Origin of the sequence: Stenotrophomonas sp. CC22-02, from assembly GCF_004365115.1 — a bacterium.
Lineage (GTDB): Bacteria > Pseudomonadota > Gammaproteobacteria > Xanthomonadales > Xanthomonadaceae > Stenotrophomonas > Stenotrophomonas forensis.
Genome location: NZ_SOCO01000001.1, coordinates 792,063 through 849,595, shown reverse-complemented (window position 1 = coordinate 849,595; position 57,533 = coordinate 792,063). Strand labels below are relative to the sequence as shown.

51 protein-coding genes (2 of these 51 cut by a window edge) are annotated in these 57,533 nt (G+C 67.4%); 35 read left to right on the top strand and 16 right to left on the bottom strand.

What is annotated here, in order from left to right:
* Positions 1 to 190: the end of an MFS transporter gene (locus N440_RS04050; protein WP_133934172.1), read on the top strand. It extends 1,484 nt beyond the left edge of the window; only the last 190 of its 1,674 coding nucleotides appear in the window; its start codon lies beyond the left edge, outside the window; its stop codon occupies positions 188 to 190.
* A gap of 10 nt (positions 191 to 200) precedes the next feature.
* Positions 201 to 1,361 carry an HlyD family secretion protein gene (locus N440_RS04045; RefSeq protein WP_133934171.1) on the top strand — a complete coding sequence of 387 codons (1,161 nt, stop codon included), beginning with the start codon at positions 201 to 203 and terminating at the stop codon, positions 1,359 to 1,361.
* A gap of 108 nt (positions 1,362 to 1,469) precedes the next feature.
* On the opposite strand, the gene N440_RS04040 is transcribed toward N440_RS04045, so the two are convergent.
* The 7 genes from N440_RS04040 to creB form a co-directional block, all read right to left on the bottom strand.
* A complete protein-coding gene (locus N440_RS04040) occupies positions 1,470 to 1,961 on the bottom strand; it encodes a Fur family transcriptional regulator (RefSeq protein WP_004150412.1) in 492 nt (163 codons plus the stop codon).
* Positions 1,962 to 1,994: 33 nt separating this feature from the next.
* A complete protein-coding gene (gltX, locus tag N440_RS04035; protein WP_133934170.1) occupies positions 1,995 to 3,398 on the bottom strand; it encodes a glutamate--tRNA ligase in 1,404 nt (467 codons plus the stop codon).
* 153 nt (positions 3,399 to 3,551) lie between these two features.
* A complete protein-coding gene (locus N440_RS04030) occupies positions 3,552 to 5,108 on the bottom strand; it encodes a M20/M25/M40 family metallo-hydrolase (RefSeq protein ID WP_133935972.1) in 1,557 nt (518 codons plus the stop codon).
* A gap of 292 nt (positions 5,109 to 5,400) precedes the next feature.
* Positions 5,401 to 5,811: a hypothetical protein gene (locus N440_RS04025; RefSeq protein WP_133934169.1), complete on the bottom strand. Its 411-nt coding sequence runs from the start codon at positions 5,809 to 5,811 to the stop codon at positions 5,401 to 5,403.
* A 10-nt stretch (positions 5,812 to 5,821) separates the two neighbouring features.
* Positions 5,822 to 7,141 (bottom strand): cell envelope integrity protein CreD, encoded by a 1,320-nt coding sequence (gene creD / locus N440_RS04020; RefSeq protein ID WP_133934168.1) that lies wholly within the window; start codon positions 7,139 to 7,141, stop codon positions 5,822 to 5,824.
* 81 nt (positions 7,142 to 7,222) lie between these two features.
* Positions 7,223 to 8,683 carry a two-component system sensor histidine kinase CreC gene (gene creC, locus N440_RS04015; RefSeq protein ID WP_133934167.1) on the bottom strand — a complete coding sequence of 487 codons (1,461 nt, stop codon included), beginning with the start codon at positions 8,681 to 8,683 and terminating at the stop codon, positions 7,223 to 7,225.
* A gap of 3 nt (positions 8,684 to 8,686) precedes the next feature.
* Complete coding sequence (gene creB, locus N440_RS04010; protein WP_133934166.1) at positions 8,687 to 9,412, bottom strand: two-component system response regulator CreB; 726 nt, start codon at positions 9,410 to 9,412, stop codon at positions 8,687 to 8,689.
* Positions 9,413 to 9,447: 35 nt separating this feature from the next.
* Here creB and rlmJ point away from each other — a divergent pair, with 35 nt between their 5' ends.
* The 4 genes from rlmJ (at position 9,448) to N440_RS03990 (ending at position 15,342) form a co-directional block, all read left to right on the top strand.
* A complete protein-coding gene (gene rlmJ / locus N440_RS04005; protein ID WP_006425982.1) occupies positions 9,448 to 10,305 on the top strand; it encodes a 23S rRNA (adenine(2030)-N(6))-methyltransferase RlmJ in 858 nt (285 codons plus the stop codon).
* Between the two features lie 95 nt (positions 10,306 to 10,400).
* On the top strand, positions 10,401 to 10,946 hold the full coding sequence (locus tag N440_RS04000) for a GNAT family N-acetyltransferase (protein ID WP_004150340.1): 546 nt from the start codon (positions 10,401 to 10,403) through the stop codon (positions 10,944 to 10,946).
* A 269-nt stretch (positions 10,947 to 11,215) separates the two neighbouring features.
* Positions 11,216 to 14,680 (top strand): transcription-repair coupling factor, encoded by a 3,465-nt coding sequence (mfd, locus tag N440_RS03995; RefSeq protein ID WP_133934165.1) that lies wholly within the window; start codon positions 11,216 to 11,218, stop codon positions 14,678 to 14,680.
* A 44-nt stretch (positions 14,681 to 14,724) separates the two neighbouring features.
* A complete protein-coding gene (locus tag N440_RS03990) occupies positions 14,725 to 15,342 on the top strand; it encodes an HD domain-containing phosphohydrolase (protein ID WP_133934164.1) in 618 nt (205 codons plus the stop codon).
* Positions 15,343 to 15,504: 162 nt separating this feature from the next.
* Here the strand turns inward: N440_RS03990 and N440_RS03985 are convergent, their stop codons facing one another.
* Together N440_RS03985 and gpmA are read right to left on the bottom strand one after the other, a co-directional pair.
* A complete protein-coding gene (locus tag N440_RS03985; RefSeq protein WP_133934163.1) occupies positions 15,505 to 17,598 on the bottom strand; it encodes a M13 family metallopeptidase in 2,094 nt (697 codons plus the stop codon).
* A 207-nt stretch (positions 17,599 to 17,805) separates the two neighbouring features.
* Complete coding sequence (gene gpmA / locus N440_RS03980) at positions 17,806 to 18,555, bottom strand: 2,3-diphosphoglycerate-dependent phosphoglycerate mutase (protein WP_133934162.1); 750 nt, start codon at positions 18,553 to 18,555, stop codon at positions 17,806 to 17,808.
* A gap of 94 nt (positions 18,556 to 18,649) precedes the next feature.
* On the opposite strand from gpmA, the gene nfi reads away from it, so the two are divergent.
* Positions 18,650 to 19,324, top strand: coding sequence for a deoxyribonuclease V (gene nfi / locus N440_RS03975; protein WP_049456175.1), 675 nt, complete (start codon positions 18,650 to 18,652; stop codon positions 19,322 to 19,324).
* A 37-nt stretch (positions 19,325 to 19,361) separates the two neighbouring features.
* Here the strand turns inward: nfi and N440_RS03970 are convergent, their stop codons facing one another.
* Complete coding sequence (locus N440_RS03970) at positions 19,362 to 20,342, bottom strand: cation diffusion facilitator family transporter (RefSeq protein ID WP_133934161.1); 981 nt, start codon at positions 20,340 to 20,342, stop codon at positions 19,362 to 19,364.
* Between the two features lie 179 nt (positions 20,343 to 20,521).
* Entirely contained in the window at positions 20,522 to 22,771 is a 2,250-nt protein-coding gene (locus tag N440_RS03965; protein ID WP_133934160.1) for a TonB-dependent siderophore receptor, read from the bottom strand.
* Positions 22,772 to 23,058: 287 nt separating this feature from the next.
* Between N440_RS03965 and N440_RS03960 the strand changes: the two genes are divergently transcribed.
* Positions 23,059 to 24,471 (top strand): GGDEF domain-containing protein, encoded by a 1,413-nt coding sequence (locus N440_RS03960; RefSeq protein ID WP_133934159.1) that lies wholly within the window; start codon positions 23,059 to 23,061, stop codon positions 24,469 to 24,471.
* Between the two features lie 2 nt (positions 24,472 to 24,473).
* Here N440_RS03960 and N440_RS03955 read toward each other — a convergent pair whose 3' ends face one another.
* Positions 24,474 to 25,676, bottom strand: a complete 1,203-nt coding sequence (locus N440_RS03955) for an MFS transporter (RefSeq protein WP_133934158.1) — start codon at positions 25,674 to 25,676, stop codon at positions 24,474 to 24,476.
* A gap of 81 nt (positions 25,677 to 25,757) precedes the next feature.
* Between N440_RS03955 and N440_RS03950 the strand changes: the two genes are divergently transcribed.
* The 19 genes from N440_RS03950 to map all read left to right on the top strand — a co-directional run bounded on the left by N440_RS03950 (position 25,758) and on the right by map (position 42,907).
* Positions 25,758 to 26,186 (top strand): helix-turn-helix domain-containing protein, encoded by a 429-nt coding sequence (locus N440_RS03950; RefSeq protein WP_133934157.1) that lies wholly within the window; start codon positions 25,758 to 25,760, stop codon positions 26,184 to 26,186.
* 93 nt (positions 26,187 to 26,279) lie between these two features.
* A complete protein-coding gene (locus tag N440_RS03945; protein WP_243831284.1) occupies positions 26,280 to 26,615 on the top strand; it encodes a DUF3649 domain-containing protein in 336 nt (111 codons plus the stop codon).
* Complete coding sequence (locus N440_RS03940) at positions 26,612 to 28,201, top strand: PepSY-associated TM helix domain-containing protein (RefSeq protein WP_133934156.1); 1,590 nt, start codon at positions 26,612 to 26,614, stop codon at positions 28,199 to 28,201. Before N440_RS03945 ends, N440_RS03940 begins: the two co-directional genes overlap by 4 nt.
* Positions 28,198 to 28,497 carry a DUF3325 domain-containing protein gene (locus tag N440_RS03935; RefSeq protein ID WP_133934155.1) on the top strand — a complete coding sequence of 100 codons (300 nt, stop codon included), beginning with the start codon at positions 28,198 to 28,200 and terminating at the stop codon, positions 28,495 to 28,497. Before N440_RS03940 ends, N440_RS03935 begins: the two co-directional genes overlap by 4 nt.
* 17 nt (positions 28,498 to 28,514) lie before the next feature.
* Positions 28,515 to 30,722, top strand: coding sequence for a TonB-dependent siderophore receptor (locus N440_RS03930; RefSeq protein ID WP_133934154.1), 2,208 nt, complete (start codon positions 28,515 to 28,517; stop codon positions 30,720 to 30,722).
* A gap of 67 nt (positions 30,723 to 30,789) precedes the next feature.
* Positions 30,790 to 31,920: a metallophosphoesterase gene (locus N440_RS03925; RefSeq protein WP_133934153.1), complete on the top strand. Its 1,131-nt coding sequence runs from the start codon at positions 30,790 to 30,792 to the stop codon at positions 31,918 to 31,920.
* A 132-nt stretch (positions 31,921 to 32,052) separates the two neighbouring features.
* The gene (locus N440_RS03920; protein WP_049456140.1) at positions 32,053 to 32,736 is read left to right on the top strand and encodes a response regulator; all 684 of its coding nucleotides are present in this window, start codon (positions 32,053 to 32,055) and stop codon (positions 32,734 to 32,736) included.
* Positions 32,733 to 34,112: an ATP-binding protein gene (locus N440_RS03915; RefSeq protein WP_053509417.1), complete on the top strand. Its 1,380-nt coding sequence runs from the start codon at positions 32,733 to 32,735 to the stop codon at positions 34,110 to 34,112. The genes N440_RS03920 and N440_RS03915 overlap by 4 nt, the downstream gene beginning before the upstream one ends.
* Before the next feature lie 78 nt (positions 34,113 to 34,190).
* Positions 34,191 to 35,027: an alpha/beta fold hydrolase gene (locus tag N440_RS03910; RefSeq protein WP_008266311.1), complete on the top strand. Its 837-nt coding sequence runs from the start codon at positions 34,191 to 34,193 to the stop codon at positions 35,025 to 35,027.
* A gap of 1 nt (position 35,028) precedes the next feature.
* Positions 35,029 to 35,388, top strand: coding sequence for an EamA family transporter (locus N440_RS03905; protein ID WP_006425769.1), 360 nt, complete (start codon positions 35,029 to 35,031; stop codon positions 35,386 to 35,388).
* Positions 35,385 to 35,783 (top strand): DMT family transporter, encoded by a 399-nt coding sequence (locus N440_RS03900; RefSeq protein WP_006425768.1) that lies wholly within the window; start codon positions 35,385 to 35,387, stop codon positions 35,781 to 35,783. The genes N440_RS03905 and N440_RS03900 overlap by 4 nt, the downstream gene beginning before the upstream one ends.
* A gap of 10 nt (positions 35,784 to 35,793) precedes the next feature.
* Positions 35,794 to 36,996: a DegT/DnrJ/EryC1/StrS family aminotransferase gene (locus N440_RS03895; protein ID WP_133934152.1), complete on the top strand. Its 1,203-nt coding sequence runs from the start codon at positions 35,794 to 35,796 to the stop codon at positions 36,994 to 36,996.
* Positions 36,997 to 37,170: 174 nt separating this feature from the next.
* Entirely contained in the window at positions 37,171 to 37,887 is a 717-nt protein-coding gene (locus N440_RS03890; RefSeq protein ID WP_008266852.1) for an MtnX-like HAD-IB family phosphatase, read from the top strand.
* Positions 37,888 to 37,952: 65 nt separating this feature from the next.
* Entirely contained in the window at positions 37,953 to 39,353 is a 1,401-nt protein-coding gene (locus tag N440_RS03885) for an aminotransferase class III-fold pyridoxal phosphate-dependent enzyme (RefSeq protein WP_006425764.1), read from the top strand.
* 28 nt (positions 39,354 to 39,381) lie between these two features.
* Entirely contained in the window at positions 39,382 to 40,446 is a 1,065-nt protein-coding gene (locus N440_RS03880) for a GNAT family N-acetyltransferase (RefSeq protein ID WP_133934151.1), read from the top strand.
* 3 nt (positions 40,447 to 40,449) lie between these two features.
* Positions 40,450 to 41,334 (top strand): arginase family protein, encoded by an 885-nt coding sequence (locus N440_RS03875; protein ID WP_133934150.1) that lies wholly within the window; start codon positions 40,450 to 40,452, stop codon positions 41,332 to 41,334.
* Positions 41,335 to 41,476: 142 nt separating this feature from the next.
* Positions 41,477 to 41,836: a VOC family protein gene (locus N440_RS03870; RefSeq protein WP_049456145.1), complete on the top strand. Its 360-nt coding sequence runs from the start codon at positions 41,477 to 41,479 to the stop codon at positions 41,834 to 41,836.
* Between the two features lie 68 nt (positions 41,837 to 41,904).
* Positions 41,905 to 42,117 (top strand): ParD-like family protein, encoded by a 213-nt coding sequence (locus N440_RS03865; RefSeq protein WP_133934149.1) that lies wholly within the window; start codon positions 41,905 to 41,907, stop codon positions 42,115 to 42,117.
* 7 nt (positions 42,118 to 42,124) lie between these two features.
* Positions 42,125 to 42,907 carry a type I methionyl aminopeptidase gene (gene map / locus N440_RS03860; RefSeq protein ID WP_133934148.1) on the top strand — a complete coding sequence of 261 codons (783 nt, stop codon included), beginning with the start codon at positions 42,125 to 42,127 and terminating at the stop codon, positions 42,905 to 42,907.
* Here the strand turns inward: map and N440_RS03855 are convergent.
* On the bottom strand, positions 42,904 to 43,518 hold the full coding sequence (locus N440_RS03855) for a LysE/ArgO family amino acid transporter (protein WP_133934147.1): 615 nt from the start codon (positions 43,516 to 43,518) through the stop codon (positions 42,904 to 42,906). The two genes, map and N440_RS03855, sit on opposite strands and share 4 nt — an antisense overlap.
* Positions 43,519 to 43,623: 105 nt before the next feature.
* Here N440_RS03855 and N440_RS03850 point away from each other — a divergent pair, with 105 nt between their 5' ends.
* The 5 genes from N440_RS03850 (at position 43,624) to N440_RS03830 (ending at position 49,304) form a co-directional block, all read left to right on the top strand.
* Positions 43,624 to 44,517 carry a LysR family transcriptional regulator ArgP gene (locus tag N440_RS03850; protein ID WP_133934146.1) on the top strand — a complete coding sequence of 298 codons (894 nt, stop codon included), beginning with the start codon at positions 43,624 to 43,626 and terminating at the stop codon, positions 44,515 to 44,517.
* A 78-nt stretch (positions 44,518 to 44,595) separates the two neighbouring features.
* Positions 44,596 to 46,002 (top strand): TolC family protein, encoded by a 1,407-nt coding sequence (locus N440_RS03845; protein ID WP_133934145.1) that lies wholly within the window; start codon positions 44,596 to 44,598, stop codon positions 46,000 to 46,002.
* Positions 45,995 to 47,008: an efflux RND transporter periplasmic adaptor subunit gene (locus N440_RS03840; RefSeq protein ID WP_133934144.1), complete on the top strand. Its 1,014-nt coding sequence runs from the start codon at positions 45,995 to 45,997 to the stop codon at positions 47,006 to 47,008. The genes N440_RS03845 and N440_RS03840 overlap by 8 nt, the downstream gene beginning before the upstream one ends.
* Positions 46,993 to 48,180, top strand: coding sequence for an ABC transporter permease (locus tag N440_RS03835; RefSeq protein ID WP_133934143.1), 1,188 nt, complete (start codon positions 46,993 to 46,995; stop codon positions 48,178 to 48,180). Before N440_RS03840 ends, N440_RS03835 begins: the two co-directional genes overlap by 16 nt.
* Positions 48,177 to 49,304: an ABC transporter permease gene (locus N440_RS03830; protein ID WP_133934142.1), complete on the top strand. Its 1,128-nt coding sequence runs from the start codon at positions 48,177 to 48,179 to the stop codon at positions 49,302 to 49,304. The genes N440_RS03835 and N440_RS03830 overlap by 4 nt, the downstream gene beginning before the upstream one ends.
* A gap of 116 nt (positions 49,305 to 49,420) precedes the next feature.
* On the opposite strand, the gene N440_RS03825 is transcribed toward N440_RS03830, so the two are convergent.
* The 3 genes from N440_RS03825 to N440_RS03815 form a co-directional block, all read right to left on the bottom strand.
* Positions 49,421 to 49,789 carry a glycine zipper 2TM domain-containing protein gene (locus tag N440_RS03825; RefSeq protein ID WP_008268471.1) on the bottom strand — a complete coding sequence of 123 codons (369 nt, stop codon included), beginning with the start codon at positions 49,787 to 49,789 and terminating at the stop codon, positions 49,421 to 49,423.
* A 166-nt stretch (positions 49,790 to 49,955) separates the two neighbouring features.
* A complete protein-coding gene (locus tag N440_RS03820; protein WP_133934141.1) occupies positions 49,956 to 52,178 on the bottom strand; it encodes a methyl-accepting chemotaxis protein in 2,223 nt (740 codons plus the stop codon).
* A gap of 182 nt (positions 52,179 to 52,360) precedes the next feature.
* Complete coding sequence (locus N440_RS03815) at positions 52,361 to 53,023, bottom strand: hypothetical protein (protein WP_133934140.1); 663 nt, start codon at positions 53,021 to 53,023, stop codon at positions 52,361 to 52,363.
* Positions 53,024 to 53,266: 243 nt separating this feature from the next.
* On the opposite strand from N440_RS03815, the gene N440_RS03810 reads away from it, so the two are divergent.
* From N440_RS03810 to N440_RS03800, 3 genes are all read left to right on the top strand, one after another.
* Positions 53,267 to 53,659 carry a barstar family protein gene (locus N440_RS03810; RefSeq protein ID WP_133934139.1) on the top strand — a complete coding sequence of 131 codons (393 nt, stop codon included), beginning with the start codon at positions 53,267 to 53,269 and terminating at the stop codon, positions 53,657 to 53,659.
* Between the two features lie 125 nt (positions 53,660 to 53,784).
* Positions 53,785 to 56,376, top strand: coding sequence for a DNA mismatch repair protein MutS (gene mutS, locus N440_RS03805; protein WP_133934138.1), 2,592 nt, complete (start codon positions 53,785 to 53,787; stop codon positions 56,374 to 56,376).
* Between the two features lie 324 nt (positions 56,377 to 56,700).
* Positions 56,701 to 57,533, top strand: partial view of a catalase gene (locus tag N440_RS03800; protein WP_166671576.1) — the 5' portion only. Its footprint extends 679 nt past the window's final position; only the first 833 of its 1,512 coding nucleotides appear in the window; the start codon lies at positions 56,701 to 56,703; the stop codon falls past the right edge of the window.

Here is a 57,533-nt window from a genome sequence, read left to right as displayed (position 1 = left end):
GCTGGCGCAGATCACACGCCGCGAAGCCAATGTGCGCGGCTTCAATGATGTGTTCACCCTGAGCGGTTGGCTGGCCATCGGCTTCCTGTGCTGGTTGCTGCTGCTGTCGCTGCGTACCGCTGTGCTCAAGCAATGGCGCAAGCGCCACCCCACGTCCCCTGCTGCGGCCACGCCGGCCGCGCCCCGTTGAGTTGATCGCCATGCCCCCCGTCCCGCCCCGCCCCGACGACATCGACGCCGACAACGTCACCCCACCGCCACCGACCGATGCGGCGCCTGCGCCCACACCCGCGGCGCCGGCTGCCGCGCCGAAATACCTCAAGCCCAGCGCGCGCAGCGTGGTGGTGATGGTGGTGGTGGCGTTGCTGGGGATCGCACTGATCCTGCGTGCCTGGCACCTGTGGCCGTTCACCAGCAGCGTGATGGTGACCGACAACGCCTATGTGCGCGGGCAGATCACGGTGATGGCGCCGCAGGTGAACGGCTACGTCACCGAGGTGCTGGTCAAGGACTTCCAACATGTGAAGAAGGGCGAACCGCTGCTGCGCATCGATGACCGCATCTATGCGCAACGTGTCGCCCAGGCACAGGCGACGCTGGACAGCGCACGCGCGGCACTGGCCAATTCGGACCAGTCGCAGGCGCAGAATCGTGCGCAGATCGCCTCCGCACACGCCACGCTGTCGGCGGGCCAGGCCGAACTGCAGCGCTCGCGCAATGAGGCCCGCCGCTACGAGGAGCTGGCCGCACAGCAGCTGGTGTCGGTCAACGACCGCGACAAGTTCCGCACCAGCCAGGCCTCGGCGCAGGCCAGCGTGCAGCAGTCGCAGGCCCAGATCCGCATCGCCGAGGAAACGCTGGTATCGACCCGGGTGGCACGCAAGAGCCTGGAAGCGCAGGTGGAGAGCGCGCAGGCACAACTGGAACTGGCCCGCATCGACCTGGCCAATACGGTGATCCACGCACCGCGCGACGGCCAGATCAGCGAGGCCAGCGTGCGCGTGGGCCAGTACGTGGCTGCCGGTTCGCAGCTGCTGTTCCTGGTGCCTGACACGCTGTGGGTGGTCGCCAACTACAAGGAAGGCCAGACCTGGCAGATGGCGATCGGCCAGCCTGCCTCGTTCTCGGTGGACGCCTTCCACGGCCAGGTGCTGAGCGGCCGCGTGGAGGAGATCGCGCCCGCCACCGGGTCGGAGTTCAGCGTGCTGCGCCCGGACAACGCCAGCGGCAACTTCACCAAGGTGGTGCAGCGGCTGCCGGTACGTATCAGGATCGACGGGGAGCAGAAGCTGGCAGCACAGCTGCGGCCAGGCATGTCGGTGATCGTGCGGGTGGATACCGCGACCAAGCCGATGGACTAGGGTACAGGCCCGGTTGCGCCGATATGAAACGGGGTCAGATCCCTTTGCCAATGGCGAATGGATCCGACCCCGCTCCTATGCCGGCCAGCGGCCGGCACTACCGTTGCGTTACCCGGCGCAGCGGGCGCAGAGCCCGTGCACTTCCAGGGTCTGCGCCTGCGGCTGGAAGCCCAGCTCCTTGGCGCGCTTTTCCAGCTGGGTGACGATCTCGCGGTCTTCCAGCTCCACCGCACTGTGGCAGCTGTTGCAGATCAGGAACGGCACCGAATGCGCCGCGCTGCTGGGGTGGTGGCAGGCCACGAAGGCATTCACCGATTCCAGCTTGTGCACGAAGCCATTGGCCATCAGGAAGTCCAGCGCGCGGTACACGGTGGGCGGGGCATCGGCGCCCACGCCCTTGCCGTTGCGCACCCATTCCAGCAGTTCATACGCCTTGACCGGCTTGCCGGCCTCGGCGATCAGCTTCAGTACGTTGGCGCGGATCGGGGTCAGGCGCAGCCCGCGTTCGCGCGAGACACGCTCGACCACCGCGACGAAATCCGATGCGTCGTGGACGTGGTGGTGCGGGGCGGTACAAGCAGTGGCGGTCTTGGCGGGCATGCGCGTTCTCCGGTTCGGCCTGGCAAGGATGCCTCAGGCCGTTGCTACCTTGGTAATGGCCACATCGATGCGTTTCAAGGCCTGCTCGCGGCCGGCCAGGTACACGGTCTGGGAAATGTCAGGGCTGACCTGGGTGCCGGTGATCGCCACGCGCAGCGGCTGGGCGACCTTGCCCATGCCGATTTCCAGCGCAGCGGCGGTGTCGTGAAGGGCCACGCCGACCGCTTCGGCGGTCCATGCCGGCAGCGCTGCCAGCAGTTCGCGAGCCTTGCCCAGCGCCACCTCGGCGCCGGCCTTGAAGTGCTTGGCCACCGCGGCTTCGTCGTAGACGGTCAGCGGCTGGTACCAGACCACCGCGCTCTCGGCCATGTCCTTCAGGGTCTGCACGCGGTCACGCAGGGCGACCACCACGTCCTCCGGCGCCGGGCCGGCGGCCAGGTCCAGGCCCAGCTTCTGCAGCTGATGGACCAGGTGCGGGGCGACCGCCGCGGGGGCTTCGCTCTTCAGGAACTGCTGGTTGACCCAGCCCAGCTTGGCCATGTCCAGGCGCGAGGCCTTGGAATTGCAGTCTTTCACGTCGAACAGGTCGATCAGCTCCTGGCGGCTGAACAGCTCCTGGTCACCGTGCGACCAGCCCAGGCGGGCCAGGTAGCTCAGCAGCGCGTCGGGCAGGTAGCCGGCGTCCTTGTACTGCATCACGTCGGCCGCGCCGGTGCGCTTGGACAGCTTGGCGCCCTGCTCGTCCAGGATCATCGGCATGTGGCCGAACTTCGGCACCGGCGCGCCGATGCCTTCGTACAGGTTGATCTGGCGCGGGGTGTTGTTGATGTGGTCGTCGCCGCGGATGACCTCGGTGATGCCCATGTCCCAGTCGTCCACCACCACTGCGAAGTTGTAGGTGGGGTAGCCGTCCGGGCGGAAGATGACCATGTCATCCAGCTCGCTGTTGGCGATCTCGATGCGGCCCTTGATCAGGTCGTCGAACACCACCGTGCCTTCCAGCGGGTTCTTGAAGCGGATGACGCGGTTCGGGTCGTCCTTGTACGGCAGGCCCAACTCGCGCGCGGCACCGTTGTAGCGCGGCTTTTCCTGTCTGGCCATGGCCGCCTCGCGCATGGCATCGAGCTCTTCGCGGGTTTCGTAGGCGTAGTACGCCTTGCCGTCGGCCACCAGCTGCTCGGCCACTTCCAGGTAACGGGCCACGCGCGCGGTCTGGTAGATCGGGCCCTCGTCGTAATCCAGGCCCAGCCACTCCATTGCCTCCAGGATGGCGTCGATCGCGCCCTGGGTGCTGCGCTCACGGTCGGTATCTTCGATTCGCAGCACGAACTCGCCGCCACGGTGGCGGGCCTCCAGCCAGCAGTACAACGCAGTGCGGGCACCACCGATGTGCAGGTAGCCGGTGGGACTGGGGGCGAAGCGGGTGCGGCAGGTCATGGAGGGCTCGAGGAACGGGAATCCCCCGATTTTACCAGCCCACCGCCCCCGACGGAAAAAGGGGACGGAGGGGATTAAGTCGCAATTGCCGAGCCGATGCGGCGACGGGCGGGAAGCGGAGGGGAGAAACGACTTAATCCCCTCCGTCCCCTTTTATGGTTCAGCCTTGCGCGGGAACGGCTGCTCGCGCATGGCGGCGTTGTAGGCGAACGAGGCGACGATGGCCGCGGCCTGCTTCAGGTCTTCCGGTTCGGCGTGGTCCCAGGTGTCCAGGTGGCTGTGGTGGACATTGGTGAAGTAGTCCAGACGGTCCTGGATGAACTGGAAGCCCGGCAGGCCGATGCGGTCGAAGCTGATGTGGTCGGTGCTGCCGGTGTTGCGGCTGGCCACGGTGGTGGCGCCCACGTCATGGAACGGCGCCAGCCAGGCTTCGAAGATCGGCATCGCTGCCAGGTTCTCCTGCGCATAGATGCCACGGAAGCGGCCCGAGCCGTTGTCCATGTTGAAGTAGACCTGGAACTTGCTGTAGTCGCGGGTCTTGCGCAGCGCACCGGTCGGCTCGCGCAGCGAGGCCGGCAATGCCTTCTGCGCCGCGTCGGTGGGCTCCGGGAACTGGCCGAAGTGCTTGGCCACGTAGGCCTGCGAGCCGATCAGGCCCTGCTCTTCGCCACTCCACAACGCTACCCGGATGGTGCGCTTGGGCCTGGCGCCGGTGGCCTTGAGGATGCGCATCGCCTCCATCATCACCGCCACGCCGGCAGCATTGTCGGCCGCGCCGGTGCCGCTGTGCCACGAATCCATGTGCGCGCCGATCATCACCACTTCATCGGGCTTGCTGCTGCCGCGGATCTCGGCCAGCGTGTTGTAGCCAGGCTGGTCGGCCTCATCGGTGAAACGTGCGGCCACGTCCACGCGCAGGCGCACGGTCTGCTTGGCCTCCAGCGCGCGCGCCAACGGATTGAAGTGCTCGCTGATCATCGCCAGTTCCGGGATACCCACCGATTCGCCGGCCTTGCGCGATCCACCACCGGCAACCCGGATGATGCCGTTGTCCCAGCTGCTGATGCTGATCGAGGCCAGCGCGCCTTCTTCGACGAAGAACGCATTGACCTTGCTCGCCAGCGTCTGCCGCTCCTGGTATTCCTTGACCCGCTTGGCGCGCTCGGCGGTGGCGTCCTTGTCCTTGGGCAGGGTGAATTCCTGCAGGCCTTCCAGCGAGGTGGCGTCGTGCCGATGCGAATCTGCCTCGGTGCCGCGCTTGTACTCGCGCGCCTCGCCCAGCAGCAGGATCCTGCCACGCAGCTTGCCGCGGTACTTCTCGATGTCCTCGGGCTTCTTGATCTCGACCTGCACCAATTCGCCTTCGACCGGGCCGTTCGTACCCGGCGTCCAGGCCTTGGGCAGCGCATGCAGTGGCTGCACACGGTCGCCCAGCATTTCAACGCTGGCCGAGGTGAACTCCCAGCCACGGCCGAAATCATCGAAGGCTTCGTCGTGGACGTTGTCCAGCTTCCATTCGTTGAACTTGCCGCGGGTCCAGGCGTTGGCGCGGCCCATTGCCGGCGAATTGGTCAGGCGCGGCCCGATGCGCTCGGTGAGGTAGCTGAAGGTGTCCATTACCTGCGAACGGTGGAAGGCCTCCTGGCGGATGCGGCTGACCATGTCCAGGTCCACCGTCTCACGCTGCTGCGCCCCTGCATTGCCCCCCATCGCCAACGCTACCGCCAGCACGCCCCACTTCAGCCCGCTCCACTTCAACACGCCGCACCCCTGCCCTTCGGCTCGATCATCAACCTGTCGAGTCTAGCCAGCAGGGGCGCGGTGATACCGTCCCATCGGTCATGGGCAGGAGCGTGCGAACCAAGGTTCGCACCCACAGGAAAGTGGCTGGTTCGCACCCACAGGCAAGTGGCTGGTTCGCACCCACAGGAGAGTGGTTGGTTCGCACCCACAGGAGAGTGGCCACACAGGAGAGTGGCTGGTTCACATCTCCCAAGCCACCTCACCCACTCCAGCCCAGCCACAGCTGCGCCCGCGCCGGCAGCAGCAGCAACCAGTGCCGCCGGTCGATGCTGCTGCAGCCGTACACCGCCGCGTGTGCGGGCCAGTCCTCCGGCAGGCCGCCGATGCCGATCTCGGCCAGCGCTTCCGCTCCGGCCTTCCATGGCCGGTAGCGCGTCACCTTGCCCGCCAGCGCGCCGCGTCCCTGCCGCGCCCCCTGCAGCCACCCCAGCCCCTGATCCTGCAATCCCTCGCAGGTGACCGCGGCCAGCTGGAAGCGGACCAGGCCGGGGGCGATCCGTGCCCCCGGCAGGGCCGCCAGCACGCCATGTGCCTGCAGCAGTGCATCCACTTCCAGCAGGGCCGGAATGCCCTGCCGTGCCCGTTGCCGCAATCCGTGGCGCCAGCCCATGGCGAACTCCTTACTTCAGTTCCGCGCCAAGCGCGTACCAGTCGACCCGGCGGGTCACCCACATCGCCAGCGCCAGGATCACGAACAGCAGCAGCGAGCCCATCAGCAGCGCGTTGTTCTCCGACACCAGCAGCCCATACAGCGCGCCGTACAACACGGTCAGCAGCGCGGCAAAGCCGAGGCCACGCTTCCAGTGGCCCAGCACGTTGGCCAGGTACACCGCCTGCAGCCCGATGCAGGCCACGGCCGAGACCAGGTAGGCCTTCCAGAACGCGATGTGCTCGGACAGGCTGATCAGCAGCAGGAAGAAGATCGCCAGCGCCAGGCCCACCATCAGGTACTGCAGCGGATGGATGCGCAGCGACTTGATCAGTTCGAACAGGATGAAGCCGACGAAGGTGAGCAGCACGAACAGCACGCCGTACTTCGAGGCGCGGTCGGCCTGGGTATAGGTATCGACCGGATCGACCAGCGACACGGTCACCGCCTGCGAATCGATCGCACCGTCGCTGCGCAGCTGGCGCTGCGCGTCGGACGCCAGCGAGGACACCGCCCAGCGTGCATCGAAGCCCTGTGCATTGACGCGTCGCTCGTTGGGGAGGAATGCACCACTGAACGACGGATGCGGCCAGCTCGAACGCAGCGCGATGCGGGTGTCATCGCCCACCGGCACCACCGACAGCATTCGGCTGCCGTCCAGGCGCAGTTCCAGCTCAACGGTACTGGCGGCCAGGCTGCCGCCCTGGTCGTTGGCGAAGCCGGCCACGGGAGCATGCAGGCCGCGACCAACCTCGCTGGCCGCTTCGACGCCCGGCAGCAGCCGCAGCTGCTTGCCGTCCACGCGCAGGTTGGGCGTACCGACCAGCCCGCGCACATCGGAAACGCCCAGCGCCACATACGGCTGTCCGTAGCTGCGGCCGGCCTTCACCGGGTAGTCGTCGACGGCGAAGGTCGCCTTCAGCTGGCCGTTCCAGCTGTACACCGGCACCTTGAACAGACCGACTTCGCGCTGGCTCGGCAGCATCTCACCGCCCACTTCCAGCGTGGCCGGCATCTGCAGCCAGTGGCCTTCGCTGACCTGCACCTCGGTCTTCTTGTTGCCCTTGGCGTCGACGACTTCGACCTGCTGGCGCTCCACCCACGGCACCACCCGCACCGGCCCGACCAGGCGCTGCGCACCGGCGCGGCTGTCGGCTACGCGCGCGAACGCCTCGTCGCGGTATGCGCTGCGCTCGGTGATGACCCCACGGATCATCGTCAGTGGAACCAGCAGCAGCAGGATCAGCCCGCCGACAATGGCGAACCGCAGCAGCATCTTCAGGGATTTCATGGTCCATCCTCGTTGGAGAGGGCTGCAGGATGGACCGCTGCGGTGAGCAGGGTTTGTGGCGAATTTGAAGCGAGTGTGAAGTCAGCGGCGCGGACGCTGGCCCGGCACGCTCAACGGCAACCACAGGCTGGCCACGGTGCCGCCGCCATCGCGGACCTCGACGCTGGCACGGCCGTCATGCAGGCGCGCGACCTCCTGCACGAACGGCAGGCCCAGGCCCGAGCTGCGCCGTCCACTGGCGGGACGCGCCAGCGAATAGAAGCGCTCGAATACCCGTTCGCGTGCATAGTCCGGAATACCCGCACCGCGGTCGGCCACCTGCAGGCGCACGCCCTGCCCGTCCACCTCGGCCTGCAGCGCGATCTCCGCGCCGGCCGGCGAGAATGCGATGGCATTGTCGATCAGGTTGTGCAGCGCCTGCCGCAGCAGATAGGCATCGCCCTGCACGGACAGGTCGGGCGCGCTGCCGATGCGCACCTGTACGCCCGCCGCCTGTGCGCGCACCTGCGCCGCAGCCGCCGCTTCGGCCAGCAGCACCGGCAACGCGATCGGGTCGCGGGTCTGCAGCCAGCCGTGCTGCTCCACTTCGGCCAGCGCCAGCAGCTTGTCGATGGTCTCGGTCAGCCGTTCCTGCTGGTCGACGATGCTGCGCGCGAAATGCACGCGGTCGGCCTCGGGCAGTGGCTCCTGCAGCAGCTCGGCGGCACCGCGGATCGCCGCCAGCGGGCTTTTCATCTCGTGCGTCAGTGACTGCACGTACTGTTCGACGTAAGCCTTGCCTTCCAGCTTGCGGCGCATGGTTTCCAGCGCCTGGCCGAGATCGCCGATCTCGTCGCGGCGTCGGCGCGGCGGCGGCACCGGTTCGCCGGCGGTGACCGCGCGGGCATAGCGGCTGAGCTGGCCCAGGCCGGTGGTCAGCCACATCGTCACCAGCACGCCGACCAGCGCCGACAGCCCGATCAGCCAGGCCCCGCGCTCGATGATGGCGCGCTGGCTGGCGGCGATGAACGGATCGATGCTGCGGTTGGGCTGGGCCAGGCTGAGCACGCCGATCAGCGTGCGTCCGTCGGCCGGGTCATATACCGGCGCCGCCACGTGCATCACGGTATCGCCTTCCTCGCCCGGCACTTCCGGGCTGGAACGGGCGCCGTACTCGCCGCGCAGGGTGCGGTAGACATCGTTCCAGCGCGAGTTGTCGCGGCCCAGATCGCGGCCCAGCGAGTCGTAGATGACGATGCCCCGGGCGTCGGTGATGGTCACCCGGTAATCCAGCGAGCGCTTCGGGAAGCGCCAGACCATCGCCTTCAGGTCGCGCTGCCGCGCCTTGGCCAGGTTGCGGGTGAAGCCGCCGCTGCGGATGGTGCCGTCCTTGACGTCGGCGGCGGCCATCTCGGCCAGCACATTCGCCGCATCGACCAGTGTCGACTCCATCGCCTGGCGCACACCCGGTTTCACTTCATTGACGAACACCCGCATCACGAAGAACGCGGCAATACCGGTAATCAGGAAGAAGCCCAGGAACAGCTTCAGCACCAGGCGCATCGGCTAGACCTCCAACGCGTAGCCGAGGCCACGGTGGGTGCGGATCGGATCATCACTGGCACCGGCCGCACGCAGCTTGGCGCGCAACGTCTTTACATGTGTGTCCACGGTACGGTCGGCGCTGTCGGCGCTGCTGTCCCAGCCGCGATCCATCAGCTGCGCGCGGCTGAGGATGGCGCCCGGGCGTTGCAGCAACGCCTCCAGCAGCGCGTATTCGTAGCGGGTCAGGTCCAGCGCCTGGCCCCGGAAGCGGATGCGGCGGCCGTCGCGGTCGATGGCGAAGGCGCCGTGCTGCTGCCAGCCCGCGTCGGCGCTGCCCGCTGTCGCCAGCGGTGCGGCACGGCGCAGGCGAGCACGCACCCGCGCCACCAGCTCGCGCGGCGAGAACGGCTTGGTCATGTAGTCGTCGGCCCCCAGTTCCAGGCCGAGCACGCGGTCCACTTCGTCATTGCGGGCGGTGAGGAAGATCACCGGCAGCTGCGCAGCCGGGCCCGGCTGTGCGCGCAGCCGCCGGCACACCTCGAAGCCGCCCAGATCCGGCAGGCCCACGTCCAGCACCAGCAGATCGATGCCGCCGGCCTGCAGCCGCTGCAGGGCCTCGCCGCCGAGCAGGCAGTGGCTGGCGGCATAGCCTTCGCTGCGCAGCGCATAGAGCACGGTTTCGGCGATGGCGGCTTCGTCCTCGACCACCAGGACATGGGCAACAGGGGCTGTCATGGCGCGCAGCATAGCCGCTGCGGCCGCCGCCCCGTACACTGCCGCCCATGAACTATCGCCACGCCTTCCATGCCGGCAACCACGCCGATGTGCTCAAGCACATCGTGCAGCTGGCCCTGATCGACAGCTTCAAGCGCAAGGACAGCCCGTTCTTCGTGCTCGACACCCACGGCGGTGCCGGCCGCTACCTGCTGGCCAGTGAAGAGAGCCGCAAGACCCTGGAGGCCGAGTCCGGAATCATGCGGCTGATGGCCCAGCCCAAGCTGCCGGAGGTGGTCGAGCGCTACCTGAAGGCCGTGCAGGCCGACAACCCGGTCGGCGCACTGACCAACTACCCGGGCTCGCCGCTGCTGAGCGCACAGGCGATGCGCGCGCAGGACCGCATGGCGGTGTGTGAGCTGCAGGAACCCGAAACCGCCACGCTGAAGGCCCTGTTCGCCCACGACAGCCGCGTCGATGTGCGTCCGGGCGATGGCTACGCGCTGCTGCGCTCGCTGCTGCCGCCGAAGTTCAACGGCAGCAAGATCGGCCGCGGCCTGGTGCTGATCGACCCGCCCTACGAGGCCCAGGACGCCGAGTACCAGAACATCCTGGCCGCCCTGGCCGAGACCCTGGCACGCTGGCCGCAGGCCACCTGCGCGGTCTGGTTCCCGATCAAGCAGCGCCGCACCATCCTGCACTTCCTGCGCAAGGCCAGCGCGCTGCCGGTGAAGTCGGCGATGACCATCGAGTTCCTGGTGCGCCCGGATGACTCGCCGCTGCGCCTCAATGGCAGTGGCATGCTGCTGCTCAACCCACCCTGGCAGTTCGATCGGGTGGTCGGCCCGGCCCTGCCGGCGCTGCGCCAGCACCTGGGCGAACCCGGTGCCAGCACCCGCCTGGATTGGCTCAAAGCCCCCGAATAACGGCCTTCACGAGGCTGTACCGCCGTGAGCCTTTCGTTCACGGAATGCAGCCCCGGTGATGCCACAATCGATGGACCACCAAGGAATCACCCGGTATGGCCACTCGCAACCGCATGCCGCCCTGGCATGAGATCTTCAAGGCTCCCAGCGGCCACGAGCTGCTGATCCGCCCCATCCGCCCGGAAGATGGCGCGCCGCTGCAAGCAGCGTTCAGCCTGTTCGGGCCGGAAGAAATCCGTGATCGTTTCCTGCAGGCGGTGACCGAGCTGTCGCCGGAAACCACCCAGCGCCTGACCCACCCCAATCCCAAGACCGAGATCACCCTGGTCGCAGCCGAATCCCTGCCCGCTGGCGAAGCGGTGGTCGGCGCGGTCGCCCGGGCCTCGATCATCCCCGGTACCCGTGAAGCCGAGTACGCGATCCTGATCAGCCGCTTCCTGATCGGCCAGGGCCTGGGCCGGCAGCTGATGCGCAAGCTGGTGAAGTGGGGCCGCGGCAAGTACCTGGACCGCCTGTACGGCGATGTGGCCGCCGAGAACGAGCCGATGAAGCAGCTGGCCGCCTCGCTGGGCTTCAAGCCGGTGCCGCACCCGACCGGCGCCGAGGGCCTGGTGCGGATGGTGCTGGAACTGGACAACTGAAGGATGGGCCGGGCACTGCCCGGCACCGCATGTTTCGATAGTCGAGCAAGCTCGACTCTACGGATGGGCCGGGCACTGCCCGGCACCGCATGTTTCGATAGTCGAGCAAGCTCGACTCTACGGATGCGCCGGGCACTGCCCGGCACCGCATTCCGGTAGTGCCGGCCGCTGGCCGGCAGCCTCATGCACCGTTGGGGTATCGGAATGCCGGCCAGCGGCCGGGACTACCTGGCGGGCTTCGACCGGGCTTCTGCTAAAATCCGGGGTCCATGTCGCGTACCTCATACCCCGCCCCGCCGCTGCCGCGCGCCGGCCAGCTCCGCGCCTGGTGGCGCGCCCCCGCATCGCCGACCGCCCTGGCCTGGTACCTGGCCCAGGCCGCGCGTGCGCACGACGCCCCGCTGCTGGTGATCGCCCGTGACAACCACGGCGCCAACCAGCTCGAAGCCGACCTGCAGACCCTGCTTGGCGGCGACCCGGCCCTGCCGGTGGTCGCCTTCCCGGACTGGGAAACCCTGCCCTACGACCGCTTCAGCCCGCATCCGGACATCATCTCGCAGCGCCTGGCCGCCCTGCACCGCCTGCCTGCGCTGAAGCGCGGCCTGGTGATCGTGCCGGTGCAGACCCTGCTGCAGCAGCTGGCGCCACGCAGCTACGTGATCGGCGGCAGCTTCGACCTGAAGGTCGGCCAGCGCCTGGACCTGGAAGCCGAGAAGCGCCGCCTGGAGAGCGCCGGCTACCGCAACGTGCCGCAGGTGATGGACCCGGGCGACTTCGCCGTGCGCGGTGGCCTGCTCGACGTGTTCCCGATGGGTGCCGACGAGCCGCTGCGGGTGGAGCTGCTGGACGAGGACATCGACTCGATCCGCGCCTTCGACCCGGAAAGCCAGCGTTCGCTGGACAAGGTCGAGGCCGTGCACATGCTGCCCGGCCGCGAAGTGCCGATGGACGAGGCCAGCATCGCCCGCGTGCTGGCCACGCTGCGCGAGCGCTTCGATGTCGATACCCGGCGCAGCGCGCTGTACCAGGACCTGAAGTCGGGGCTGGCCCCGGCCGGCGTCGAGTACTACCTGCCGCTGTTCTTCGAGCGCACCGCGACCCTGTTCGATTATCTGCCCAGCGGCAGCCTGCCGGTGGTCTGTGCCGGTGCCGGTGAAGCCGCCGAGACGTTCTGGGCGCAGACCGGCGAGCGCTACGAACAGCGCCGCCACGATGTGGAGCGCCCGCTGCTGCCGCCGTCGGCGCTGTACCTGTCGCCGGAACTGCTGCGCGAGCGCCTGAACGATGCGCCGCGCATCGAAGTGTGGCCAGCCGACCACGCACGCATCGCCGATGCGCACGCGCTGGGCGACCAGCCGTTGCCGCCGCTGCCGGTGGCTGCACGCGAGGCACCGGCCGGTGATGCGCTGAAGTCCTTCCTCGGCCACTACCCGGGCCGGGTGCTGATTGCCGCCGACTCGCCGGGCCGCCGTGAAGCCCTGCTGGAAGTGCTGCAGGCCGCCGAGCTGAAGCCACCGGTGGTGGCCGACCTGCCCAGCTTCCTCGCCGGCGATGCGCGCTTCGCGATCGCGGTGGCGCCGCTGGAAGATGGCTTCGCGCTCGACGATCCGCGCATCGCGGTGCTGACCGAGCGCCAGCTGTTCCCCGAGCGCGCCGGCAGCACCCGCCGCACGCGCCGTGCCGGCCGCGAGCCGGAAGCAATCATCCGCGACCTCGGCGAGCTGACCGAAGGCGCGCCGATCGTGCACGAGGACCATGGCGTCGGCCGCTACCGTGGCCTGATCGCGATGGACGTCGGCGGCATGCCCGGCGAGTTCCTCGAAATCGAATACGCCAAGGGCGACCGCCTGTATGTGCCGGTGGCCCAGCTGCATCTGATCAGTCGCTATTCCGGTGCATCGGCGGAAACCGCGCCGCTGCACTCGCTTGGTGGCGAGCAGTGGAGCAAGGCCAAGCGCAAGGCCGCCGAGAAGGTGCGCGACGTGGCCGCCGAACTGCTGGAGATCCAGGCCCGCCGCCAGGCGCGTGCCGGCCTGGCACTGCAGGTGGACCGCGCGATGTACGAACCGTTCGCGGCCGGTTTCCCGTTCGAGGAGACCCCGGACCAGCTGGCCGCGATCGACGCCACCCTGCGCGACCTGGCCAGCAGCCAGCCGATGGACCGCGTGGTCTGCGGCGACGTCGGCTTCGGCAAGACCGAGGTGGCCGTACGCGCCGCCTTCGCCGCCGCCAGCGCTGGCAAGCAGGTGGCCGTGCTGGTGCCGACCACGCTGTTGGCCGAACAGCATTTCCGCAATTTCCGCGACCGCTTCGCCGACTATCCGATGAAGGTCGAAGTGCTGTCGCGCTTCAAGACCAGCAAGGAAATCAAGGCCGAACTGGAGAAGGTCGCCGCCGGCACCATCGATGTCATCGTCGGTACCCACCGCCTGCTGCAGCCGGACGTGAAGTTCAAGGACCTGGGCATGGTCATCGTCGACGAGGAGCAGCGTTTCGGCGTGCGCCAGAAGGAAGCATTGAAGGCGCTGCGCGCCAACGTGCACCTGCTGACCCTGACCGCCACGCCGATCCCGCGCACCTTGAACATGGCCATGGCCGGCCTGCGTGACCTGTCGATCATCGCCACCCCGCCGCCGAACCGGCTGGCGGTGCAGACCTTCATCACCCAGTGGGACAATGCCCTGCTGCGCGAAGCCTTCCAGCGCGAGCTGGCGCGCGGCGGCCAGCTGTACTTCCTGCACAACGACGTGGAGAGCATCGGCCGCATGCAGCGCGAGCTGTCCGAGCTGGTGCCGGAGGCGCGCATCGGCATCGCCCACGGCCAGATGCCCGAGCGTGAGCTGGAAAAGGTGATGCTGGATTTCCAGAAGCAGCGCTTCAACGTGCTGCTGTCGACCACGATCATCGAGTCGGGCATCGACATCCCCAACGCCAACACCATCATCATCAACCGCGCCGACCGCTTCGGCCTGGCCCAGCTGCATCAGCTGCGCGGCCGTGTCGGCCGTTCGCACCATCGCGCCTATGCCTACCTGGTGGCGCCCGACCGTCGTTCGATCACCCCGGATGCGGAAAAGCGCCTGGAAGCGATCGCCTCGATGGACGAACTCGGCGCCGGCTTCACCCTGGCCACGCACGATCTGGAGATCCGCGGTGCCGGCGAACTGCTGGGCGAGGACCAGAGCGGACAGATGGCCGAGGTCGGCTTCAGCCTGTATACCGAACTGCTGGAACGCGCGGTGCGCAGCATCAAGCAGGGCAAGCTGCCCGACCTGGATGCCGGCGAGGAAGTGCGCGGCGCCGAAGTCGAGCTGCATGTGCCGGCGCTGATTCCGGAAGACTACCTGCCGGACGTGCACACCCGCCTGACCCTGTACAAGCGCATCTCCAGCGCGCGCGACAGCGATGCACTGCGCGAGCTGCAGGTGGAGATGATCGACCGCTTCGGCCTGCTGCCGGATGCGGCCAAGCACCTGTTCGCCATCGCCGAGCTGAAGCTGAAGGCCAACACGCTGGGCATCCGCAAGCTGGACCTGGGCGAGAACGGTGGCCGCATCGTGTTCGAGTCCAAGCCGAACATCGACCCGATGGCGGTGATCCAGCTGATCCAGAAGCAACCGAACCTCTACGCCATGGAAGGGCCCGACAAGCTGCGCATCAAGCATCCGCTGCCGTTGCCGGAAGACCGCTTCAACGCGGCCCGCGCCCTCCTGACCACCCTCGCCCCGGGTTGATCGCCCCCGAATACCCCGCACCGGTCCCCACCCGGTGCGGGTGGATGCCCATGTTTCCTGACGCCGTACCCGCCCCCGACCTGCTGCACGCGCAGGCCTGCCTGATTGATGCCCTCTCGATGTCGCTGCAGATGCGCGACGCCTACACCCGCCACCACTGCGACCGTGTCGGCCTGCTCGCGCAGCGGCTGGCCGCACAGTGCGACCTCGACGCCGAGGCCTGTGAACAGATCGGCTTGGCCGCCCGCTTCCACGATATCGGCAAGATCGGCATTCCCGACGACGTGCTGCTGGCCCCGCGCCGGCACACCGACGAAGAGCGCGCGATCATGCGTGAGCACCCGGTGCGCGGCGAGCATATCTTCCTGGCCACCGGCCGCAGTGATGCCGCACCGGTCGCGCAACTGATCCGCGCCCATCATGAAGCCTTCGATGGCAGCGGCTATCCCGATGGCCTGCGCGGCGAAAGCATCCCGCTGGGCGCGCGTATCGTCACCATCGCCGATGCCTACGATGCGATGACCAGCGTGCGTCCCTATCGGGCGGCGATGGCGCGCGAGGCTGCGCTGGGCATCATCGAGAACCAGTCGGGTGGCCTGGTCGATCCTTACGTACTGCAGCGCTTCCACCGCATGCTGGCGCTGGAGCCGGAGCTGGCATAACTGACGCGCTGGCTGACCCGCCGGCCGACGCACGTGTATCGCGTACATCCCGCGATAGTCGACCAACGGTCGACTCTACCCGGCCGTCCCTCGCCACCGGGCCGACAAACAAAAGGCCCGGCGTTCGCCGGGCCTTTCGCATCACGCATCACGTGCGATCAATTACCAGATCACCACGCGCTTGTCGTCGGCACGCACCATCGCGTCACCAGCCTTGCACTGGAACGCGGCAGCGAAGGACGGCATGTTCGACGGCGCGCCGTTGGCACGGAAGTTCGCCGGGGCATGCGGATCGGTGTTCAAACGCACGCGCAGTTCACCGTCGGTGAAGTTGCGGCGCCACACGGTAGCCCAGTTCATGAAGAAGCGCTGGTCCTGACTGTGGCCATCGACGTCGACATTCGCCTTCGGGTCTTCCTTCAGCGCCATCTGCAACGCGTCGTAGGCCACGGTCAGGCCCCCCAGGTCGCCAATGTTCTCGCCCAAGGTCAGCTTGCCCTTCACGAACACGCCCGGCACCGACTCATAGCCGTCGAACTGCGCGACCAGCTGGTCGGTACGCTGGGTGAAGGCCTTGCGGTCGGCGTCGGTCCACCAGTTGTCGAAGTTGCCGTTGGCGGCGAACTGGCTGCCCGAATCGTCGTAGCCGTGCATCATCTCGTGGCCGATGACCGCACCGATGCCGCCGTAGTTCAGCGCCGGATCGGCCTTGGCGTCGAAGAACGGCGCCTGCAGGATCGCGGCCGGGAACACGATCTCGTTCTTGGTGGCGTTGTAGTAGGCGTTGACCGTCTGCGGGGTCATGCCCCACTCGGTCTTGTCCACCGGCTTGCCGATCTTGTCCAGCATGTAGCGGTAGTTGAACGCACGCGCGGCCTGCATGTTGCCCAGGTAGCTGTCGCCGTTGGTCTGCAGGCCGGCCCAGTCACGCCACTTGTCCGGGTAACCGATCTTCGGGGTGAAGCTGGCCCACTTTTCCAGTGCCTTCTTCTTGGTCTCTTCGCCCATCCACGGCAGCTGCTCAAGGCGCGCCTTCAGCGCTACCGAGAGATTCTCCACCAGGTGCTGCATGGCCACCTTCGACTCGGCCGGGAACACGGCGTCGACGTACAGCTGGCCCAGCGCTTCACCCATGCCGCCGTTGACCGACTCCAGCACGCGCTTCCAACGCGGCTGCATTTCCTTCTGGCCACGCAGGGTGGTGCCGTAGAAGTCGAAGTTGGCCTTCTCGAACGGGCTGCTCAGGTACGGCGAAGCATCATCGATGGTGTGGAAGCGCAGGTAGGCCTGCCAGGTGCTGGCCGGCACGTCGGCCAGCATCTTGTCCATTTCACCGAAGAAACCCGGCTGGGCCAGCGAGAACTTCTGCGCGGCCGGCACCTTCAGGGTGTCGAACAGCGCGGTCCAGCTGAAGTTCGGCGTCAGCTTGTCGGCGTCGGCGGCGCTGAGCGGGTTGTAGCGCTTGGCCGGGTCACGCATCTCGATGCGCGACATCGAGGCCTTGGCCAGGCGGGTTTCGAAGACCATCACGGCCTTGGCCTGCTCGGCCGCCTGCGCAGCATCCACGCCGGACAGGGTCAGCACCTGTGCGATGTAGGCCACGTAGGCGTCGCGGATCTTGGCCTGGGCGTCATCGAAGTAGTAGCCCTTCTCCGGCAGGCCGAGGCCGCCCTGGCCAACATAGGCGATGACGTTGGCCGAATCCTTGTAATCGGCGTTGGCAAACAGCGAGAACAGCACGCCCTTGCCCTCGGCCTGGCTGTCGCGCAGGTACTGGGTGATGGCGGCGGTGTCGTTCAGCGCGCCGATCTTGTCCAGCGTCGGCTGCAGCGGCGCCAGGCCGGCGGCTTCGATCTTCGCTTCGTCGTTGCCGGTCTTCCAGATGTCACCGATCTTGGCTTCCACCGAACCGGCCTTTGCCTGGCTGGCTGCGGCCTGCTGGACCAGCGCGTGCTGCACTTCCAGCGAGCGCTCGCGCAGGATCTCGAAGCTGCCCCAGGTGGTCTGGTCGCCCGGCACCGGGTTGGCCTTCAGCCACTTGCTGTTGACGAAGCCATTGAGGTCGGTACAGGCCGAAATGGCCGGGTCCAGATCGGCGCTGTTGAGCGAGATCAGCGGCGTCTTGATCTGCGACTGATCGAAGGCCGGCTTGGCATCGGCGGTGCCGGACGGCGCGGTTTCATTCTTGCCACAGGCGGCCAGCGAGGCGGCGATGGCGATCGTCAGGCCCAGCGGGACCAGATTGCGGACGTTCATGAGGCTCTCCTGCGGGTAATCCCACAGAGTAGCCGGGGAGGCCCGCGGCAGGGACCGGCCAAAGGTCACAGGGCCTGCCCCTGTAGAGTCGAGCCATGCTCGACTGCTCTGCGCCTCTTGCCGCAGCGGTCATGAACGTGGAACGGAGAGCAGTCGAGCATGGCTCGACTCTACAAAAAGAAAGGCCGGCTTGCGCCGGCCTTCTTCTTATTTCGCCTTGCCCTGGTTGGCCACGGCTTCAGCGGCCTTGCGTGCCGCTTCCGGGTCGCCCAGGTAGCGGAACGACTGTACCGTCAGGTCGTCGTTCAGTTCGAACAGCAGCGGGATACCGGTCGGGATGTTCAGCTCGAGGATTTCCTCGCGCGAGACGTTGTTGAGGTACTTGTACAGCGCGCGCAGCGAGTTGCCGTGGGCGGTGACCAGCACGGTCTTGCCGTCCTTCAGCTGCGGCGCGATGGCGTCGTGCCAGTACGGCAGCACGCGGTCCAGCGTGGTCGCCAGCGATTCGGTGCCCGGCAGCGCGTTGCGGTCCAGGCCGGCGTAGCGGCGGTCATGGATCGGATGGCCCGGATCTTCCAGCGCCATCGGCGGCGGCGGGATGTCGTAGGAACGGCGCCACACCTTGACCTGCTCCTCGCCATGCTTGGCCGCGGTCTCGGCCTTGTCCAGGCCCTGCAGGCCGCCGTAATGGCGCTCATTGAGGCGCCAGGACTTGTTCACCGGCAGCCAGTCCTGCTCCAGCTCGGCCAGCGCACCCTGCAGGGTGTGGATGGCACGCTTGAGCACGGAGGTGTGGGCGACATCGAACTGCAGGCCTTCCTCGCGCATCAGGCGGCCGGCGGCGGCCGCTTCCCGGCGCCCCTGCTCGGTGAGGTCGACATCGACCCAGCCGGTGAAGCGGTTGTCCAGGTTCCACTGGCTCTGGCCATGGCGCAACAGTACGAGTTTACGGGTCACTGCAGGGTCTCCAACGCGAGGAAAGGCAGGCCGCCATTGTAGCCCCGGCCGCTGCTCACCGGGCCGTGGCGCCGCGCATGCAATGCTGTGGCCGATGAATACGATGATCGATCCCGGGCGCTGGGAAGGCAGCGTCAGCGCCGCCCGCGCGCAGCAGCTTCAGCTGGCCGGCCGGGTGGAACGCCAGGACCGCCTGCCCCGCAACGTGCGCTGGCTGGCCGGGCTGGATGTCGGCTTCGAGGAGGACGGCGCCATCACCCGCGCCGCTGCGGTATTGCTGGACGCAACGACGCTGCGGCCTGTCGCGCAGGAGATCGCGCGCATTCCCACGGTGATGCCCTACATCCCCGGCCTGCTCAGCTTCCGCGAACTGCCCGCGCTGCTGGCCGCGTTGGCCTTGCTGCCGCGCACACCCGATCTGGTGTTCGTCGATGGTCACGGCATCAGCCATCCGCGCCGGTTGGGCGTCGCCGCGCACCTGGGCGTGGTCACCGACCTGCCGAGCATCGGCGTGGCCAAGTCGAAACTGGTGGGCCGCTTCGTCGAACCGGGCGCCGAGGCCGGCGCGCACACGCCGCTGCTGGACGGCGAGGAACAACTGGGCTGGGTACTGCGCAGCAAGGTGCGCTGCAAGCCGTTGTTCGTGGCCGGCGGCCATCGGGTCAGCGCGGATACCGCGCTGGACTGGGTGCAGCGCACACTGCGTGGCTACCGCCTGCCGGAGCCGACCCGGCTGGCGGATCGGCTGGCCTCGCGCCGGGACGAATGACCGCAGCGGGCATCCCCGGCGCGGCCTTCGATTTCGATCAACGATGCACGTGGCCGCGATGGCCCTGCGCATCCTCGCCGTGGTCGTGGCCTTCATGGCCCTCGTGCTCGCCGCCCTTGGCCGGCAGCGGTTCGCCACAGGCTTCGCCGCAGTGGTCCGCTTCGATCTGCAGCGTCACATGCTCGATGCCAAAGTCATCGTGCAGGCGGCCACCCAGTTCACGGCGCAGCGCATCGGCATCGGTGCCGTCGCGCATCACGATGTGCGCGGTCAGTGCCGGCGTGCTGGAAGCCAGTGCCCACACATGCAGGTCATGCACGTCCAGCACCGCGGCATGGCCGGACAGGCTGTCGCGCACCTTGGCCACGTCCATGCCCTTGGGCACGCCTTCCAGCAGCACGTTGATCGCCTCGCGCATCAGCACGTAGGTGCGCGGCAGTACCCACAGGCCGATCAGCACGGCCAGGATCGGGTCGATCGGCTTCCATCCGGTCCACTTGATCAACAACGCGCCTGCGATCACCGCCACCGAGCCCAGCATGTCCGCCCACACTTCCAGGTAGGCGCCCTTCACGTTGAGGCTCTCGCCACTGCCGGCCTGCAGCAGGCGCATCGAGATCAGGTTGATGATGAGGCCCGCAGCGGCGATCACCAGCATGCCGGAGGAAGCGATCTCCTGCGGCTCGCGGAAACGTCCCACCGCCTCCCACAGGATGTAGGCGGCGACCACGAACAGCATCGCGCCGTTGATCATCGCGCCCAGTGCTTCCAGGCGTGCATAGCCGTAGGTGCGGCGTGCGTCCGGCGGGCGCCGGCTCAGCCGCACCGCCACCAGCGCGATCATCAGCGCCAGTGCGTCGGTGGCCATGTGCGCGGCATCGGACAGCAGCGCCAGGCTGTTGGTCCAGAACGCCCCCACCACTTCGACGACGAGGAAGGTGGAGGTCAGGCCGAGCGCCCACCACAGGGGTTTCTCGTGGCGGATCTGGGATGGCAGGTGATCGTGGTCGTGGCCCATGGCAACAGCTCCTTTGCGATGGACGCAGGCTACGCGTGCGTGCGTGGGGAAACTATCACGGTGTTTATAACATTGCAGGCCACGCGGTCCCTCAGCGGGCCTGGCCCGGCGCTACCGGAGCCGGCCCGGTGGCGCCAGGCCCGCCCCGGCGATCACAGCGGAGCGAAGTCCGCGTCCGGTCAGAAACCGAAGCGCAGGCTGGCCCAGTACGCGCGACCCGGCTCGTTGTAGGTCGCCGCACCGGCATCGCTGCTGTTGGCTTCGCGGAACAGGCGCTTGTCGGCCAGGTTGTTGACACCGAAGCCGAAGCTGACCGTCTCGGTCACCCTGTAGCGCGCGCTCACGCCCCAGATGTTGTACGCCCCGCGGTCCTGCAGCGCGAGCGACGGGTCGCAGGTGCCGGTGCAGCGCGGATCATTGTTGATGTTGGTGGTGGCCGGCTTCTGCTTGCCATAGAAGGTGCCGGTCAGCAGCAGCGACAGCTTGTCGGTGGCCTGCCAGTCCAGCATGGTGTTGATCGTGTACTTCGGAATCACCGACAGCGGCTGGCGCGTGGTCTTGTTCTCGTTCTCCACCATGTAGGTGAAGTTGTTGCTCCACTTCAGGCGGTTGCCCTGCTCGCCCAGCAGCGGGATCACCAGGTTGCCTTCAAGCCCCTGCACGATCGCCTTCGGCGCGTTCTCCCAGCGGAAGATGCGGCCCCTGCCGTCGGCGGTCAGGCCGATCTGGTCGTAGCCGGCCTGGATCTTGTCCTTGTAGTCGTTGTGGAAGTAGGTCAGCGACGCCTGCCAGCCACTCTGCGGCGCCCACTCCACACCCAGTTCCTTGTTCAGGCTGGTTTCCGCCTTCAGGTCCGCATTGCCGCGCATGTAGCAGCCGGCCCCCAGGCTCGGCAACGCATTCGGGCAACCATTGCCACGGGTGTAGTACAGGTAGTCCGGATTTGACTGGTACAGGTTCGGTGCCTTGAAGGCACGCGCGATGCCGCCCTTCACCACCCAGTCGCTGTTGATGCGGAACTGCGCGTTGAGGCTGGGGCTGGTGTTGTTGCCGAACTGGCTGTGGTGGTCGAAGCGCAGGCCCGGGGTGACGATCCAGCGCTCGCCCAGGTAGATGTTGTCTTCCACGAACACGGCGGTGGTCTGCGCATCGGCCTTGCCGCGTGCACGGTCGGCCGACAGGCCTGGGAAACCGCCACCGCTGCTGCTGGACTGGCTCATCGAGTACGGATCGGTCAGGCGGCTGTCGAGATATTCAAAGCCCAGCGTCCAGATGTTCTCGGCGCCGCCCAGCGTGGTCGGGAAGCTCACTTCGCCATCCAGCTGGTAGTTGCGCAGGCGCGAGGTCGACCAGTCGGTGCCGTTGAAGCTGCCTTCCGGGCCACCGGCCAGGCCTTCATTGATGCGCGAGTTGTTGACGGCCTCGACCGCGGCCGTAACCCGCGAGGTCACGTCGCCCCAGCGGCCGCGATGGGTGATCGCACCGGTGTTGCGGTACATGCGGTTGGTTTCCGCCTTGCCTTCGGCCAGGGCGGCCAGATCGACGCCGGTGGAGGTGCCGGTGGTGCTGACCGCGCGGTCGCCGGCGTAGATGTTGCCCTGGCGGCTGGTGCCAGCCTCGAACTCGACCACCTGGTCGGCGGTCACGTCCCAGCGCAGCAGCGCGTTGACGTCGCGGTTCTTGACGCCCTCGCGGCCGGCCGGCGGCACCGCGTTCGGGTTGGTCGCGTACTGGCGGTTGAGGTCCAGCGAATCGGCGTCGGTCTTGTTGAGGTTGCCGTACAGGCGGAACGACAGGGTGTCGGTCATCGGACCACTGAGCTGCAGGCCGACGCGCTCGCTGCCGCCTTCGGCACTGTGCTCGGGCACCAGGCCATACAGGTCGACCGCGCCGGTCAGGTCGCCGGTCGGGCGCTTGGTGATGATGTTGACCACGCCGCCGGAGGCACCGGAGCCATAGCGGGCTGCGGCCGGACCGCGCAGCACTTCGATGCGCTCGATCATTTCCGCGGGCACCCAGTTGGTATCGCCGCGCGTATTGCGCTCGCCGCTGCGGCCCATGCGCACGGCATCGCGTGCGCCGATGCGCTTGCCGTCAACCAGGATCAGGGTGTTTTCCGGGCCCATGCCGCGCAGGTCGATCTGGCGGTTGTTGCCGTACTGGCCGGAGGCACTGTTGCCGGTCAGGTTGACGCCCGGCATGGTACGCAGCAGCTCGGCGATGTCGTTGGCCGGCGGGCGCTTGGCGATGTCCTCGGCGGTGATGGTCGAGGTGCCCAGCGCCTGCCGCGCGATCTGCGAGGCAGTGACGTGCACCGTGTCGATATCGGTTGCGTCGGTTTCGGCCTGGGCGGTCAGGGCGCTGCCCGCCAGCAGGGCGGCAACGGCGAGCGCCAGCGGGCGCGGCGAAAGGACAACGGCTCGGGACATGATCTGGACCTTCTGGCAGGGCAACGGGGCCTCTGGCAAAGGGCTTGAGGCAACGACGAGGGGGGAGGCGGAGCGTCGCTGCAGTCGCCTGCGGCCCGTTCCGTGCACGCATTCTCCCATTAATGCGATTGATTCTCAAATGCGTTCACTCATTGCGGCAGCAGGCGCGATGTGCTTTGCGCACCGGTCAGTCCTGCATCGCGCTTAAACTGGCCGGCTCACCCGCCATCAACTGCACGCCACCGCGGCCGATACCGGTGGTTTGCCGTACGCAGCCAGAGATCGACGTGGAATCACCCCAATTGGACGATGCCAGCCAGCCGTTGGCCGAGGCGTGGCAGCATTGCCTGCAACAGGCCGGCCCGGCCGCCACCGCGCTGTTGCGCGCCGCTGCCACCGATGCCCCGCCCGCGCTGGCCCAGCGCTTCTACGAAGTGCTGCTGCAGGATGCACGTGCACGCCGTTTCCTGTCCCACGAGCAGGTCAAGCAGCGCCTGCAACCGGCCATGCAGCGCTGGCTGGTGCAGCTGCTGACCACCGACGCCGCCGGCATCGCCACCACCGTGGCCTCGCAACGGGTGATCGGCGATGTGCACGCACGGGTCGGTATCCCCGTTGACCTGGTGACCCGCGGTGCGCGCGTGCTCAAGCACGAACTGTTCGTGCGCCTGCGTGACACTGCGCCCGACAGTGCCACCGCCTTCGCCGCCATCGACTGCCTCAGCGCGATCATGGACATCGCCATGGAAGGCATGACCCTGGCCTACACCCACGCGCGCGAACGCTCCACCCGTGCCGACGCGGCCTACCGGTTGTTCTCGCTGGTGCAGAACGTCAGCACCGAGCGCGAGCGCCAGCGCGCCCTGCTGCTGGACTGGGAGAACGCCCTGCTGTACGCCCTGGCCGGCCACGTGCAGGGCAGTGACAGTGCCAGCCTGGCCAGCTCCGAGTTCGGCCTGTGGTTCACCCACAAGGGCATCCCCAGCTTCGGCGAAAGCAGCGAGACCCAGCAGGTCGGGCAGCTGATGGCGCGCATCGATGACAACCTGCAGCGCGCGAACAGCGATGCTGCACAGCGCTTGGCGGTGCTGCCTGTGATCCGCGAAGACCTGGCCGCCATCCGCACCCTGATGACACTGCTGTTCGAGCGCATCGGCGAACTGGATGCCGGCAGCGATGCCCTGACCAACCTGCTCAACCGCCGCTTCCTGCCCACGGTGCTGCGCCGGGAGATCGAACTGGCCACGCGCAACCACACGCCGTTCTCGCTGCTGCTGCTGGATCTGGATCACTTCAAGGCCATCAACGACGGCCACGGCCATGATGCCGGCGACCGTGCGTTGCAGCACGTGGCCGGCCTGCTCGGCCAGCTCACCCGCGGCAGCGACTATCTGTTCCGCTATGGCGGCGAAGAATTCGTGGTGGTGCTGGTCGCGGCCAGCGAATCGCAGGCCGAAGTGATTGCCGAAAGCCTGCGCCGGCAGATCGCACAGTCGCCGGTGGCCCTGGCCAATGGACAGGTACTGGCGCTGACGGCCAGCATCGGCGTGGCCGGCCATGACGGCCACCCGGATTACGAGCGGCTGATGGCGCGCGCCGACGCCGCGATGTACGAGGCCAAGCGCAGCGGCCGCAACCGCGTGGTGGTGGCCAGCGACGCGCTGCAGGAGGCGCCGGGGCGCCGCGCATTGCAACGGTAGCGTCAGCGCCGGACGGGCGAATCACCCCGCAGGGGCACGCCGCGGTATGCGCCACATCCCCACCACAGCAGCGCCAGCACTGCGATGCCCGCCCCCAGCAGGCACACCGCGGCCCAGCCATGCCGGGCCTGCACCCACGGCCCGGCCGCCGCACCGATGCCGCTGCCCACCGCGTAGAACAGCATGTACAGCGCCACCAGGCGCCCATGTTGTTCCGCCGGTGCACGCAGCAGCAGCGCCTGGTTCGATACGTGCAGTGCCTGCCCACCGAGGTCGAGCACGACCACGCCCAGCAGCAGCAGGGACACCGACTGTTGAAGCCCCAGCAGCGGCCACCAGGCAAGCAGCATCAGCAGCAGCGCGCCGAGGCTGACCCGATGGGCGAAGCCACGATCCATCCAGTGGCCCACACGCGCCGCCATCAGTGCACCGAGCACACCGGCCAGGCCGAGGGCACCGATGGCGGCGGTCGACCAGTTCAAAGGCGGTGCCGACAGTGGCAGCGGCGCCGCTGCCCAGAACACATTGAGGCCGGCAAACAGCAGCAGCGCCAGCGGACCACGCTCGCGCAGCGTTCGATCCCGTCGCAGCATGCCCAGCATCGAGCGCAGCAGCGCAGACCAGCGTGGCGGTATCGCCGGCAGCGCAACCGCCGGCAGCCGCCACCACAGCACCCCTGCCATGGCTGCCATCACCACCGCTGAAAGCAGATAGACCGCGCGCCAGCCAGCGCTGGCCGCCACCACGCCCGATACCACGCGCGCCAGCAGCAGGCCGATGAACACTCCCCCCTGCACCACACCCACGCTGCGACCGCGCTGCTCGGGCGGCGACAGCGTGGCGGTATAGGCGATCAACCCCTGGGTCAGCGCCGTGCCCAGCAGGCCGGCCAGCAGCATGCCCGACAGAAGCCACACTGCGGTGCGTGCCGCCGCCAGCCACACCAACGCCACCACCAGGGCCATCAGCTGCAATCGCAACAGCCGGCGGCGGTCACCGCGGTCAGCCAGCGGAAGCAGTCCGAGCAGCGCCAGCACGCTGCCAGCCTGGGTAGCGGCCAGTACCGCGCCCGCCACCGCGCGATCCAGCGCGAACGCCTGCGCCAGCTGATCCAGCAGCGGTTGTGCGTAATAGACGTTGGCGACGCTGGCGCCTGCGGCAACGGCCAGCAGAACCAGCAACGGACGTGGAATGGGTTCGGCCATTGCGATGTAGTTGCAAATTGAAACTGGATGCAGACTAGCGGCATTGGTTTTAAACTGCAACCACATTTGGAGGCGCCCGCCATGCACGCTGACAGCCCCTGCCCCGTCGCCCGCGGCGCCGACCTGCTCGGTGATCGTTGGGCCCTGCTGGTGATCCGCGATGCCTTCGATGGCGTCCGCCGCTTCGGCGACTTCCAGCGCAGCCTCGGCGCGGCGCGCAACATCCTCAGCGATCGCCTGCGCAGACTGGTCGAGGCCGGCATCCTGCAGCTGCAGCCGGCCTCCGATGGTTCGGCCTACCAGGAATATGTGCTCACCGCCGCCGGCCTGGAGCTGTTCCCGCTGCTGGTTGCGCTGCGCCAATGGAGTGAACGCCATCGCTTCGGCGCTGGCGAAGCCCACTCTTCCCTGATCCAGCGCGACAACGGTTCAGCCGTGCCCTACATGCAACCGCTGGACAACAACAGACAGCCGCTGCCCGCGCACGCCACTGTGGTGCGCAAGCTGTAGATGGCCGCATCCCCCGGATGGGGGACTCGACAGGGCCACCGGTGTCAAATAGCATTCAATCGCAATTGCACACGGTTCTCATTGACTTCGGCGATGGCCGCACCTACCTCTCCTTCTGCTGCCGGCGCTGCGCCGGCCAAGCGTGTGGCGCGCGTTAGCGGTCATCGCCTGCTCTGGGCCCGCGGGCTGCTGGCGCTGCTGGGCGGTTACGCCGTGGCCGCCTGCTGGGCTGCCGCGCTGGCGCGCCTGCTGCCCGGCGCCAGGGCCGATGCCACCCTGGTGGCGACCATGGCCGCGTTCGTGGTCTACGCCCTGGCCGCCATCTGGGCCTATGCCGCGCGCAGCACCCTGCGCGCCGCACTGGGTCTGCTGGCCGCGGGCGCACTCGCTGCACTGATCGCTTGGCTGCTGCGTGGGAACATCGCATGAGCAGCGCCGACAACCTGGGCGGCATCCGGCAATCACAATCGGTGCTGCACACCTGGTCGGGCCTGGTGGTCGGCTGGGTGCTGTTCCTGATCTTCATTGCCGGTACCGCGTCGTACTGGAAGGAAGAACTGACCCGCTGGATGCAGCCGGAAATCGGCCTGCCCGCCGATGCCACCACCGCAGTGAACCAAGCCCAGCAGTTCCTGGCCCGCACCGCAGCCGACGCGCAGCGCTGGAGCATCGAACTCCCCGATTCGCGCAGCAGCGCCACCACCGTCAGTTGGCAGCCGAAGGGCGAAAAGGAACGCCGGCGCGGCCAGCGCAATCCCAACCAGGCCACCCTGGATGCCGACGGCACCCCGGTGCAGGTACGCGAAACACGCGGCGGCAATTTCTTCTACCGCCTGCATTTCGACCTGCACTACGTGCCGGTGCTGTGGGCGCGCTGGTTCATCAGTGCCTGTTCCATGCTGATGCTGGTGGCGATCATCAGCGGTGTCATCACCCACAAGAAGATCTTCACCGACTTCTTCACCTTCCGCCGCGGCAAAGGCCAACGTACCTGGCTGGACGGCCACAACGCGCTTGCGGTGCTGTCGCTGCCGTTCCATCTGATGATCACCTACACCGGTCTGATCACCCTGATGACGCTGTACATGCCGTGGGCGGTGGATGCGAACTACCCCGGTGGCCGCGATGCGTTCTTCGCCGAACTGTTCCCGCGTGCGGAGAAGGCCGAGGCCAGTGGGGTGGCCGCGACGCCGCCGGCGCTGGCCGAGGTGCTGCGCCGTGCCGAAGTGCAATGGGGCGGCGGCCATGCGGCCTCGCTGCAGGTCGAACAGCCTGGCGATGCGGCGATGCGCATCAGCGTGCGCCGCCAGCAGGGCGACCAGATCGCTGGCGCTGCCGACACGCTGGCCTTCGATGCGCGCGGCAACCTGCTGGATGCGGCGCCGCCGCGTTCGGCCGCCGTCATCACCCGCGACGGCATGATCGGCCTGCATGCCGCGCGCTTCGCACCCACCACGATGCGCTGGCTGTTCTTCCTTTCCGGCGTGGCCGGCACGCTGATGGTGGCCACCGGGCTGGTGCTGTGGACGGTGAAGCGGCGCACCCAGCTGCCGGATCCGGCGCGGCCGCACCTGGGCTTCCGCATCGTCGAACGCCTGAACATCGGCTTCGTCACCGGCCTGCCGGTGGCGATGCTGGCCTTCCTGTGGGGCAACCGCCTGCTGCCGCTGGACGTGGCCAACCGCAGCGATGCCGAGGTGAAGGTGTTCTTCTACGCCTGGGCCGCCTGCGTGGTGCACGCGACGCTGCGCCCGGCCCGACGCGGCTGGGTAGAACAACTGGCATTGGCCGGCGTATTGGCGCTGGGCCTGCCGCTGTACAACCTGGTGGTCTGGCAGGGCGGCGCGGTCAGTGCGCTGGCCAGCGGTGATGGCGCCAAAGCCGGCATCGACATCGGCCTGCTGCTGATCGGCGCGAGCCTGTTGTGGGCCGCGCGCAAGGTGCACCGTTTCGTGCCGGGGCAGCGCAAGCCCCGCACCGCACGCGCCACCACGCCGGCCGAGGCGGGCGCATGAGCGTGATCGCACTGCTGTTGGCGGCCGCCGCCTTCGCCTGCCTGGCCATGGCAATGGAACGCCACCACCGCGATGTGGCCGGCCATGCGCCACCAACGCCGCGCCGTCGCCTGCTGCAGGTGCTGGGCGTGCTCGGGCTGCTCGCCAGCCTGTTGGCCAGCATCGCAGCCTGGGGCGCTGCACAGGGTTTTGTTGGTTGGTGCGGCGTGCTCGCCGCCGGTGCCGGGGCCATGCTGCTCTGGCTCAGTTTCCGCAGCCCGGCCAAGCCGGCGCCACGCCCGTCTTCCCGTTCCTGAACTAGAAAGGTCATTCCATGAAGTACACGCACTCTGGCGCCCTGCGCCGGAACGCCCTCGCCTTGTCGCTCGCCTGCGCCGCCTCGCCGGCCTTCGCCCAGGACACTGCGCCGACCACCACCGAACTGGACCGGGTGATGGTGACCCAGCGCACCGAGGGCTACCAGGTCTATGGCACCAACACCGCCACCAAGCTGCCGCTGACCCTGCGTGAAACCCCGCAGTCGCTGACCGTGTTCACCCGCCAGCGCATCGAGGATTTCAACCTCATCACGATCTCCGAAGTGCTGCAGCAGACGCCGGGCGTCACCATCCAGTCGTATGACAGCAACCGCACGCTGTTCAATGCGCGTGGGTTTGCCATCAACAACTTCATGTTCGATGGCATTCCCACCAACTACACCACCGGCGCCGGCGGCAACTCGATCCTCAGCGACACCTCCATCTACGAGCGCATTGAAGTAGTGCGCGGCGCCAGCGGCCTGGTGACCGGTTCGGGCAACCCGTCGGCCACGGTGAACATGGTGCGCAAGCGCCCGACCGAAACGTACCAGGCCAGCACCAGCCTCAGCGCCGGTTCTTGGGATTACAAGCGCGCCGAAGTGGATGTATCCGGCCCGCTCAGCAAGAGTGGCCGCGTGCGCGGGCGCTTCGTCGGCGCCTACACCGACAAGGAAAGCTGGGTGCGCTTCCAGCATGACACGTCCCCCAGCCTGTACGGGGTGATCGAAGCCGACCTGACCGACAGCACCCGCCTGCGTGCGGGCATCGACTACCTGAAGACCGGTTCCGATGGCGGCGCCTGGAGCGCCTCGCCGCTGTACTTCCGCGATGGCAGCCGCGCGCACATGCCGCGTTCGTACAGCGCCGCAGCGCGCTGGAACGAATGGAACCGCGAAAGCACCAACTACTTCGCCACGCTGGAACAGCAGTTCGGCGCCGGCTGGAGTGGCCGCCTGGCCTACAACCACCGCGCCACCGACACCGATTCGCTGCTGCTGGCCGGTTCCAACACCGGCAACTGGGCCGACCCGGTCACCGGCCTGGGCCTGCGCATCGCCGATACCTACTCGGTCTCGGAAACCCGCGAAGATGCCTTCGACCTGTACGCGTCCGGCCCGTTCCAGCTGTTCGGCCGTTCGCACGAACTGGTGCTGGGCATCAACCACTACGACCGTGACCTGGACACCATCCGCGCCGGCATCACCTCGCGCCCTTACAACGTGGCCGCCTTCCCCAGCATCTTCAGCTGGGACGGCAACATCGGCAAGCCGACCACCTACAACTACGGTATTCCGTCCAGCACGGTGAACACCACCGAAACCGGCTACTACGCCGCCGTGCGCCTGAATCCGATCGACCCGCTGAAGATCATCGCCGGCGCGCGCTATTCCGATTACCGCACCACCACCGACAACTACAACACCGACGGCGTGTTCACCAGCCGCAGCGCGCGCACCACCGCGCATGAGCTGACCCCGTACGTGGGCGTGCTGTACGACCTGAGCAGCAGCATCACCGCCTTTGCCAGCTATTCGGACGTGTTCCAGGCCACCGCGCGCCGCGACATCAACAACCAGCTGCTGGACCCCACCACCGGTGGCAACTACGAGTACGGCCTGAAGGCCGACTTCTTCGGCGGCCGCCTGTACGCGGCGTTGAACGGCTTCTACATGAAGCAGGACAACGTGGCCGAACTGGACCCGAACGGTGGTGAGATCAAGCTGCCCGATGGCAGTTCGCCGTACATCGCCAGCCGCGGCATCACCACCCAGGGCGGTGAGTTCGAAGTCTCCGGTTCGATCAACGACCACTGGAGCATGACCGGCGGCTACACCTACAGCTACAGCAGCAACCCCGATGGCAGCCGCTTCGCCAGCACCAGCCCGATGCACCTGGCCCGCTTCAACACCACCTGGACCCATGGCCAGTGGACGCTGGGCGGGGGTGTCAGCGTGCAGAGCGAGATCTACCAGATGCAGCCCATTCCCACCGGTCGCTTCACCGCCAGCGGCACGCCGGTCACGGCCACCGGCAAGATGAGCCAGGGCGGCTACGTGCTGTTCGACCTTATGGGCCGCTACCGCATCAACGACAACCTGAGCGTGGGCGTGACGGTCACCAACCTGTTCGACAAGGTCTACTACCGCAACGTCGGCTTCTTCAACTCTGGCTATTGGGGTGAACCGCGCCGCGTGCTGTTCAACCTGCGCGCGAAGTTCTGAGCAACGGCGTAGCATCAGGGGCGGGCCTTCGGGCCCGCCTTTTCATTGCCCGCCAAGGAAACACCCGATGCTGCACCGCGCCCTGTCCTGCCCTGCCCGCCTGCTGCTGACACTGGCCCTGCTGCTGGGCACGCCCCTGTTGCAGGCCCGCGAGGTCGCCGCACCGGCCGCCCATGTAGAGGCCGATGGCCCCTATGTGTTCCGCCAGGGCAACCAGCTGCAGGCCAAGTGGATCTGCACCGACAAGGTCGAGTCGCACACGCTTTCCACCAGCGCAGCAGGCACCGATGTCGCGCCGCGCTGCGGGTACGCGCACACCGTGCACGTGGCCGCACCCACTGCGCCCTCAGTCTCCGTGCTGCCGGCGGTGCCGCGCATCGTGGCGCTGTCCGACATCCATGGCCAGTACGGGCTGCTGGTCCGCCTGCTGCGCGCCAACAAGGTGATCGATGCACAGGACCGCTGGGCCATGGGCAGGGACACCCTGGTCATCGCCGGTGATGTGTTCGACCGCGGCCCGCAGGTGACCGAAGCGTTCTGGCTGCTGTATGGCCTTCAGCAGCAGGCCGCCGCTGCCGGTGGCGCGGTGCACTTCGTGCTCGGCAACCACGAGACCATGGTGCTGTACGACGACCTGCGCTACGTCAACCCGAAGTACCTGCGCAGCGCGCAGCTGCTCGGCCGCAGCTACCCGCAGCTGTACGGCGCAGATTCGGTGATCGGCCAATGGCTGCGCACCCGCCCGGTGCTGCTGAAGATCGGTGACACCCTGTTCCTGCATGGCGGCATCTCGCCCGAGGCGGTGGCACTGGCGCTGGACCCGGCGCGCACCAACGCGGCCTACCAGGCCTCGCTGGGCCTGCCCAAGGCCGAAGTGAAGGCCGACCCCGCCACCGCGCCGCTGTATGACGGCAAGACCAGCCCGATCTGGTACCGCGGCTATTTCGACGGGCGCCTCGACACGGCGGGCGTGCAGGCGGTACTGGACCGCCTGCAGCTGAAGCGCATCGTGGTTGGCCATACCTCGATGCCGCACGTCAGCAGCTTCCATGGCGACCGCGTGATCGCGATCGACAGCAGCATCAAGAACGGCGAGAACGGCGAGCTGCTGTTCATCGAGAACGGCGCGCTCAGCCGTGGCCTGCTGGATGGCTCTCGGGTGCCGCTGGCACCGGGCGAACCCGGCCTGCAGGACTGAATGGCGGGACAGCGCGGCGACGGCCGGCCGTGTCGCGCTGCTCCACCTTCACCCGGTTTGCGGCTACCCTCGGCAGCCGAGAGGCCCACCCCGTCCATCCGGCGGGCCCGACCGTTACAGGAGCCCCCGCGCATGCGCGTATTGATTGCTGAAGACGACCCGGACATCGCCTCCGGCCTGTGCGCCTCGTTGCGCCGGCAGGGGCATGTGGTCGACCACGTCGACAATGGCGCGCACGCCGATGCCGCGCTGGGCTCCACCCAGTACGCGCTGCTGGTGCTGGACCTGGGCCTGCCGCAGCTGGATGGCCGCGATGTGCTGCAGCGCCTGCGCCAGCGCGGTGATGGCCTGGCGGTACTGGTGGTGACCGCACGCGACGGCCTGGCCGAGCGCGTGCGCGTGCTCGACCTCGGTGCCGATGACTATCTGGTCAAACCGTTCGCGCTGGACGAATTCGAAGCGCGCGTGCGTGCGCAGCTGCGCCGGGTCACCAGCAATGGCAATCCGGACCTGCGCATCGGCCGCCTGCGCCTGGACCTGGCAGGGCACCGGGTGTGGATCGATGACCAGTCGCTGGAACTGACCGCGCGGGAGTTCGGCCTGCTGTCGGCGCTGGCGGTACGCGCCGAGCGCATCGTCTCGCGCGCGCAGCTGGTGGAAGCGCTGTGCGACTGGGGCCAGGACCTGACCGACAACGGCCTGGACATCGCCCTGCACCGCCTGCGCCGCAAGCTGCAGCCGGGCGGCATGGGCATCCGCACCGTGCGCGGGCTGGGCTACATGCTGGAAGACGGGCAGGACGACAGCGCGCCGTGATCAGTGGACCGCCCAGCCTGCGCCGGCGCCTGCTCGCCTTCCTGGCGTTGCCGATGCTGGGCCTGCTCATCTTCAATACGATCCTGGCCTATTACGTTGCGCTGGACTATTCCAACCGCATCCACGACCGCAACCTGATCGACGATACGCATTCGTTCGCGCAGATGCTGAGCACCATGCCGGTGACCAGCGACCTGTCACCGCAGGCGCGCTTCCTGATCGAATACGATCCCGACGGCCATCGCTATTTCAACGTCGACAGCAGCCGCAAGGGCACCCTCAGCGGCAACGCCGACTTCAGCCCATACGCGCCGTCGCAGGACTGCGCGGGCGTGCATCCGGCGCTGTATGACGGCAACCTCAACGGCCAGCAGGTGCGCATGGCCACCGTCTGCACCCAGGCGATGAACGATCCGCAGGACCAGCTGGCGGTGACCGTGGCCGAAAGCATGGCCGACCGCCGCCAGCGCGCGCGCGAGATCCTGATGATCATCATCCCGCTGATGACCATGCTGGCGCTGGGCACCGCCGCGCTGGTCTGGTTCGGCGTGACCTACGGCCTGCGCATCCTGACCCCGCTGAGGACCCGCCTGGCACAGCGCCGCGGCGAACTGGCGCCGATCTCCGATGCCGACGTGCCGGAAGAGATCCAGCCGCTGATCAGCACCATCGATGATCTGTTCGCGCGCCAGGCCGAGATGATCACCCTGCAGAACCGCTTCATCGCCGATGCCGCCCACCAGCTGCGTTCGCCGCTGGCCGGCATGGCCCTGCACGTGGACCAGGCGCTGGCGCATGGCGACCCGGACACCGTGCGCGAAGCCCTGCAGCATATCCGCCGGCTCAACCAGCGCACCGCCCGGGTCAGCACCCAGCTGCTGGCGCTGAGCCGGGCGCAGACCGTGCCGGACACGGTGGAAGCGCTGGACCTGTGCGAACTGGTCCCGCAATGGGTCGGCATGCGCGTGCCGGAGGCGATCCGCGATGGCATCGACCTGGGCTACCGCGGCAGCAGCCAGCCGCTGCGCGTGCTCGGCAACGGCGCCATGCTGCAGGAGGCGCTGGACAACCTGATCGACAACGCCCTGCGCTATGCCGGTCGTGATGCCACCGTCACGGTCGGCGTGCACGCGCTGGATGACAATGACGTCGAACTGTACGTGGAAGACAACGGCCCCGGCGTGCCCGAGGACGTGATGCCCCGGCTTGGCGAACGCTTCTTCCGTGCCCCCGGCACCGCCGCCAGCGGCACCGGGTTGGGGCTGGCCATCGCCCATGAGGCCGTGGAGCACTTCGGCGGCCGCCTGGCCTTCCTCAACCGGCCCGGCGGCGGGCTGAAGGTCGCCATCACGCTGCCGCTGCTGAAGGCCCCCTGACCCGGCCCGGGGCGCTGAAAGGCTGGTGAAAATCGCGCTTGCGATCCTGCCATCCCCACTGCCCCCCGGAGCCGCCAGGTGACCGAATCGCACGACTTCTTCCTCCCCGGTGGCCCGCAGGGCGTCCTGCTGGTGCATGGACTGACCGGTACCCCGGCGGAAATGCGCATGCTGGGCAAGGGCCTGAACAACGCCGGCTTCACCGTGCACGGCGTGCAGCTGCCCGGCCATTGCGGCACCGTGGATGACCTGCTGGCGACCACCTGGGAGCAGTGGTACCAGGGCGTGGAAGATGCGGCGGCCGAGCTGCGTGGCAAGGTCGACCAGCTGTTCGTCGGTGGCCTGTCGATGGGCGCAGTGCTGTCGCTGGCACTGGCCGCGCGCCGCCCCGAGTGGGTCTCCGGCGTGGGCGTGTACGGCGCCACCTTCCGCTACGACGGCTGGAACATCCCGGCCGTGGCCCGCCTGTCGTTCCTGCTGCCGTGGTTCAAGCGCTTCAACATCGGCCGCGACCGCATGTTCATGGAGGAGCCGCCGTACGGCCTGCGTGACGAACGCCTGCGCGCGCAGGTCAGCGCCGCCATGCTGTCCGGCGACAGCGCCGCCGCCGGCCTGCCGGGCAACCCCTGGCATGCCCTGGCCGAAATGCGTGCACTGAGCCACTGGACCCGCCGCCACCTGCACCAGGTGACCGCACCGTGCCTGGTGATGCACGCCCGTGAAGACGACGTGGCCAGCATGGGCAATGCCGAACTGGTGATGTCGCGAGTCAGCGGTCCGAAGGAACTGGTGGTGCTGGAAGACAGTTACCACATGATCACCATCGACCGCGAACGCCGCGACGTCATCCGCCGCAGCGCGCGTTTCTTCACCGAGATCGGTGAACGCAGCGGCGTGCTCAAGGCGGTGGCCTGAGATGGGGGCACTCGCCACCCTGCTGTGGCTGGCCAACGTCGTCCTCGATACCGGTGGCCAGCTCGCCTTCAAGGCTGCGGCCAGCGACCCGCAGGACGGCGAAGGCCTGCAACGCTGGAAACACATGCTCAGCCGCCCCTGGCTGTGGATCGGCATCGCCTGCTATGTGCTTGAGTTCGTCGCCTGGATCGCGTTCCTGTCGCTGGTACCGCTGTCCAAGGGCGTGCTGCTGGGCTCGATCAACATCGTGGCGCTGATGATCGCCGGCCGCTTCCTGTTCCGCGAGAAGCTCACGCCGCTGCGGGTCACCGGCATGCTGCTGGTTACCGCCGGCGTAGCCGTGGTGGGGGCCGGCTCATGAGGCGCCTGTATGTGATCGGTTTCCCGCTGCTGATGGCCTTCGACACATTGGCCCAGCTGTGCTTCAAGTATGCCGGCGATGCGGCGCTGCCGGTCGAAGCCAACAGCGCGTGGCTGCTGCGCGTGCTGTCGCAGCCGTGGGTGTACGGCGCCATCCTCGGCTACATCGGTGCGTTCTTCACCTGGATGAGCCTGCTGCGCCATGCGCCGATCGGCCCTGCATTCGCCGCTTCGCACCTGGAAGTGATCAGCGTGCTGCTGCTCTCGGCCTGGCTGTTGAACGAGCCGCTGACCCTGCATCACCTGGTCGGTGCGGTACTGATCGTGGCCGGCATCGTCTGCCTGGGCCGTGCCGAAGCAGACGACCCGCACAGCCCCGCCGAAAGCACCGCATGAGCGCGTTGCGATGAGCCTGTTCGCGCGCGAACTGCCACCGACCGCAGGCCTGCCGATGCAGGCCAGCGACTTCCTTCCCGGTGGTGGCGACCTGCGCGCGATCCTGGCCAGCCAGCTGGGCACACCGCCGCTGCAGCTGACCTGCTCCGGTACCCACGCGCTGCTGATCGCGCTGCGCACCCTGCGCAAGCGCGCGCCCCACCGCGACACCGTGATCGTGCCGGCCTACACCTGCCCGCTGGTGCCGATCGCGGTGCACAGTCTGGGCCTGCGCGTGCAGCTGTGCGATACCCGCCCCGGCCACTTCGACTTCGATCCCGGCCAGCTCAAGCGGCTGGCCGACGCACGCACGCTGGCGATCCTGCCGACCCACCTCGGTGGCCGCATCGCCGACGTCGAGCTGGCCTGCGAGATTGCGCGCGGTGCCGGCGCCTGGGTCATCGAGGATGCCGCGCAGGCACTGGGTGCACGGATCGGCAACAGCAGTGTCGGCCTGCGCGGCGATATCGGTTTCTTCAGCCTGGCCGCCGGCAAGGGACTGAGCCTGCACGAAGGCGGCCTGCTGGTCAGCCGTGACGACGAGCTGCGTGCCGCGCTGGCCGGACATGCTGCCGAACAGGTACGCTTCAGCCTGCGCTGGGAGCTGCTGCGCAGCGTGCAGCTGCTCGGCCTGGCGGCCTGTTACCGACCTTCGCTGCTGTCGCTGGTATACGGCAATCCACTGCGCGCCGCGCTGCAGCGTGGCGACCTGGAAGAAGCGGTCGGTGACGTTTTCCCGCTGCAGATTCCGCAGCACCGGGTCAGCCAGTGGCGGCAGAACATCGGTGCCAATGCCGCACGGCGCCTGCCGGCCTTCCTGCAGGCCGGACGCCTGCGCGCGTTGCAGCTGCGCGTGCAGCTGGCCCAGCTGCCAGCGGTGGAGGTAGTCGATGGCCTGGCCGGTACCGGTGGCACCTGGCCGATGCTGATGCTGCTGCTGCCCAGCCAACGCGCCCGCGATGCGGCACTGAAAAACCTGTGGCCGCGCGGCCTCGGCGCCAGCCGCATGTTCATCCATGCGCTGCCCGACTACGCCTACCTGCGCGGCATCGTGCCGGCCACCGACGTGCCCAACGCACGCGACTTCGCCGCACGCATGCTGACTCTCGGCAACAGCGCCTGGCAGACCCGTGAAGACACCGCGGAAATCCTGCGGGCGCTGGCGGACGCCTAGCCCTGAAAGCAGCTGTTTGCGGGCATCTCGCCCATTCAGCAAGATCATTTCCTGAACGTTTCCCACGCCTGGAAATGAAGGCTTTCAACAGGAAAGGAACGAGAAAGGCGGCCTGCCTACATTGAGCCTGCCCCGGCACCGTGCCGGACGCCTTTCCCATCGACGGACCTGCCCATGCACTGGAGCATCCTGTGTGACTTCGACGGCACCATCAGCCTCGAAGATGTCATCGACTCGCTGCTGGAGAAGTACGGCCAGCCGGGCTGGCAGGAACTGGAAGAACAGTGGAAGTCGGGAAAGATCGGCTCGCGTGAATGCATGCAGGGCCAGGTGCGGCTGCTGAAGCTGGACCCGGCCACGCTTGATGCGCACCTGGACCAGGTGCAGATCGATCCGGGCTTCGCTGCCTTCGTCGCCCGCGCCGAGCAGCTGGGCCTGCCGCTGCGCATCGTCAGCGACGGCCTGGACTATGCGATCCACCGCATCCTCGCCAACCACGGCCTGTCGCGGCTGCCGGTAGTGGCCAACCACCTGCGCTGGTGCGAAGACCACTGGGAACTGGAATCGCCCTACCAGTCCGAAGGGTGCCGCAGCGGCACCTGCAAGTGCACCTGCGCTGCGCAGGCACGTGCCAACGAAGCACCGCGCGTGCTGATGATCGGCGACGGCAGCTCGGACTTCTGCGTGTCGGAGGATGCCGACTTCGTGTTTGCCAAGCGCCGCCTGATCACCCATTGCACCCATGCCGGCATCGAACATGCCGCGATCGATACCTTCCACGATGCCATCGCGCTGTTGCCGCGCTTGCTTGATGGCAGCCTGCTGCAGCCACGTCGCATCGACGCCAGCCCGCAGCCCACTGCACTGCCCCTGCTGCTGGCCACCGCCTGAGCACTTCCTTCCAGCCCCGCTCCCCCGTTGCCCCCTTTCGAACGTCCTTCACGGAACCGAACTGCATGAACATTTTTGACAAGAATGCCGACGCCGCTGCCTCCGATGCGCAGCTGCTGGCCGACGAAGCCCGCTACAGCTCCTTCGGCGACACCGTCCACTACGTCGACCCGCCGAAGATCTTCCAGCGCGGCGAAGGCAGCTACATGTTCGATGGTGCGGGCGTGCCCTACCTCGACCTGCAGATGTGGTACTCGGCCTGCAACTTCGGCTACAGCAACAAGCGCCTGAACGATGCGCTGAAGGACCAGATCGACACCCTGCCGCAGGTCGCCAGCCAGTACCTGCACCCGACCCGCGTGCAGCTGGCCAAGACCATTGCCGTGGACATGCACGAGAAGTTCGGCCTCGACGGCCGCGTGCACTTCAACGTCGGCGGCGCACAGGCCATCGAAGACTCGCTGAAGATCGTGCGCAACGCACGCGGCGGCAAGAGCCTGATGTTCGCCTTCGAAGGCGGCTACCACGGGCGCACCCTGGGTGCCTCGTCGATCACCTCCAGCTACCGCTACCGCCGCCGCTACGGTCATTTCGGCGAGCGCGCGATGTTCATCCCGTTCCCGTACCCGTTCCGCCGCCCGAAGGGCATGACCCCGGACGAGTATTCCGACCACTGCGTGTGGCAGTTCGAGCGCCTGTTCGAAAGCGAATACAACGGCGTGTGGGATCCCAAGGTCGGCCAGGCCGAGTACGCCGCGTTCTACGTCGAGCCGATCCAGGGCACCGGCGGCTACGTCATCCCGCCGCGCAACTTCTTCACCGGCCTCAAGCGCGTGCTGGACAAGTACGGCATCCTGATGGTGGTCGATGAAATCCAGATGGGCTTCTGGCGCACCGGCAAGCTGTGGTCGATCGAGCACTTCGGCGTGACCCCGGACGTGCTGGTGTTCGGCAAGGCGCTGACCAACGGCCTGAACCCGCTGTCGGGCCTGTGGGCGCGCGAAGAGCTGATCAACCCGACCGTGTTCCCACCGGGCTCCACCCACTCCACCTTCAACTCCAACCCGCTGGGCACCCGCCTGGGCCTGGAAGTGCTGAAGCTGGGCAAGGAGATGGACTACGAGCGCACCGTGCCGGAAAAGGGCGCGTACTTCCTCGACGGCCTGCGTGGCCTGCAGAAGCGCCACCCGGAAATCGGCGACGTCGACGGCCTGGGCCTGGCCCTGCGTGCGGAAATCTGCCAGACCGACGGCTACACGCCGAACAAGGAACTGCTGGACCGCATGGTCGACATCGGCCTGGCCGGTGACCTGCTGCACGACGGCAAGCGCATGGGCCTCGTGCTCGACGTGGGTGGCTGGTACAAGAACGTGATCACCTTCGCGCCGTCGCTGGACATCAGCTACGAAGAGATCGACCTGGCGATCACCCTGCTCGACCAGGCGCTGACCAAGGCCAAGGGCTGAGGTCGATGCGCTGCCGGTTCCCGTGCCGATGGAGATGACGTCACGTTCGTCCAGCACTGCGCTGGAACCGGCCGCGCTGCTGGAGGGCTTCCTGGCCCACCCGCCGCTCGGATTCGAGGCAAGCCGCCTGCCCAGCGGCCTGCCGACCTTCCGTGCGCCGCTGGACCTGACCACCACGATGGACGACGCACTGCGCGGCAAGCTGCTTGGCCTGCCGCTGTCGCGCCTGTGGCGGCCATGGATCACCTGGCAGACCCGCTTCGTCGGTGCCACCAGCACCGAGTACACCCCGCTGCCGGCGCACGTCGCGCCTGAGGCGCTGGCCGAGGACGTGACGCGTCACGCGATCGGCGATACCCGGCTGCTGGTGGTCAAGGACCTGGCGATCGATTCGCCGCTGCTGGACGACGCCGCCAATGCACACAGCGGTGCCTTCCTGCAGGCGCTGCTGGCGCGTGGCTTCGTCGAACTGGAAGGCATGCCGCTGGCCTGGGTGGCGATCGATTTCGATTCGCTCGACGGCTATCTCGGCCGCCTGTCGTCTTCGCGTCGCAAGAACATCCGGCGCAAGCTGCGCTCGCGTGATGACCTGCAGATCGACTGCATCGCCAGCGGTGATCCGGCGCTGGCCAACCCGCAGCTGCAGGCCGAACTGTATGCCCTGTACCTGGGCGTGTATGCGCAGAGCGCGGTGCATTTCGACCAGCTCGACCTGCCCTACTTCCAGCACCTGCTGGCCGACAGCCAGGGCCAGGGGCGGATGTTCCTGTACCGCCACCAGGGCCAGCTGATCGGCTGGAACCTGTGCTACGTGCACGCCGGCAAGCTGGTGGACAAGTACATCGGCCTGGCCTACCCGCAGTCGCGCGAGCACAACCTGTACGCGGTCAGCTGGATGCACAACCTCGAATACGCGCTGCAGCACGGCCTGAGCCATTACGTGGCCGGCTGGACCGACTCGCGGATCAAGGCCGAACTGGGTGCGAGCTTCACTTCCACCCGGCATGCGATCCACGCGCGCTCACCACTGCTGCGCGCCGCCCTGCGCAGGCTGGCGCCGCATCTGCAGGGCGAGCCTGATGGAGGCGGTTGAACGATGCCGTTGCGTTCCCCGCTGATCCTGGACCTGGATGGTGGCGTGCTGCCGCTGCCCCAGGCGCAGACCCTGGCCCTGCCGCAGTGGCACGATCCACTGCGCTTTGCCTGCAGCAATGCCACGCTGAACCGCTTCGCTGCTGACGTGCTGGCCCCGCTGCCGGCCCAGCTCGGCACGGTCATGCTTGGCAGTGGCGATTTCCATCACCTCAGCCTGCCGCTGCTGCAGCGCATGCGCCCGCAACAGCCCTTCCAGCTGGTGGTGCTGGACAACCATCCGGACAACATGCGCTTTCCGTTCGGCATGCATTGCGGCTCGTGGGTGAACGCCGCCAGCAAGCTGCCGCAGATCGCGCACATCCACGTGCTGGGCATCACCTCCAGTGACATCGGCCTTGGCCATGCCTGGGAGAATCACTGGCGTCCGCTGCTGGGCGGCCGCCTGACCTACTGGTGCATGGACGTGGACGTGAGCTGGGGCCACCGCCTGGGCATGGGCCATGCCTTCCGCCGTTTCGAACACCCCGAGGCACTGGTGGCCGCGTTCGCCGCCGAGCAGGCCAAGTCGCCGCAACCGACCTACCTGTCCATCGACAAGGATGTGTTTGCCGAGGACGTGGCCCGCAGCAACTGGGACCAGGGCCGCTTCCAGCTGGAAGACGCACTGGTGGTGATCGAGGCGCTACGCGCCGGCGGCCTGGTCGGCAGTGACATCACCGGCGAAGTGTCGCTGGCCAATTACCGCAGCCGGTTCAAACGCTGGCTGTCGTCGCTGGATGGCCAGCCCGACATCCCTGCCGACGATCTTCCCGTATGGCAGGCGCGGCACCAGCAGGTGAACCGCGAACTGCTGGCGGCGATGGCCGCGGTGCCGACCGCCTGCTGACCGCTTGCGGTCGCGCCGGCCGCTGGCCGGCAATGCTTCGGTAGTGCCGGCCGCTGGCCGGCAACCTCATTGTTCCCCGGCTCAAAAGGATGCCGGCCAGCGGCCGGCACTACACTGGCCCCCTGCCCCCGGAGACGCCGCCATGCCCCAGACCGTCATTCCGCAACTACGCATGCGCCATGCCGACACCAGCCTGCCGTTCTACGTGCAGGGGCTGGGCTTCGTGGTCGACTGGGAACACCGCTTCGAACCCGGCTTCCCGCTGTTCGCCCAGCTCACCCGCGACGGCCAGACCCTCTTCCTCACCGAACACACCGGTGACTGCGAGGTCGGCGGCGCGGTGTACTTCATCGTCGAGGATGTCGATGCGCTGCACCGTGCCTTCAGCGCCGCGAACGTGCCGATCGAGCAGCCGCCACATGACACCGAATGGGGCAGCCGCGAGATGCTGCTGCGTGACCCCGACGGCAACCGCCTGCGCTTCGCCACCCACGCAGACTGAACCGCGCGGCCTTGAGTCGGATATACGAAACATATACGCTTCGTATATCAACTCAACCAGGACCGCCGATGGGCATCGTCAACATCGATGACATCCTGCACGACCAGCTGCGCCGTGCCTGCACCGTCTCCAGCCGCTCGATCAACGCCCAGGCCAACTTCTGGATCCGGGTCGGCATGCTGTGCGAGATGAATCCCACGCTGAGCTTCCAGGACATCGTCGCCAGCGAACTGCGCGCGGCCGGCGTGCAGCCACAGGCGCTGGCGCCCGGGCGGGCCTGACGTGGCGATGATCAAGCAGCCGCACGAAATCGCGCTGATGGCCGAATCCGGGCGCCTGCTCGCGCAGGTGTTCGCCGCGCTCGACCGGCTGCCGCTGCAGGGCCGCAGCACCATGGAAATCAACGATTTCGTCGAGCGCATGATCGTCGATGAACTCCATGCGCGGCCGGCCAGCAAGGGCCAGTACGGCTTCCCGTACGTGCTCAACACCTCGATCGACAACGTGATCTGCCACGGCGTGCCCAGCACCACCGACGTGCTGCGCAACGGCCAGATCGTCAACCTCGACATCACCCTGGAGAAGAACGGCTACATCGCCGACTCCAGCACCACCTACCTGGTCGGTGAGGTCGACTATGCCGCGCGCCGGCTGGTGCAGACCACCTACCAGGCGATGTGGAAAGGCATCGCCGCAGTGCGACCCGGCGCATGCCTGGGCGACATCGGCCACGCCATCGCCCGCCACGCGCGCAGCCACGGCTACAGCGTGGTAAAGGAGTACTGCGGCCACGGCATCGGCCAGGAGATGCACGAGGAACCGCAGATCCTGCACTACGGTCATCCGAACACCGGCATGACACTGGAAGAAGGCATGGTGTTCACCATCGAACCGATGCTCAACCAGGGCAAGCCAGCCATCCGCCAGCTACCGGACGAATGGCCGGTGTATACGCGCGACGGCAAGCTGTCGGCGCAGTTCGAACACACGGTCGCGGTCACCGCCAGTGGCGTGCGCGTGCTCACCCTGCGCCCCGGCGAATCGCCGTTGTGTGCGGTGGATGCGGCCTAGAGCGGGCGCAACAGCAACAGCGTGGCGAGGCAGAACATGAACGCCGCCACGCCCGCGTCCAGCACCCGCCAGGCGCCTGGCCTGCGGAACACCGGCTGCAGCAGGCGCGCGCCATAGCCCAACGTGCAGAACCAGGCCACGCTGGCCACGCAGGCACCGGCGGCGAAGGCCCAGCGCAGAGCGCCGGGGTAACGCGTGGACAGGCTGCCCAGCAGCACCACCGTATCCAGATAGACGTGCGGATTGAGCAGCGTGAACGCCAGGCAGGTCAACAGCACCTGCCGCCCGCTGCCATCCTGCGTCTCGGCGGCGGACAAGGCACTGCCACCGTGCCAGGCGCGCAATCCGGCCTGCACGCCATACCAGAGCAGGAACGCCGCACCGCCAAAGCGCAGCACCTGCAGCAGCAACGGCCATTGCTGCACCAATGCCCCCATGCCGCCAACGCCGGCCAGGATCAGCGCGATATCAGCGCCGGCACAGGTCAGCACCACCGTTCCGACATGGCGACGTTGCAGACCCTGGCGTAGTACGAATGCATTCTGTGCACCGATGGCGATGATCAGGCCGGCACCTGCGAACAGGCCGGCAGTGGTAGCGGCGATCCACATCAGGAAGGCCCAGGCAGCGAAGGGACGCGCAGGGTGCGACCATTGCCGCGTTAAGACAATCTGATTTTTCTTTATCCTGTGCAGAAAAACTGAAGGGGCGCCTGCATGGATCTGGTACATCCGCAACTGACCGCGTTCACCGCGGTGCTGGAGGAAGGCAGCTTCGAGGCCGCCGCACGCCGCCTGTCGATCAGCCCGTCGGCGCTGTCGCAGCGGATCAAGGCACTGGAGGACAGGCTCGGCCAGGTACTGGTCGTGCGCCAGGCACCGTGCCGGCCCACCGCCGCCGGAGAGGCGCTGCTGCGCCGCGTCCGGCCCATGCAGGCATTGGAGGCAGAGGCGCTGGCCGAACTGCTGCCCGAGCGTGGCAGCGACGCTGCGCGCACGCCGATCCCCTTGGCGGTCAACGACGACTCGCTCGATACCTGGTTCGTACCGGCCATTGCCGAACTGCACCAGCGCCACGGCTACCTGTTCGACCTGCGCATGGACGACCAGGACCACACCCTGCAGCTGCTGCGCGATGGCAGCGTGCTCGGCGCGGTCACTGCCGAAAGCCAACCGGTGAAAGGCTGCAACGTGCATCCGCTCGGCGCGATGCGCTACCACGCCATCGCCTCACCCGGCTTCGCCCGCCAGTACTTCAGTGCTGGCATGCAGGCCACCGCATTGGCCCGCGCACCGATGCTGGTGTTCAACCGCAAGGATGAACTGCAATGGCGCTTCGTGCGGCGGCTGACCCGCGCGCGCCTGCAGCCGCCGCTACACTACCTGCCCTCCTCCACCGGTTTCGTCGAAGCCGCGGCGTGCGGACTCGGCTGGGGCATGGCTCCGGAAGCCCTGGTCGCGCCCGCCGTGCATGCCGGCCGCGTGGTGGTACTGGAACCCCGCCGCTGGCTGGATGTGCCGCTGTACTGGCAGCATGCCGCCGTGCGCTCAAGCACGCTGCAGCACATCACCCAGGCGCTGCGCAGCGCGGCCAGCGGCACCCTTCGCTGAGGACCACACGATGACCGCAGACCCGGGCTTCACACCGCGCGCACTACCGTTTGCGCACTTCTTCACCATTGGGACGGCATGGGCGTGATCGGCCGACGTACAAGGATGCTTCGCGCAAAGGCCGCGCTGGCGCTGACGCTGGCAACCTGCCTACCCCTCACTGCGCTGGCACAGACCCTCACCGATGCACCGGCATTGGACTGGGAACAGGCACGGCAGCGATTGGAACAGGTCTCCGATGCGCTGGCCGCCGCAGACGCCGCCGTGCGCAACAAGCAGGACCTGCAGGACGCCACCCGCCTGCTGCGCCTGCCGGAGATCACCGGCGAAGTACGCCGCCTGCAGTTCCAGAAGACCCTTACCCTGCCGCTGGGCTCGCTGGCACCGGTGGCCGAAGCCTTCGGCATCGACTCGCCCCTGTCCTTCACCGAACGCGACTGGCGCACCCGCCCGGTGGTGACCGCGGTGCTGCCGCTGTACACCGGCGGCGTGATCCCGGCCGCGCAGCGTGCCGCCAGCGCCGCCCACGAACAGGCCAGCGCCGAGCGCGAAGCACAGCGCCAGTCGCTGACCGTACAGCTGGCGCAGGCCTATTTCGGCCAGCGCCTGGCCGAACAGGCCGTGGACGTGCGCCGCGATGTGCGCGATGGCCTCAACCGCCACCTGTCCGACGCTGGGAAACTGGAGCGCGAGGGCTTCGCCACCCGCGCCCAGCGCCTGCAGGCTACCGTGGCCCGCGACAAGGCCGAACGCGAATACCAGAAGACGGTGAATGACCTGGCCACGCTGAAGGCCGCGCTGTCCACCCTGCTGCGCAGCGGCGGCGAGGTGCAGCCGGTATCACCGCTGTTCGTGCAGCGCGCGCCGCTGGAACCGGTCGCCCGCTTCGAACGTACCGCGCAGGCCCGACAACCGCAGATCGCGCGCCTGCGGGCGATGGTGGCGCAGGCCGAACAGGGCGTGCGCGTGCAGCAGGCCAAGCTGAAACCGCAGATCTTCGCCTTCGGCCAGTACGACTTCCGCCGTCGCGACGAAATGCTGACCGATCCAGACTGGGCCTTCGGCATCGGACTGAAGTACACCTTCCTCTCGCCGAACTCACGGCCGGCGCAGATCAGCGCCGCGCGTGCGCAGCAGGAGCAGGCCGAAGCCGGCCTGCGCGAAGCCGAGAACCAGGTTGCACTGGGCGTGCGCAAGGCCTGGAACGAACTGGAGACCGCGCGCCAGCAGTTCGTGCTGCTCGACAGCAGCATTGCCCAGGCGCAGGAAAACCTGCGCCTGCAGGAGCTGGCATTCCGCGAAGGCCAGGCCACCTCGCTGGATGTCATCGACGCGCGGCTCGGCCTCGGCGGTGCCCGCGTCGAGCGCGCACAGGCCGCCTACCAATACGATGTTGCGCTGGCACAGCTGCTGGAGGTCAGTGGACAGATGGACCGTTTCGAAGAGTTCCGGCGGCGTGCGGACGAGGTGATCGACCATGAGTGATGTGCTGCACGACGATGCGACGACGCCCCCGGGCAAGCGCCGGCTGGGACCGATCCTGATAGGGGTGCTGCTGGTGGTGGTGGTGCTGGGCCTGTGGCTGGCCTGGCGCAGCCCGGCCGACCAGATCCAGGGCATGGCCGATGCGGACACGATCAGCGTGGCCGCCAAGATCACCGCGCGCGTGGCCGAGCTGAAGGTGCGCGAGGGCGACCGCGTGCAGCCCGGGCAGGTGCTGTTCCTGCTCGACAGCCCCGAGGTGGCCGCCAAGGAACAGCAGGCGCACGGCGCATTGGCCGCCGCACAGGCGGTGGCCGACAAGGCCGACGAAGGCGCGCGCAGCGAAGACATCCGCGCCGCCGAAGCCAACTGGAAGCGCGCCGAAGCCGGCGCGACGCTGGCCGACGCCACCTACCAGCGCGTGCAGAACCTGTTCAATGAAGGGGTGATGACCCGACAGAAGCGCGATGAAGCACATGCCCAGGCCACCAGCTCGCGCGAACTGGCGCGTGCCGCCCGCGCGCAGTACGACATGGCGCTGTCTGGCGCGCGCGAGCAGGACAAGCGCGCCGCGCAGGGCCAGGTGCAGCAGGCGCAGGGCGCGGTGGCCGAAGTCAACGCCGCACGCGCCGAAGTGGAAGGCCGCGCGCCGGTCGCCGGCGAGATCAACAAGCGCATGGCCGACCCGGGTGAACTGGTGCCGGCCGGCTACCCGGTGTTCACCCTGGTCGACATCGACCGCATGTGGGTGGCGATGAACCTGCGCGAATCGCAGATGCAGGGCCTGAAGGTCGGCAGCAAGCTGCGTGGCAGCGTGCCGGCGCTCGGCCAGGACGGCGAGTTCGAGGTCTATTTCATCAATCCGGCCGGTGACTATGCGACCTGGCGCACCACCCGCCAATCGTCCGGCTACGACGTCCGCAGCTTCGAGGTGCGGGTGCGCCCGGTACGCCGCATCGAGGGCTTCCGCCCCGGCATGAGCGTGCTGTTCGCATGGCCCCAGCACTGAGCCCTGATGGCGGCGGCTTCGCCGCTTCCTGGCGGCGCGAGCTGCGGTCGTTGCGCGGCAACCGTGCCGACCTGATGCTGGTCACCGTGCTGCCGCTGCTGATGCTGGTGGTGATGGCATGGATGTTCACCCCCTCGGTGATGCGCGACATCCCGATCGCCGTGGTCGACCTCGACCACAGCAGTGACAGCCGCCTGCTGCTGCGCATGCTCGATGCCAGCCCGGGCGTGCGCATCGCCAGCCAGCCGGTGGACCTGGAGGACGCACGCTCGCAGCTGCGCCGCCTGGACGTGTTCGCGATCGTGCTGGTGCCGCGCGACGTTACCCGGCAGGCGCTGCGCGGGCGCCAGGGCACGGTGTTCGCCTATTACAACGCCACCTACATGACCACCGGCCAGTCCGCCGCGCGTGATATCGGCGATGCGGTCTCGGCCTGGAACGCACGCCTGCTGCGCGAGCGCATCGGCCTGCAGGTCGGCCCGGGCAAGCTGCGTGCGGCGCCGATCGCGGTGCAGTCGGACATCCTCTACAACCCGGCGCGCAGCTACGAGCTGTTCCTGCTGCCGCTGATCTTCCCGGCGGTGCTGTCGCTGGTGCTGGCGCTTGCCGTGGCCGGCAGCCTTGGCCGCGAGATCCGCGATGGCACCCTGTCCGACTGGCTGGGCCGCACGCCGTGGGCCGCCATCGCCGGCAAGGTTGCACCGTACATCCTGCTGTTCTCCCTCTACGGTGCGCTCGGGCTCGGCTACCTGGCCTGGCTGCGCGGCGACGGCGTGGCCGGCAGCGTACTCCTGCTGCTGCTCGCACAGCCGCTGTTCTACCTGGCCACCGCGGCCTACGCGTTGTTCTTCGTCGGCGTCACCCGCGACATGGGTACCGCGCTGTCCGCAGTCGGCCTCAGCATCGGCACCGCATTGGCGTTCTCCAGCGCCACCTTCCCGGTGCTGGACGGCCCCCTGTTCACCCGCATCTGGCACCAGCTGTTGCCGCTCAGCGCCTACATCAAGCTGCAGACCCAGCAGCAGTTCATCGGTTCGCCGCTGCTGGTCTCGCTGTGGCCGTTGGCCACGCTGCTGCTGATGTCGGTGGTGGCCGGCGGCATCGGTGGCCTGCGCCTGATTGCCTTCTCGCGTACACCCGAAGCTGCGCAGCCAGCGAGGGCCGACGCATGAGCACGCTCTGGCGCAGCCTGCGGCAGACCCTGATGGCGGTGCTGTGCGACCGCTATGCGATCGTGGTGATGGTCGGCGCGGTGATCCTGTATTCGTTCTTCTACCCGGCGGCGTACCGTCACCAGGTGGCCGGCAACCTGCCGGTGCTGGTGGTGGACGAAGACCACAGCGCCACCAGCCGCGAACTGCTGCGCAAGCTGGACGCGCTGCGGGTCGCACGCGTGGTCGGGCAACCGGCCGACATCGACAGTGCACGCCAGCAGCTGGAAGCCGGCCATGCCGAAGGCATCGTGCTGATTCCGGCCAACCTGGAGCGCGACATCCTGCGCGGCCAGCCGGCCAGGCTGGTGCTGCTTGGCAACGGCGCCTACCTGGGCCGCGCCAGTTGGGTGCTGGGCAGCGTGGCCGATGCACTGGGCGCGTTCGGGCGCGAGGCGGCGGTCGGCCAGGCCGCCTTCATGGGGGCGCCACAGGCACCACCCGTCACCCTCGTGCAGCGCCCGCTGTACAACACCCAGGAAGGCTACGGCAGCGCCATCGTGCCCGGCGTGGCCGAACTGATCGTGCACCAGACCCTGCTGATGGGCATCGGCGTACTGCTGGGTGGCCGTCGTATCGCGCTCGGCCGGCGCCTGCGCTTCGACCTGCCGACCCTGGGCGGCATGGCACTGGGCTTCGGCCTGATCGGCCTGTTCGGCCTGTTCTACTACGCCGGTTTCACTGCCTGGGTGCAGGACTATCCACGCGGCGGCAATCCGCTGGGCCAGCTGCTGGGCGGCACCCTGTTCATCGCCGCCACGGTGGCGTTCGGCCTGTTCATCGGCAGCTTCTTCCGCACCCGCGAACGTGCGTTCCAGTACATCATCGCCACCTCGATCCCACTGTTCTTCCTGGCCAACCTGTCGTGGCCGGCGGTGATGACGCCACGCCCGCTGGTGTGGCTGGCGCAGCTGCTGCCAACCACCTCGGGCATCAACCTGATGGTTCGCCTGAACCAGATGGACGCCCGCCTGGCCGAAGTCAGCCACGAACTGATCACCCTCACCGCCCTGTTGCTGCTCTACGGCAGCCTCGCCACCTGGCGCCTCCTCGCAAAAAAGGGGACGGAGGGGATTAAGTCGTAAACGGTCGGATTGGCGGATTGCGACTTAATCCCCTCCGTCCCCTTTTTCTGTAACGACGAACGCCGGCTTGGGGCCGGCGTTCGAAGTACAACGAGTGCGGAAGGGGACTACATCGATCAGCGGTAGACGCGCTCGCAGCGGCGCTCGACAACACGGTCGCCATTCTTCTGCTGCTGGTTGCCCTGGATCTGCCGGCCCGCGGCGCCACCGGCGACGGCACCGGCCACGGTGGCCAGCTTCTTGCCGTTGCCGCCGCCCACCTGGTTACCGAGCAGGCCACCAATCACCGCGCCGGTGGCCGTACCGGCAATACGGTTGGGGTCACGCGAATTGCGCTGCACTTCCACGTTCTTGCAGACCACGCGGCTGCCATCGTTGAACTTGCGTCCTTCATCACGCGGCCCGTAGGTCTGCGCGCCTGCAACCGAGCTGGCCGCCAGCAGCGTGCCCAGCACAAGCAGTCGAGTCGAGGTCTTCATGGCCATCTCCTGAGGTCCGGTATGGCACCAGTGTCCTCTCACGGTTGGCAACCCGAAGTGAAATGGGCGTATGCGCGATGACATCGGCCATTCTTCGTTCAGGAAGAAAATCCGCGCCCATCGCGACCAGCCATCGCGATGGGCGCCGTCTCCCTGCCGGCTTGCCACCTCTCTAGAACTCTTCCCAGCCACCCGCGTTCGCCGCCAGCGTCGGCTCGATACGCGGCGAAAGCACCGCCGGCCGGCGCACCGGAGACACCGTCGCAGCGACGGCGGCCAACGCGGGGCGTACCGCCGCCGCTGCGGTGGCGGCGCCGGTGCGGAACACCGACACCGCCTCGGCCAACAGGTTGGCCTGCTCTTCCATCGAGCGTGCCGCTGCGCTGGCTTCTTCCACCAATGCCGCATTCTGCTGGGTGGTCTCGTCCATCTGCACCACGGCCTGGTTGACCTGCTCGATGCCCGAACTCTGCTCCTGCGAGGCGGCGGAGATGTCGGCCATGATGTCGGTCACCCGCTGCACCGAAGCCACGATCTCGCCCATCGTGGTGCCCGCCTGGCGCACCAGTGCCGAGCCATCGGCCACCTTGCCGACCGAGTCCTCGATCAGGCCCTTGATCTCCTTGGCGGCACCGGCCGAGCGCTGCGCCAGCGTGCGCACCTCGCTGGCCACCACCGCAAAGCCCCGGCCCTGCTCACCGGCACGCGCCGCTTCCACTGCAGCATTCAGTGCCAGGATGTTGGTCTGGAACGCGATGCCGTCGATCACCGAAATGATCTCGGCAATCTTCTTCGAGGAGGCTTCGATGGCGGACATCGTGGTCACCACCTGGCCGACCACCTCCCCGCCCTGCGAAGCGACACCATGCGCACCGATCGCCAGCTGGTTGGCCTGCCGTGCGTGTTCGGCATTCTGCTTCACGGTGGAGGTCAGTTCCTCCATCGACGCGGCCGTCTCTTCCAGGTTCGCCGCCTGCTGCTCGGTGCGCCGTGACAGGTCGGTGTTGCCCGAGGCAATCTCGCCTGCGGCCAGGTTGATGCTGGATGCGCTGGCCTGGATGCGGCCCACGATCTGCTTGAGCTGATCGACGGTGGCATTGCAGTCATCGCGCATGCGCGCGAACACCCCGTGGAAGTCGCCGTGCATGCGTACGGTCAGGTCACCGCGCGAGATGGCCTGCAACAGGGTCGACACCTGCACCAGGTTTTCATCGGTGGTCTGCATCAGCTGGTTGAGCCCGGCCACCATGTCGCGGAAATCGTAGGCGAAGCGATCCTCATCGCCACGCAGGCTGAAGTCGCCCGCCGCAGCTGCGCTCGCCAGCCGGCGGATCTCGCTGTTGATCGCCGACAGGCTGCTCTTGGTTTCGTCCATTGCCTGGGTGATCGCCGCCTTCTCGCCCGGCAACGGGTCCATGTCCACCGACAGGTCACCGCGGGCATAGTGCTTCATCACCTCGATCAACCGGTTCTGCACCTGCACGTGCGAGCCAACCAGCGCATTGGTTTCGTGCACCATGCGCCCGTAGTCGCCGGGGAAGGAACTCTCGTCCATGCGATAGCTGAGGCTGCCCGCGTCGTGCTGGCGGGCCAGTTCGCCCTGCGCCGCCATCACCGACTGCAGCTGCGCCTGCATGCGCTGCATCGACCTCAGCAGCTGGGTCAACTCATCGTTGCCCGACGCATCGATGACGTTGTCCAGGCGGCCACTGGCGATGCCGTCGGCCAGGGTTACCGCGCCTTCCAGCGGGCGGGTCAGGCTGCGGGTGATGGCCCACGCCGCCAGTGAACCCAGTATCAGGCTCAGCACGCCGAATACGATCGACAACGTGCCGGTCCAGGATTCGGTAGATCGGTATTCCTCGCGGCTGCGCGCGGTCAGCGTCTCCTGATGCCGCAGCAGGGTCGAGATCGCCTCATTCCATGCGGTGGCCAGCCCGTGCTCGGCCAGCAGCTCTTTGGCAGCGCCGTCGAAATCCCCAGCCTTCATGCGCGCGTGCAGATGCTGGGTGGAGGCGTCGGTCGCCTTGCGTGCCGCGTCGATTTTCGCAACCAGGGCATCGCCGGTGGCGTCACGCGGAATCTTGATGTACTTGGCCCAGATGCCGTCGTAGGTCTGCGACAGCTCCTGCGCCTTCTGATAATCCTTGTCGAAATCCTCGCCGCGCTTGATCACCATCAGCCGGCGGTGCATCAACACCGCGTTGTTGGTATCCAGCATGTCGTTCAACAGCCGCATCTTCACCATGTTGACGTCCACCACTTTCTCGAACTGGGCGGACTTCAGGTGATTCCCGTACAGCACCAGGCCAACGATGGCCACGATGAACAGCAGCAGCAAACCGAACCCGGCACCCAGCCGGGATCCCACTCGGAGGTTGCGTAAGGCGAGCATCTCAATTCCCTTGATCATGGCCGTACGATCGGTTGCGGCGCAGGCAAGGGAAACTTTATGGGCCACTATTATTATATCGATCCAAAAGATTGAAACTGTGCAGGCAGACGCAAAACCGGACCGAGCCGGATAGCGCTATATCCTGATGAAATATCGATATACCGGCTATTCACCCACAACCATCACGTCACCATCACGGCTTTCGATACGTCCCAGCCTTTCTGCTGCAGTTCCTGCTGAACGTCCTTCAATGTCGGGACAGCCTGCGCAAACTCCCTGCCTGCCAACCGGAAGCCATCCTTCCAGCAATACAACCTGTTGCCCTCTGCCAGGATCGACACCAGACGTTTCAACAACCCTTCGTCCAGTTCATTGCCACCGTCGTCCAACTCCAGAACAAGAAGAATCTCCTGGGCGGCATCCACGGGTGGGCGATATACGGTTTCGCCCAGGTATTCCACCAGTGCGTGGGCTCGAAGAATCTCGATCCTGACGAAGGGCTCGCTCTCTCCCACCCGCTCTTCGCTTCCGATCTCCCACTTGTTGACCTTCAGGTCAAGAAAGCTGCAGTTGTTGAGATCCTCATCGCTCTGAAAGTGGGAGACGGGAACGCCGCCCCATGCGGCATGGATCCACGCGTCGCGCTGTGGCAATACGACCGATGAGTGCAAAGCAATCGCGTATTTCCTGCTCATTGCCAGCCCCCGCACACCATTGAGCGGCCGCACCATGCCGCCTGATAACCGGTTGCCCTCCGGACGCTCGCACGGCAGGAACCAGATTCCATCTTCGTCGAGATCCGACAGGTTTCTTCGGGCAGGCCATGCGTGGCGCAGAACGCCCAACTGCTCCGCGGTCCTACCCTCGGCGAAGCAGCCTGCAATCGCGGGGCACGGCCCAACGTGAGGCCGGTGCGATGGATCGCATCATTCTTGAGGTTCAATGAATTCCCCTTGGGACCGGCGTGAGTTCTGGCGCAGGCGCCAATCCCGACCCAACCGCGCGCAGTATGTGTTGTCCGGATGTGCTCCGCAAAGCACGCACCACCCGACCCTCATCCACAACCGGAACAACGCTACAGTCCGTGCATGACCATCACCCTGCAGATCGAAGGGACCGCCATCCATGACATCCCCAGCCTGTACGCGGAGATCAACCGCGTGTTCATGGCCGGCGAGGACTGGCAGCTCGGACCGAGCCTGGATGCGCTGGATGACCTGTTGTACGGCGCCTATGGCGCGTTGGCCGGCCATGCCCAGGCCACACTGATCTGGCGCGATATCGCCCACAGCCGCACGGCCCTGGGCGTGGAGACCACCCGCCAATGGCTGCAGGCCAAGCTGGACACACCGGGCAGCTTCAATGCGCAGGCCATTGCCCGCCAGCTGGACGCGCTGCAACGGGGCGAAGGCCCGACCTACTTCGAGATCGTCATGGAGATCTTCGGCGGCCACCGGCAGATCACCCTGGTCCCGGCCTGACCCCGTTGCTGCGCCGTACACCCGTGGCGGCAGCCCTGCGCCCCAGCAGTTACCATGGACAGCCCTGTACCTGCTCCGCTGCCGCTGCCCTCCGGCGCGGCCGGATGCCCTGATCCACGAGTCCCATGTCCAAAGACAAGTCCGCCGAACACACCCCGCTGATGAAGCAGTTCTTCGCAGCCAAGTCCGATTATCCGGACCTGCTGCTGTTCTTCCGCATGGGCGACTTCTACGAGCTGTTCTACGACGATGCGCGCAAGGCCGCGCGCCTGCTCGACATCACCCTGACCCAGCGCGGCAGCTCCGGCGGCGCGCCGATCCCGATGGCCGGCGTGCCGGTGCATGCCTACGAGGGTTATCTGGCGCGGCTGGTGGCACTGGGTGAATCGGTGGCGATCTGCGAACAGATCGGCGATCCGGCACTGGCCAAGGGCCTGGTCGAGCGCAAGGTGGTGCGCATCGTCACCCCCGGCACGGTCACCGACGAGGCATTGCTGGACGAACGCCGCGACACCCTGCTGATGGCGCTGTCGCGAACCAAGCAGGGCTACGGACTGGCCTGGGCCGACCTGGCCGGTGGCCGCTTCCTGGTCAACGAGGTGGAAACCGACGACGCACTGGAAGCCGAACTGGCCCGGCTGGAGCCGGCCGAGCTGCTGGTGCCCGACGAAGAGAACTGGCCGGAGTTCCTGCGCCAGCGCACCGGCGTGCGCCGCCGCGCGCCGTGGCTGTTCGACGCCGACAGCGGCCGTCGTCAGCTGCTGGCGTTCTTCAAGCTGCATGACCTGAGCGGCTTCGGCATCGACGACAAGCCACGTGCCACCGCCGCCGCTGGCGCCCTGCTCGGCTATGTCGAGGAAACCCAGAAGCAGCGCCTGCCGCACCTGACCTCGATCGCGATGGAAACCGCCGGCGAGGCGATCGCGATGAACGCCGCCACCCGTCGCCATCTTGAACTGGACACGCGTGTGGATGGCGATACCCGCAACACGCTGCTGGGCGTGCTCGACAGCACCGTGACGCCGATGGGTGGCCGTTTGCTGCGGCGCTGGCTGCACCGCCCGCTGCGCCTGCGCGAGGTGCTGGTACAGCGCCACCATGCGGTGGAAACACTGATCGACCGCGGCAGCGACGCCGACATCCGCGAGCAGTTCCGTCGTCTGGGCGATCTCGAACGCATCCTCACCCGTGTCGCACTGCGCTCGGCGCGCCCGCGCGATTTCTCCACCCTGCGTGACGGCCTGGGCCTGCTGCCGGCGGTGCGTGAGGTGCTGGCGCCGCTGGATTCACCACGCCTGCAGGCGCTGCACGCCGCGCTGGGCGAGCATGACGAATGCGCGCAGCTGCTGGCCAGCGCCATCGCCGAGATGCCGCCACTGAAGCTCAGCGATGGCGGCGTGCTGGCCGACGGCTTCGACGAGGAGCTGGACGAGCTGCGCCGCATGTCCACCCATGCCGACCAGTTCCTGGTCGACCTGGAGCAGCGCGAGCGCGAGAGCAGCGGTATCGCCACCTTGAAGGTGGGCTATAACCGCGTGCACGGCTATTACATCGAAATCAGCAAGGGCCAGTCCGACCGCGCGCCGGTGCACTACACCCGCCGGCAGACGCTGACCAACGCCGAGCGCTACATCACCGAGGAACTGAAGGCCTTCGAGGACAAGGTGCTGTCCGCGCGCGACCGTTCGCTGTCGCGCGAGAAGTACCTGTACGAGCAGCTGCTGGATACCCTCGGTGGGCAGCTGGAACCGCTGAAGCAGTGCGCGGCGGCGCTGAGCGAGCTGGACGTGCTGGCCGCCTTCGCCGAACGCGCGCAGGCATTGGACTGGGCACGCCCGGAACTGCAGGTCGAGCCGTGCCTGAAGATCGAGCGCGGCCGCCACCCGGTGGTCGAAGCGGTGCGCGAACAACCGTTCGAGCCGAACGACCTGGACCTGCATCCGGACCGCCGCATGCTGGTGATCACCGGCCCGAACATGGGCGGTAAATCGACCTACATGCGGCAGAACGCGCTGATCGTGCTGCTGGCCCACATCGGCAGCTTCGTGCCGGCCAGCCGTGCGCTGATCGGCCCGATCGACCGCATCCTGACCCGCATCGGCGCCGGTGACGACCTCGCCCGCGGGCAGTCCACCTTCATGGTCGAAATGGCCGAGACCAGCTACATCCTGCATCACGCCACCGCGCACTCGCTGGTACTGATGGACGAGATCGGCCGTGGCACCTCCACCTACGATGGCCTGGCCCTGGCCGACGCGGTGGCCCGCCACCTGGCCTACCAGAACCGCTGCTACACGCTGTTCGCCACCCACTACTTCGAGTTGACCGCGCTGGCCGACGAACAGCACGAAGGCGGCCGCAGCGGCATCGCCAACGTGCACCTGGATGCGGTCGAGCACGGCGAAGCGCTGGTGTTCATGCACGCGGTGACGGACGGCCCGGCCAACCGCAGCTTCGGCCTGCAGGTGGCGGCACTGGCCGGCCTGCCCCGCGCCACCGTGGCGCAGGCGCGTCGTCGCCTGGCCGAGCTGGAGCAGCGCGGCGGAGAAAGCCATGCCGCCGAGCTGGCACCACAGGCGCTGGATGCACCGCAGCAGTTCGGCCTGTTCGCAGCACCCTCCAGCAAGACGCAGGAAGCGCTGGCGGCAATCGACCCCGACGAGCTGACCCCGAAGCAGGCGCTGGAAGCGCTGTACCGGCTGAAGGCGCTGCTGTAACCGCAGCGCACGTCCATGGCCTCCTGCCTGCCCGCGGGAGGCCAATTGAAAGATTTCACAAATCCGATTCTGCCTTTCAATTGACAGAATCTATCAACCTGAACGAATCATTCGATTATTCATTTCATCTGGCCCTAGCTACAGTCGAGTGAAGATGTTTCCCACGTCTTCACCGCCACCAGGAGCCAGCCGATGAGCCAGTCCGACAACAACAACGCCAAGTGCCCGTACCACACCGCTCCGACGCCGGAGGAAGGCGCCCAGCAGCAGCGTGAGCTGAGCACCACGCCGAAGCAGAAGCACGGTGACGATCCGGTTACCCCGATGACCACGGCCTTCGGCGCGCCGGTGGTGGACAACCAGAACAGCAAGACCGCCGGCCCGCGCGGCCCGCTGCTGATGGAAGACGTGTGGCTGCTGGAGAAGCTGGCCAACCTCAACCGCGAGATCATTCCCGAGCGCCGCATGCACGCCAAGGGCTCGGGCGCGTTCGGCACCTTCACCGTCACCCACGACATCAGCAAGTACACCCGCGCCAAGCTGTTCGAGAAGGTCGGAAAGCAGACCGAGATGTTCGCCCGCTTCACCACGGTGGCCGGCGAGCGTGGCGCCGCCGACGCCGAGCGCGACATCCGCGGCTTCGCGCTGAAGTTCTACACCGAAGAAGGCAACTGGGACCTGGTCGGCAACAACACCCCGGTGTTCTTCCTGCGCGACCCGCGCAAGTTCGCCGACCTCAACAAGGCGGTCAAGCGCGACCCGCACACCAACCTGCGCAGCGCGCGCAACAACTGGGATTTCTGGACGCTGCTGCCCGAAGCGCTGCTGCAGGTGACCGTGGTGATGAGCGACCGCGGCATCCCGCGCAGCTTCCGCCACATGCACGGCTTCGGCTCGCACACCTACAGCTTCACCAACGCCGACAGCGAGCGCTTCTGGGTGAAGTTCCACTTCGTCAGCCAGCAGGGCATCGAATCGCTCACCGATGCGCAGGCGCAGATCCTGGTCGGCCATGACCGCGAAAGCCACGGCCGCGACCTGTTCGCCGCGATCGACAAGGGCGACTTCCCGAAGTGGAAGCTGTTCATCCAGGTCATGCCGGAACTGGATGCCGAGACCTACCGCGTGCATCCGTTCGACCTGACCAAGGTGTGGCC

Bases quoted from the DNA above. Each gene is read 5' to 3' on its own strand.
- N440_RS04045 (WP_133934171.1), top strand. From the start codon at position 201: ATGCCCCCCGTCCCGCCCCGCCCCGACGACATCGACGCCGACAACGTC.
- N440_RS04040 (WP_004150412.1), bottom strand. From the start codon at position 1,961: ATGCCCGCCAAGACCGCCACTGCTTGTACCGCCCCGCACCACCACGTC.
- gltX (WP_133934170.1), bottom strand. From the start codon at position 3,398: ATGACCTGCCGCACCCGCTTCGCCCCCAGTCCCACCGGCTACCTGCAC.
- N440_RS04030 (WP_133935972.1), bottom strand. From the start codon at position 5,108: ATGGGGGGCAATGCAGGGGCGCAGCAGCGTGAGACGGTGGACCTGGAC.
- N440_RS04025 (WP_133934169.1), bottom strand. From the start codon at position 5,811: ATGGGCTGGCGCCACGGATTGCGGCAACGGGCACGGCAGGGCATTCCG.
- creD (WP_133934168.1), bottom strand. From the start codon at position 7,141: ATGAAATCCCTGAAGATGCTGCTGCGGTTCGCCATTGTCGGCGGGCTG.
- creC (WP_133934167.1), bottom strand. From the start codon at position 8,683: ATGCGCCTGGTGCTGAAGCTGTTCCTGGGCTTCTTCCTGATTACCGGT.
- creB (WP_133934166.1), bottom strand. From the start codon at position 9,412: ATGCTGCGCGCCATGACAGCCCCTGTTGCCCATGTCCTGGTGGTCGAG.
- rlmJ (WP_006425982.1), top strand. From the start codon at position 9,448: ATGAACTATCGCCACGCCTTCCATGCCGGCAACCACGCCGATGTGCTC.
- N440_RS04000 (WP_004150340.1), top strand. From the start codon at position 10,401: ATGGCCACTCGCAACCGCATGCCGCCCTGGCATGAGATCTTCAAGGCT.
- mfd (WP_133934165.1), top strand. From the start codon at position 11,216: ATGTCGCGTACCTCATACCCCGCCCCGCCGCTGCCGCGCGCCGGCCAG.
- N440_RS03990 (WP_133934164.1), top strand. From the start codon at position 14,725: ATGCCCATGTTTCCTGACGCCGTACCCGCCCCCGACCTGCTGCACGCG.
- N440_RS03985 (WP_133934163.1), bottom strand. From the start codon at position 17,598: ATGAACGTCCGCAATCTGGTCCCGCTGGGCCTGACGATCGCCATCGCC.
- nfi (WP_049456175.1), top strand. From the start codon at position 18,650: ATGAATACGATGATCGATCCCGGGCGCTGGGAAGGCAGCGTCAGCGCC.
- N440_RS03970 (WP_133934161.1), bottom strand. From the start codon at position 20,342: ATGGGCCACGACCACGATCACCTGCCATCCCAGATCCGCCACGAGAAA.
- N440_RS03965 (WP_133934160.1), bottom strand. From the start codon at position 22,771: ATGTCCCGAGCCGTTGTCCTTTCGCCGCGCCCGCTGGCGCTCGCCGTT.
- N440_RS03955 (WP_133934158.1), bottom strand. From the start codon at position 25,676: ATGGCCGAACCCATTCCACGTCCGTTGCTGGTTCTGCTGGCCGTTGCC.
- N440_RS03950 (WP_133934157.1), top strand. From the start codon at position 25,758: ATGCACGCTGACAGCCCCTGCCCCGTCGCCCGCGGCGCCGACCTGCTC.
- N440_RS03945 (WP_243831284.1), top strand. From the start codon at position 26,280: ATGGCCGCACCTACCTCTCCTTCTGCTGCCGGCGCTGCGCCGGCCAAG.
- N440_RS03940 (WP_133934156.1), top strand. From the start codon at position 26,612: ATGAGCAGCGCCGACAACCTGGGCGGCATCCGGCAATCACAATCGGTG.
- N440_RS03935 (WP_133934155.1), top strand. From the start codon at position 28,198: ATGAGCGTGATCGCACTGCTGTTGGCGGCCGCCGCCTTCGCCTGCCTG.
- N440_RS03930 (WP_133934154.1), top strand. From the start codon at position 28,515: ATGAAGTACACGCACTCTGGCGCCCTGCGCCGGAACGCCCTCGCCTTG.
- N440_RS03925 (WP_133934153.1), top strand. From the start codon at position 30,790: ATGCTGCACCGCGCCCTGTCCTGCCCTGCCCGCCTGCTGCTGACACTG.
- N440_RS03920 (WP_049456140.1), top strand. From the start codon at position 32,053: ATGCGCGTATTGATTGCTGAAGACGACCCGGACATCGCCTCCGGCCTG.
- N440_RS03905 (WP_006425769.1), top strand. From the start codon at position 35,029: ATGGGGGCACTCGCCACCCTGCTGTGGCTGGCCAACGTCGTCCTCGAT.
- N440_RS03900 (WP_006425768.1), top strand. From the start codon at position 35,385: ATGAGGCGCCTGTATGTGATCGGTTTCCCGCTGCTGATGGCCTTCGAC.
- N440_RS03895 (WP_133934152.1), top strand. From the start codon at position 35,794: ATGAGCCTGTTCGCGCGCGAACTGCCACCGACCGCAGGCCTGCCGATG.
- N440_RS03890 (WP_008266852.1), top strand. From the start codon at position 37,171: ATGCACTGGAGCATCCTGTGTGACTTCGACGGCACCATCAGCCTCGAA.
- N440_RS03885 (WP_006425764.1), top strand. From the start codon at position 37,953: ATGAACATTTTTGACAAGAATGCCGACGCCGCTGCCTCCGATGCGCAG.
- N440_RS03880 (WP_133934151.1), top strand. From the start codon at position 39,382: ATGGAGATGACGTCACGTTCGTCCAGCACTGCGCTGGAACCGGCCGCG.
- N440_RS03875 (WP_133934150.1), top strand. From the start codon at position 40,450: ATGCCGTTGCGTTCCCCGCTGATCCTGGACCTGGATGGTGGCGTGCTG.
- N440_RS03870 (WP_049456145.1), top strand. From the start codon at position 41,477: ATGCCCCAGACCGTCATTCCGCAACTACGCATGCGCCATGCCGACACC.
- N440_RS03865 (WP_133934149.1), top strand. From the start codon at position 41,905: ATGGGCATCGTCAACATCGATGACATCCTGCACGACCAGCTGCGCCGT.
- map (WP_133934148.1), top strand. From the start codon at position 42,125: ATGATCAAGCAGCCGCACGAAATCGCGCTGATGGCCGAATCCGGGCGC.
- N440_RS03855 (WP_133934147.1), bottom strand. From the start codon at position 43,518: ATGTGGATCGCCGCTACCACTGCCGGCCTGTTCGCAGGTGCCGGCCTG.
- N440_RS03850 (WP_133934146.1), top strand. From the start codon at position 43,624: ATGGATCTGGTACATCCGCAACTGACCGCGTTCACCGCGGTGCTGGAG.
- N440_RS03845 (WP_133934145.1), top strand. From the start codon at position 44,596: ATGGGCGTGATCGGCCGACGTACAAGGATGCTTCGCGCAAAGGCCGCG.
- N440_RS03840 (WP_133934144.1), top strand. From the start codon at position 45,995: ATGAGTGATGTGCTGCACGACGATGCGACGACGCCCCCGGGCAAGCGC.
- N440_RS03835 (WP_133934143.1), top strand. From the start codon at position 46,993: ATGGCCCCAGCACTGAGCCCTGATGGCGGCGGCTTCGCCGCTTCCTGG.
- N440_RS03830 (WP_133934142.1), top strand. From the start codon at position 48,177: ATGAGCACGCTCTGGCGCAGCCTGCGGCAGACCCTGATGGCGGTGCTG.
- N440_RS03825 (WP_008268471.1), bottom strand. From the start codon at position 49,789: ATGGCCATGAAGACCTCGACTCGACTGCTTGTGCTGGGCACGCTGCTG.
- N440_RS03820 (WP_133934141.1), bottom strand. From the start codon at position 52,178: ATGCTCGCCTTACGCAACCTCCGAGTGGGATCCCGGCTGGGTGCCGGG.
- N440_RS03810 (WP_133934139.1), top strand. From the start codon at position 53,267: ATGACCATCACCCTGCAGATCGAAGGGACCGCCATCCATGACATCCCC.
- mutS (WP_133934138.1), top strand. From the start codon at position 53,785: ATGTCCAAAGACAAGTCCGCCGAACACACCCCGCTGATGAAGCAGTTC.